This window comes from Paenibacillus pectinilyticus (genome assembly GCF_001700435.1).
GTDB lineage: Bacteria > Bacillota > Bacilli > Paenibacillales > NBRC-103111 > Paenibacillus_E > Paenibacillus_E pectinilyticus.
On record NZ_LYPC01000014.1, the window covers coordinates 57,672 to 115,342 of the forward strand.

Below are 57,671 nucleotides of genomic sequence, written 5' to 3' on the forward strand. Positions count from 1 at the left end.
CGGTGCTGTTATCGAGCCATATCTATCTACACAATGGTTTGTGAAAATGCAGCCACTGGCTGATCAAGCGATTGAAGCGCAGAAATCAGGCAAAGGTGTTAATTTTGTACCGGATCGCTTCGAGAAAACGTACCTGAACTGGATTGAAAATGTACGTGATTGGTGTATTTCCCGTCAGCTTTGGTGGGGACATCGTATTCCAGCTTGGCACTGCGCAGATTGCGGTCAAATCACGGTTGCTCGTGAAGATGCTACGGCATGTTCCCATTGTCAAAGCGCCAATCTGAAACAAGATAACGATGTGTTGGATACATGGTTCAGCTCCGCTCTATGGCCTTTCTCCACACTAGGGTGGCCGAATGATTCCGAAGACATGAAGCGTTTCTACCCGACAAGTGTTCTCGTAACAGGCTACGATATCATTTATTTCTGGGTAGCTCGCATGATTTTCCAAGCGCTTGAATTCACGGATCAAATTCCGTTCAAAGATGTATTAATGCATGGCCTTGTTCGTGACTCCGAAGGGCGTAAAATGTCCAAATCACTTGGAAACGGTGTTGATCCGTTGGAAGTGATTGAGAAATACGGCGCGGACGCGATGCGCTATATGATTTCCACAAGCTCAACGCCAGGTCAGGATCTGCGCTTCCGTTGGGAGCGGGTTGAGCAAGCAAGGAATTTTGCCAATAAGATTTGGAATGCTTCGCGTTTCGCGCTCATGAATTTGGAAGGTGTAACAGCGGAAGACATTGATTTGACAGGTGTGAGCGGAACGGCAGATCGTTGGATCTTGCACCGTTTGAACGAGACAGTGCGTGATGTCACGCGCTTGATCGACAGCTATGAGTTTGGTGAAACAGGACGTCTTCTCTACAACTTTATCTGGGATGATCTCTGTGACTGGTACATTGAGTTCAGTAAATTGAGCCTATATGGCGCGGATCCTGCAGCTAAAAAGCAAACACAATCCGTTCTTGCGTATGTATTGGATCAAACGCAACGTCTGATTCATCCGTTCATGCCGTTTATCTCGGAAGAAATTTGGCAGCACTTGCCGCACGTTGGCGATACGATTACTTTGGCGGCTTGGCCGACCGAGAATGCTAACTTCGAAGCAGGAGATGCTGTTCGCGAGATGGAGTTGCTGATGGAAGCGATTCGTTCCGTTCGTAATATCCGTGCGGAAGTGAACGTGCCAATGAGTAAGAAAGTAGAGTTGCTGATTAAACCGACGAATGGTGAGACCCAAGATATTCTCCGCAAAAACGAAGAGTATTTGAAGCGTTTCTGTAACACATCCATGCTGGAGATCGATACGGATATGGCTGCACCAGACAAAGCGATGACAGCGATTATTACGGGAACTGAGCTCTTCTTGCCACTTGCAGGCTTGATCGATATCACACAAGAACTTGCTCGTTTGGACAAAGAGCTGCAATCCTTGCATGGTGAGGTTGAGCGAATTGAGAAAAAGCTGGGCAATGAAGGCTTCGTAGCGAAGGCACCTGCCAAAGTGATCGAAGAAGAGAAGGCGAAGTTAGCAGATTATGCAGATAAGCGGGACAAAGTGATTGCTCGATTAGCGGAGTTAAAAGCTTAAATAACGTAATATATACGATCGCCTGTGTTCATTAATCAGGTGATTCATATAGTAAATGAGGATGAGAACAATGGATGAGATAAAGAACCATGCGGATGCATTCCAAACCGCAAAGGAAGCCATTGACTGGATCGTGGGACGGATGGAGAAGCTCGGCATGAAGCCGGGCCTCCAACGCATGCAGTTGTTAATGGAGAAGTTAGGGAACCCTGAACGTAGACTGAAGTTCATTCATGTGGCTGGAACCAATGGCAAAGGCTCTACATGTGCGTATTTATCTTCCGTTCTTCAGGCATGTGGCTACGACGTGGGCACATTTACGTCGCCCTATTTAGTTAGTTATTCCAATCGTATTCAAGTGAACGGCATTGATATTGGAGATGACGTTTTACTCCGATTAGTGAATGATTTGAAGCCAATTGTTGATGAGATTGCTGCAACGGAAATTGGTCCGCCAACGATGTTTGAAATTTCGACAGCACTGGCAATCCTTTATTTTGGGAAAGTGGCTTATCCCGATTATGTAGTATGGGAAACAGGTCTAGGGGGAAGGCTGGATAGCACGAATATCGTGAATCCAATCGTTACCGTTATTACGAATGTTGGCCATGATCACATGGATATTTTGGGTGACACACTAGAGCTTGTTGCTGCTGAAAAGGCGGGGATTATTAAAGCTGGTGTCCCTGTTATTACAGCGGTTGAACCCGAGAACATCTGGCGCGTAATTGAGCAAACGGCCAAAGCCAAAAAGGCGACGCTGTACTCTCTTGGCGATCAATTTACGTTGACTGAAGTGACAAGTGAGCTTGATCGTCAAGCCTTCCAGTTTAATGGACCGTTTCGACCAATTCCGGACCTGTCTATCACATTGAACGGCGAGCATCAATTAAAAAACGCGGCAGTCGCTGTCATGACACTTGAAGTTCTGCGTCAATATTATGCGACCATCGTGGATGATGTGGATTTACAGAAAGGTCTACAGGGAACTAAATGGCCGGGTAGATTAGAGATGGTTTCACAGGAGCCGCGGGTTCTTCTCGATGGGGCACATAACCCAGAAGGAGCAGCTACACTCGCTGCAGCGCTTCAGAATGTCTACAGCTATAAGAAGCTCCACATGATGATTGGAATGCTAGCGACCAAGAATCATACAGGCTACTTAAGGCATATACTACCATTGGTGGATACACTTATCATTACCGAAGCTAATTTTCATAAAAAAGGGGATGCTGCTGTGCTCGCAGAAATCGCAAGCGGACTACTTCGTGAGATGAATCTCGAAGTTGACATTGTGATTGAACGCGACTGGAAGCAAGCTCTTACCTTATTAACAGATAGAACTGAGCAGGATGATCTGGCGGTCGTATCAGGCACGCTGTATTTAATCTCTGATGTTCGTTCTTGGATAACCTATCAAACCGATTCTGAAAAAGGATGGTGAGAACGGCGTGAGTCAAGCACAACACGTACATTTTATAGGAATCGGCGGATACGGCATGAGTGCCATTGCCAAAGTCATGCTTGAGATGGGATACCGGATCTCCGGCTCTGATCTAGCACAGCAAGAACTTACGGAGAAGTTGAAAGCCAAAGGCGCCAGGGTTTTTATTGGCCACGAAGCGACGAACGTTTCGGGTGCGGATCTGGTTGTCTATTCTACAGCATTATCCAAAGATAATGTGGAAATGCAAGCAGCAGAACAATTAAACATTCCGATTATTCATCGCTCGCAAATGTTAGGCAGATTGATGAATGAACGTAAGGGGATTGCTGTTGCAGGTGCCCACGGGAAGACGACGACCTCGTCTATGATTGCTTTGGTCATGGAGATTTGTGGGACAGATCCAACGTATATTATCGGTGGCGAAATCATGAATGTCGGCAGCAATGCCAAAGCGGGCAAAGGGGAGTATGTTGTTGCGGAGGCGGACGAGAGTGATGGCACGTTCCTGCAATATCATCCAACCATGGCGTTAGTCAATAATATTGAAGCGGACCACTTGGAAAATTACAATGGCGATTTCGAAAATTTGAAAAAAGCCTATGCGCAATTTCTAAGCCAAGTTAGACCTGGCGGCAAAGCGATTGTCTGTCATGACGATGAATTCCTTCGTGAAATGATTCCGCAAATTCAAAGTGAAGTGATCACGTACGGAATTGAGACGGCAGCGGATTATATCGCACGCGACATCTCACTTGGAGACCGTAAGGTTACCTTTACGGTTGAGTTCAAGGGAGCATCTTTAGGTCAAGTTAGCCTATCTGTACCAGGGAAGCATAATGTATATAATGCGCTCGCGACGTTGATCACATGCTTAGAAGCGGGTATTTCCTTCGAGAACATTGCAGAAGCGATTCAGGAGTTCCGTGGTGCCAAGCGTAGATTCCAAGTGCTTGGGGAAGTTGAAAATATTCTAGTTATTGATGACTATGCTCATCATCCAACTGAAATTCAAGCGACTATTTCTGCAGCGAAAGCAACGAAAAAACGGATCATCGCTGTGTTCCAACCGCAACGATACACACGAACCTACTACCTTTTCGAGCAGTTTAGCCGTTCCTTTTTAGAGGCAGATGAGGTTATTATTACAGATATTTATTCACCTGCAGGTGAACAACGCATTGAAGGCGTAGACTCTGCTAAATTAGTAGAGCTCATTCGCAGTAATAGCAATGCGAATGTGCAGCATATTGCTTCACGGGAAGAAGTGTTAACGTATCTAGTTGACCACGTTCAACCTGGTGATCTGGTGCTCACGATGGGAGCTGGGGATATCTGGAAGGCAGCTGACGGATTAGCCAAATCGCTTCGCAAGAAATACGAATCACATACGTAAAGAAAAGATCGCTGGAGCCATTGGCTGGAGGCGGTCTTTTTTTACCACTTTTTCGGAAATCGAGAACTTATACTTTCGTATGTGGTCATAAATAGCTTCTCTCTCTCATACTCTAGTAATAGAAGTTTGGGACAAGATGATACGGCGGTATGCCTTTTCCAACATACATACGACGAGGAGTGAGGGAAGAGAATGAAAAAAGCTAGAATTACTTATCGATTCGACGCCAAAGAAGGGCCAGATTCAACACGCCGAGCTGCGAGAGTGCATGATCAAGAAGAGAATGTGATTCCACTCTATCAAGAAGAATTCAATGTGATAGATTCCCAGGTGGATCGAGATAGCCGAGATAGGAATGAAGTGACGCCATATGAGCAGGCAGAGCGAGAGCAAGTAGAGCATTTATTTGAATCGCATGCCTTGAATACATTTACAACGGATTTCGGGAATTGGAATTCGCCAATTGAGTCCGAGGGAGAACGGGTTGAACGCATCATTCGGGAAACACAGGTAGCGCGAGAGCGGGAGCGAGTCGAGCAGGTCGACACACGGCAGACACCAGAGCAACACATTCAGCCAACGCAGCCGCGAAATCCTGTAGAAGCTTCGGAAGTGCCGAATGAATGGACAAGCTGGACTTCGAAAGAGCCGTACTTGGATTCAGGAACAAGAACACGATATGCAAAGTCGACAAACACACCGTGGTTCCGAATTGCAACGTCAGTGGCTGGAGCGGTAGTAACCGGTATCGCCTTTGGTTTCTTCGTTCTTTCGATGTTCTCTTCGGATCGCGATGCGAATGTCAGTGTGGCTACGTCGTCGACTCCGAATAAAACAACGGTCGCGTCAGCGAATCCACAAGTGGCCACAGCCACTTCTAAAGTGCAGGCTGGCGTAACGGACGGTACGCTGCCTGTAACGGCGTCTTCAGCTTTGACGGTGACACCTGTTCAAATCCCTGCGAAATCGTACACATTTTTGCAAAATGGTGTGTTTAGCTCGGTGCAAGGTGCACAAGTTGTCCAAGATTCCCTGAGCAAAAAGGGCCTTGCTTCAGCGTTGGATAACTCAGATAAACTAACCGTCTTCGTTGGCTTTGCGAAGTCAAAGGAAGACGCAACAGCGCTTCGGCAAGAGGTTCAAGCTGCTGATAAGACCGTCGAAGTGTTTATGAAAAACATGGATTTCCCCGCCATTAAGGGAATACGCTGGTCGGGAGCTAAAGCGGAGAACGTCCCCACGTATATCACAGAGGGCGATAAACTCGTCAATACGATTAGCGGCCTAACCCTTGTTCATCTTGCAGAAACGAAGCCAAGCGTATTAACGGATGCCTCCATGCAGACGATTCGCACTTCCCATCAAGCGCTGATAACGCTCGGTACGTCGATTACTGATGGAGCAGGTGACGATGTGAAACAATCGATGTCCAAAATGACAACAGCGATCAATCGTGCCGTTCAATCGATGGAAGAGTACAAAAAAACGCCTTCCCAAGCCTTGATGTGGCAAGCACAATCCTCCTTAATGCAATACATTATTGCACAGAAGGAACTGCTCAAAAGTATCAGTGCCGCTTAAATCGCTTCTGTTAAACAGCCAAAAGCCGTGTACCCACGCATTCTGTGTGGGGTACACGGCTTTTGTGCTTGTTTTTTATTTCGAAACGTAACGATCAAGCAAAGCGGCAATTTCGGCTCTAGACATCGTTTGTTCAGGCTTAAAGGAGGAGTCCGTTATGCCATTAATGATGCCTTTATCCTTTAAGGTATAGATTGCGGAAGCACTCCACAGCGACTTCGGCACATCGTCGAAGGAATCATTTGCCGTTATTTGTGCTGTAGGGGAAGTCATTTGTAGCAAACGATTGAACAAATAAGCAACTTCACCGCGAGTAATCGCCTGATTGGGACGTATTGTTCCATCTCCATATCCTGTTAGCAGCTGCAATTTGCTAGCTTTCGCAAAAACCGCACTCGCCCAGTGAGAGGCAGGCAAATCGACATAGCTTGTTGGTGCACTAGGTGCACAGCCATAAACGTTGGAGGTCACGGTCCCTGTAGTATCACAAGCAGCTGGAAGCTTGCTGAAATTGAACACGCGATCCATTAGCGTAAGGAATTCCGCTCGTGTTAGTGCGCGGTCAGGTTCGTAATTGTTACCCACGCCTTCGATAATGCCTTTGTTCTTCATCCGAAGCACAGCCGATCTTGACCAGTGGACCAACACATCTGTGAAGAGCGGTGGTTGGTATGCGGCGATTCCGTTAGCGATACCTAGCGCCATTTTGGATCGTACCGCATCATTTGCAAGTAGGGCCGCATCTCCTTTATTCGTGAGAAAGGCAGTCTCGACTAAAATACTAGGAATGATTCCCATTCTCGCCACATAAACCGCGCTTGGTGTAAGACCTAAATCTTTGGTTCCACCAGCAGCAACTAAGGCATCCTGCACATGCTGGGCTAAATCTTTGCTGTAAGGTGTTAATTGGGTCATCGTCGAGCTAGCTGGATAATCCTCTTGTGGGTATGCGCTGTCATAGTAAAGCACCATGGTGCCATTAATACTGCTGCTCGGATGCGCATTCGCATGAATGGATACGAATAAATCCGCTTGTTGGTCATTGGTGAAGGCGACTCGCTGAGCAAGCGGCCAGAACGTGTCGTTTGTTCGTGTCATCACAACATCGTAACCGCGATCAATTAATGCTTGTCGTACTTTTAACGTGATGTCCAGGTTGACATCGGTTTCACGGAGGCCTCCTATGCCGATGGCTCCTGGATCACTTCCGCCGTGACCGGCATCCAATACCACCTTATAAGCGAAGGCATGATAGGGAAATGCGATGGTGAGTAATAAGGTGAATAGGATTAATCTTTTTAGTAGAGTCATAGTTGAAATTACCTCCGGGTACTATCTTACCACATAGACTAGTATAAATTTTCGGTTCCCAAAAACTGCTTGTATAGGAGCGATAACACTTATATTTTAAAGGCGATCGCCTATCTTTGTATGGTTTCGATAGAAGTTTTCACTATCAAACGGTGTAATCGATTATATTATTTTGCATGGAAAAAAGAGGATTCTACCCGTATAATAGGCTTGTACATACATAGAGAGGATGACAGGAATGAAGAAAAGCACGTTTACATTGATTATTTTTTTAATCGTCGGCTTAATTACCGGGATTATTATTGGCCAGCTGCTGGCGCCCGTTCCTGCTCTCGCCTTTTTAACGAAATCCGTTCAAATTTCTTGGGAGCCTAAGGCGGATTTGCAAGTTCTGAAATATGAATTTCACCTTTTGGTGAAACTAAATCTATGCAGCATTATTGGATTAGTTGGAGCCTATCTCCTTTATCGGAAAGTCTAGCGATGGATGTGAGAGATTCCACAAACGTATAAATCATATTGAGGAGTTGTTTACATTGTCTACCCCTAATCAACCAAGACTGATACTTGCTTCTTCATCGCCACGGAGGCAGGAGCTTATCCAATCGTTCGGACTACCCTATATTATTCGTGTGAGTGACGCGGATGAGACCGTCGACGCTAAAGTTTCTCCTTCGGAACTCGTAGAGATCCTTTCGATTCGCAAAGCTTCAACGGTTAGAGACATGTTAGAGGCGCAAGATCAAGACGGTATAATCATCGGTTCGGATACCGTCGTTGTGTATAACGACGAAGTGCTAGGCAAGCCGGCAGATGAGCAGGATGCCTTCCGTATGCTTCAAGCGCTGCAGGGCAATACGCATCAAGTCTATAGCGGCGTTGCTTGTGTGGATGCAGAAACAGGGAAGCAAGTCGTATCTCACAGCGTGACGCATGTCCGTATGAAACCTATGTCCGATGAGCAAATTCTGCGTTACATCGCGACAGGAGAACCTAAGGATAAAGCGGGTTCATACGCGATTCAGGGCATCGGGGCGACGATCGTGAGCGGCATTGACGGAGACTATTTCACTGTTGTAGGACTACCTCTTTCTTTGTTAAGTGATTTGCTGCTTACGTTCGATATTCAAGTCCTTTAAAGACCTTCTAAGCCTATCCGTTCTAGTCCAAAATAAGGCGTTAAGATTGACTGGCTAATCTGTAACGGTTACAATGACAGTAAGCGACATGACTTCGCATTCTTCAGGGAGGTACCAACCATGAACAGCGAATTTACCATTGCCGTCCACAGTCTTGTTCTGTTAGCTCATCTGCCTGACCATATGGCGACTAGCGAAGAAATTGCAGCGAATGTATCTACTCACTCTGCAAGAATTCGTAAGGTCATGGGCTTTTTGCGAAAAGCAGGCTATGTCTCCACGAAGGAAGGCATTGGTGGCGGATTTATATTGAGTTGTAAACCGGAGGAAGTAACCCTCGGTGAGATTTATCGTTTAACCTGCCAAGGCACTTTGAAGCCAAGCTGGTGCTCGGGAGATGAGAGCAAACCCTGCGTGATTTCATCGAAGATGGATAAATTGATGGGGAAGGTTTTCTGTGATGCCGAGAAGCAAATGGAGAACTACTTTGAAGGTCATACGATCGGCAGTATGCTTGAACAAATAAAAGTTATGGATTGTCCGCAATCGAATAGCAAATCCTTATCCTAGAAGCCCTCGGATCTCACCAATCCGCGGGCTTTTGTTGTCTTTAGGGGTCTGCATCCCGATGAATGGGATAGGAATAAGTAACACAACCTACATAACGGAAGAGGGGAATACATGGAAAGCTCAAGCTTGATGATAAGAGAAGTTCCGATGGAAGAAAGACCGCGGGAGCGCATGCTCCAACTGGGCGCGGGGGCATTAAGCCATGCTGAGCTTCTCGCCATTTTGTTACGGACAGGTACCGTATCTGAATCAGCGATCAGTCTCGCAAGCCGAATTCTGAGTGAAAGCGGCGGGCTGCGCAGTCTCGTAGATATGAGTAAGGACCAGCTGACACAAATCAAGGGTATCGGTGATGCGAAAGCTTTACAAATTCAAGCCGGGATTGAACTAGGCCGCCGACTAGCCAAAAGTACATACGAAGAGCGAGTCACTATTCGCTCTCCGAAGGATATCGCGGATTTGATGAGTGAGGAGCTTCGCTATTTGCAAAAGGAGCATTTCGTTTGCTTGTTTTTGAACACGAAGAATCATGTCATCGCCCAAGAAACGTTATCGATGGGCAGCTTGAATGCGTCAATCGTTCACCCAAGGGAAGTGTTTCGGGCAGCTATTAAGCGAAGCAGCGCTTCGATCATCTGTGTACATAATCATCCAAGTGGAGATCCAACCCCAAGTCCGGAAGATATTAGTCTGACTGGGCGGTTAGTAGAAGCTGGAGCAATAATTGGTATTGAAGTGTTAGATCATGTTATCATTGGAGATCAGAGATTTATAAGTTTGAAGGAACAAGGCTTTATGTAATATAATAGAACACGCAACAGGAAAGGAGCCGTTTGTATGTTTGGTGGTTTTACGAAAGATCTAGGCATCGATTTGGGTACTGCGAATACGCTGGTATATGTAAAAGGCAGAGGAATTATCGTAAGGGAGCCTTCGGTGGTTGCCCTTCGTACTGATACGAAAACAATTGAGGCAGTTGGTGAAGCTGCTAAGAAAATGATCGGGCGCACACCGGGCAACATTCGTGCCATTCGTCCAATGAAAGACGGTGTCATTGCCGATTTCGACACGACGGCGACCATGATCCGTTACTTTATTCGACAGGCTCAGAAGCAGCGCTGGTTGTTTCAACGTCATCCGAATGTGATGGTGTGTGTGCCTTCAGGAATTACAGCGGTTGAGAAGCGTGCTGTAGAGGACGCCACGAAGCAAGCAGGGGCTAGAGAGGCCTACACGATAGAGGAGCCATTCGCGGCTGCTATTGGTGCGGACTTGCCTGTTTGGGAACCGACAGGGAGTATGGTTGTGGATATCGGTGGGGGAACGACGGAAGTCGCTGTTATTTCACTCGGAGGCATTGTAACGAGTCGGTCCATTCGTATTGCTGGGGATGAGATGGACGAGGCCATTATCCAATATATTAAACGTACATACAATTTGATGATTGGTGAACGAACAGCCGAAACACTCAAAATGGAGATTGGTTCCGCCTTAACCATGGAGAAAGCAGAATCGATTGAAATTCGGGGACGTGATCTCGTGAGTGGGCTGCCCAAAACGCTTAGTGTGACTTCGGTTGAGATTACAGAATCGTTAGCGGATACGGTTAGTGCCATTGTTGATGCGGTGAAGGTAACGCTTGAGAAATGCCCACCGGAGCTTTCTGCGGATATTATGGATCGCGGTATCGTGTTGACGGGGGGAGGCGGATTGCTCCGTAATCTAGATCGCCTTTTGGCAAGAGAAACAGGAATGCCGGTTATGGTAGCTGAGAATCCACTTGATTGCGTAGCCATTGGCACAGGTCGTGCCTTAGAAAATATTCATTTATTTAAGAATAAATCAGGTTCTGGTTCAAGGTATAAGGGTTAATTATCGTTAGAAGGTGCCAATTTGTTTAAATTCATGGGAAATAAGCGACTCATTTTTCTTATGTCCGGTTTAGTCTGTTTCTTTATCTTAATGGGGCTAACACTCGGCAATCGAGGGCCAATGACTTGGCCTGAGAAATTTGTTAAAGATTCGGTTTCATGGACGCAAGGACTCTTCTACAAGCCCGCTGCGCAGGTAGCGGGTTTCTTTGAAGATATCAGACAACTCCGTGTCATCTATGAAGAAAATAAAACGTTGAAGCTGACGCTTACGCAGTATGCGCGAGATACACAGCGATTGAACGATCTGGAATCACAGAACAAAAGGCTTATGGAAGCGTTAGGCTTCACTGAGCGCCAGCGACAATCTAACAATTACACGTATCGGATTGCAGAGGTTGTTACCATTGATCCGGATCCGTACAACAGCACCGTGACCATTAATTTGGGCGACAAAGACGGGATTAAGGAGAATATGGCGGTCATGACCGTGGATGGCTTGGTAGGAAGAGTAAGCAAGGTATTTGGCTTCCATTCCAACGTGCAGCTGCTAACGGAAACGAATGATACCGATAACAACTCCAAGGCGATTGCCGTCACTGTAAAAGGAAATGATCAACAGCCATTCGGGATGATTGAGTCTTACGATCCCAAAACAGGCGAGTTGGTCATGAACAAGGTTGAGCATGCCGATGACATGAAAATCGGCGATACGATTATTACGTCGGGCTTGGGTCAAGTGTTTCCTAGTGGGATTGAAGTAGGGACGATCTCATCTATTGGCCCTGGTGAATTTGGGATTACCTACAAAGTCATGGTGAAGCCTAAAGCTTCCTTTAATCGGATCCGTGAAGTATTCGTTGTAGAAGTTCCGGAAGTGAAATGAGGTGAGCCGAGAAGTGAATAGACATATCTTATGGCTCATCCTGTTTGCTCTGTTTATCCTTCAGGGCACTTTGGTTGTGTGGCTGCTGCCGGCCTCATGGCAATCGATTGTCTTTGTAACACCCCATTTAACCTTAGTGTTTATCATGTTTATTGGACTTTTTCATCATCGTCATGCCGCTTTAATCTATGGTCTTTTGTTTGGTTTATTACACGATTTCACTTATTATGGCGCTATGTTAGGCGTCTACTCGTTCAGCATGGGACTTGTCGGCTACCTGGCAGGACTTGCCCAACGAAAGCAACCTAATTTAATTTTTTATAATTTGTTGATTGCAAGCCTTGGCTTACTCTTGTTTGAGTTTCTCGATTACGGAATTAATCGATTATTCAAGCTGATTGCGATTGATTTGAATTTTGCTCTCACCCATTACATGCTCCCAAGTGTTCTATTCAATTTACTGGTGGCCTTGGTTTGCTACGTTCCCATTCGCAAGTTACTTGAAGGAAAACGACTCGCTCCTTCTGGGAATGAAGATTAATTTTCCAGGCAATAAGCAGGAGAAATCAGAGCAGGGGCCGAAATGTATAGGTTGGGAGGTCGTCATGCCATTATGTCTGTAGCGAAGCACCATGTGATGATAAAAGGGGTCAAGGATGGCCTTGTTTTTTTACTAAATGACGCATGCGATTGGCAAGAGCTGCTGCAGGAATTGCAGCATAAGCTCGAGAAAACGCATCAACAAATATTAACGGGTCCTATTATTCATGTGAATGTCAAATTGGGTAGCCGCGAGGCGACGGATGAACAGAAAGAAGAGATTCGTTCTGTCATTAAGCAGAAGGGGAACCTTTTGATTCAGTCGATCGAAAGTGAACCGGTGAATGTGGAAGCGCCACCTGAGCCCAAAGTTACGATGACAACGCTCAAAGGGATGATCCGTTCAGGACAAACCCTTCATAATGAAGGGGATCTGCTTTATTTAGGTGATGTTAACCCAGGTGGAATTATTTCCGCTACGGGCAACATTTACATCATGGGTTCACTTCGCGGTATGGCTCACGCAGGGTCAGAGGGCGATGAGAAGGCCATCATAGCCGCTTCCCATATGCGTCCAACGCAATTACGAATTGCGGGCGTGATCAGTCGTTCACCTGATGAATGGGAAATCGACGAGGCTTTTATGGAATTTGCCTATGTCAAAGAAGGTAAAATGGAAATCGACAAGCTGCATCAGCTTCATCGGATTTGGCCTGATGCTCCGATCAAATAACAATTGTGATAAGTATAATAAATGTGTCTGGGGTGAGGAATATGGGAGAGGCTATCGTTGTCACCTCGGGTAAAGGTGGCGTTGGTAAGACAACAACTTCCGCTAATCTAGGGACTGCACTCGCACTTCTAGGTAAGAAAGTATGTATGGTAGATACCGATATTGGTTTACGTAATTTGGACGTGGTTATGGGTTTGGAGAATCGAATTATCTACGATCTTGTGGACGTTGCGGAAGGGCGCTGCCGTTTGCCGCAGGCGTTAATTAAAGATAAGCGCTTTGATGAATTATATTTGCTGCCGGCCGCACAAACGAAGGACAAACATGCGGTTTCACCTGAACAGGTGCGTACGATCATTTTGGAACTCAAAAATGATTTTGAATATGTCATTATCGATTGCCCTGCGGGCATCGAGCAAGGGTTCAAGAACGCTGTAGCAGGTGCGGACAAAGCCATTGTTGTCACCACGCCGGAAAATGCAGCTGTTCGTGATGCGGATCGCATTATCGGTCTACTGGAGAATGAGAAGATTTCCTCACCCAAGCTTGTGATCAATCGGATCCGTCCTCAGATGGTGAAGAAAGGCGAGATGCTGGACATCGACGAAATTTGCTCAGTACTTGCTATTGATTTGTTAGGCATCGTGCCAGACGATGAGCATGTCATCAAAGCAGCTAATATGGGCGAGCCTACCGTTATGAATCCATCTTCGCGTGCAGCGATTGCCTATCGGAATATTGCTCGGCGTATTGTTGGCGATACCGTGCCGCTTATGCAGCTTGAGGACAAAACCGGTTGGGTCAAACGTATGAAAAAGTTTATTGGAATAGGATGATTGTTCTGTGTTTGCCAAGCTGAAAAACATTGATATTCCAATTGTTGTGATTCTCCTTGCCTTTGCGGTCATAAGTACGATGATGGTGTACAGTGCTTCTGTGGATCATCCAACGATTCATATCAGCGTTATGAAAATTCTTATCTTATACGGTGTAAGTTTAGTTGCTTTCTTGGCTTGCAGCCTGTTTGATTACAGAGTTCTTCTGCGTATTGCACCTTATCTATATGGGATTGGCATTGTTTCTTTGATTGCTGTCTATTTTTTGGGTGGGAAAATTCATGGTGCGCGGGGCTGGTTCGAGCTTCCTGGGGGTCTGACCTTTCAACCTGCAGAGCTGGTCAAACTCATCTTGATTATCTGTGTGACGGCAATCCTTGCCAGGCGCGGTGGGGACCTGCTGCAAGTAAGAAATGACATTATTCCCGTGATTCTCACCGTATTAGTGCCTTTCCTACTCGTACTCATTCAGCCGGATTTAGGGAATGCGATCATATTTATCATTATATTATTGGGCATGATTTGGATTGGTAATATCAAATACTCCCAAGTGCTCATAAGTGTTGTTGTCGTGGTTGGCGTAGGCTTCCTGACGCTTACATTGTACAAAACATTTCATCAGAGTTTGTTCGATCTACTCAAGCCGTATGGCTTCACCCATTGGATGGATCGTATTGATACATTCTTATATCCACAGGATGTTTCCTCCGATGACAGTTATCAAGTGCGAAATGCAGTCCGTGCGATTGGTTCAGGCGGTTTGGATGGCGAAGGCTTCCTCAAAGGAACATCCGTTCACAGTAACTTCATCCCCTTTGCGTATTCAGATTCTATTTTCGTAGTCGTTGGGGAAGAATTCGGGTTCCGAGGTGCTGCGGTCCTGCTGCTTATTTACTTCTTGCTTATTTATCGGATGATTCTCATTTCCATTCAAAGTACGAATCTCAGTGGTGCCTATATCGTCGTTGGCGTTGTGTCCATGTTCGTATTTCAAATTTTTGAAAATGTTGGCATGATGATTGGCATTATGCCTTTGACGGGCATCACGCTTCCCTTCGTCAGCTATGGGGGAACATCGCTCATGATCAATATGCTCTCCATCGGTCTTGTCATGAGTGTCAAGCTGCATCAGGAGCGAGCGCCTGAATTGTTTTAACCAATAGCATGAAATGAAGTCCGTTACCCTGATTGGGGTTTCGGGCTTTTTTGTGTATGAACACTAGTGGGAATTGTTCTCGTTACATAATCTTGTCCCTACGCTCATAGGCTGTACTAATGAAAGTCTATGAGGAGGGGATTCTATGGTTATCAAAGACAAAGTCAAACAGCGCCGGTTAGAGCGACTTCGCCATTTGCGAGAATCGTCGGATGCAGTACTTGGGCAAGGGAACTCATTAAGATCCTCCCTGCCGACGGAGTTCATCTTGCCGCCACGTCATCCCGAGGAGCCGCAACTGCCTCTCTATGCGAATTCCGATTGGCGACGTCAGATGGAGGACCCAGAGTTCGCTTGGCGCCAAAAGATCATGATGGATCGGGCCAATGCTGATGCTGAACACGGCTTATTAAGGCCGCCATCTCCTCGCAAAATCGCGTTCAAGCTGCTCATCAGCGGCGTTATTTTTGCAGCTATTTATGGCATGTTTCAGTTAGACAAGCCTTGGGCGATAAAAGGGAAATTATACATTCGTGCGGCGTTGACGCAATCGTATGATTTCACGGCTTTTTCCGCATGGTATACGGATAAGTTCGGAAGCTCGCCTTCGTTTATTCCGAGCTTTAACCGGACGGGCAGTGAAGCGGTTATTGTGAGTACGTCTAAACGGACGTTATTCGCACCAGCGAAAGGCTTTGTAATGATACGATACGATGGGACGCAGCATAAGGGTGTTAATTTGAATACAGCTGAGTATGCGCCTGTCTATGCTATGGACACCGGACAAGTTATATTCTCGGGCACAGCAGCGGAAACCGGTTTAACAATCATGATACGTCACCCAGGAGGGCTTGAATCCTTATATGGGGGGCTGAGTGAGGTCAGCGTAAACGTTGGAGACTGGATGAAGGTTGGAGAACCTATCGGAAAAGCGTCCGCCAAGGACCCTGCCAAAGGGACGATGTACTTCTCCGTTCAGAAAGAAGGCTTGCCGATCAACCCAACGGATGTGATCTCCTTTGATTAAAATAGCGGGTACGAAGTACCGGTTTCATCCCCTTTTTACACTCATCATGATTGGCTGCGCTTTGACGGGTTACTTCTTGGAGGCCATCACGTTATTCGGCATCGTGCTTATTCATGAACTCGGTCATTTAACTGCAGCGAAAGGGTTCGGCTGGCGGGTTCAAGAAGTACAGCTGCTGCCCTTTGGCGGCGTACTGATTGTAGATGAGATGGGGACAACCTCAACAAAAGAGGAATTGGTCGTAGCGCTAGCAGGGCCCCTCCAGCATGTGTGGATGATCTTGCTCGCCGTGGTGATAAAATCATTCGATATGGGCAGTAGTAGTTGGTGGGACTACTTTATCCAGGCGAATCTCATGATAGGTTTATTTAATCTAATTCCGGTAATGCCGCTAGATGGTGGGAAAGTGATGCAGGGCTTATTAAGCTATATCATGTCGTATCATAATGCGATTGTCTATTCGACTTGGATCAGTATGATCTTGAGTGTCTCTATCATCGTGATGGCGATTACCCAGCTTCTTCATGGACAGCTGCCGATTAATATTCTGGTTGTTGGCATTTTTCTGCTCATCTCCAATTGGTACGCCTATCGGCAAATCCCTTATCATTTCCTTCGCTTCCTGATGGGGCGAGGATTTCGTGTTGGCCAGCTGCTGAGCCGCGGCACAAGAGCACAGCCCATTGTGATCACCAAACAGTTAACGATGGCAGAAACGTTAAAGCTTTTTATGCGGGAAAAATATCACTTAATCTACGTGGTGAATGAGGTGGGACGCATTCAAGCCGTCTTGCCAGAACAGCAAATTGTCGGCGGTTATTTGGATGGAAAAAAACCGGGGAGTGCAGTTTCCGATCTTTTCATGTAAAATAACTGTTGAGGTGAACGTGTATGAAGCAACTGATAATTCACTGCGCACCCGAGCTTACACAAGCGGCTTTGCTTGAGGATGGCCGTCTTGTGGAGTATGATACGCAGTATCCCCTTGAATCTCAACGAGCTGGCAGTATCTACATAGGCCGCATCGTTAACGTACTTCCTGGCATGCAAGCGGCATTCGTCGATATCGGACTTACGAAGAATGCCTTTCTTTATATAGACGATCTCCTTCCTGTACATTTGGACAAGCAACCGAAGATCAAGCCCTCCATTACGGAGATTGCCGAAGTCGGGCAGATGCTGATGGTACAGGTTAGCAAGGATCCGCAAGGAACCAAAGGAGCGAGAGTGACTACACACGTTTCCATTCCCGGTCGCTGGATCGTTTACATGCCTGACGCCGATTATATTGCGATATCACGTAAAATCGATCTAGAAGCTGAACGACAGCGTCTTAAGCAGCTTGCTGAGGGTAACCTTTTGCCTGGTGAAGGTGTCATTATACGCACGGGAGCAATTGGTCAAAGTGAAGAAGCGATTCGCGATGATTTGCAAAATTTACGAGAAATCTGGAGCTCCATTCAAGCTAAGCAAGAAGAGACGAACGTGCCTGCACAGCTTTATCAGGATCTCGATCTGCTTCCTAAGCTTGCTCGTGATGTCATTTCGGATGAGGTTCAAGAAGTATGGATGAGCAATAATAAGGTGTATGAAGAAATGAGAGTTTTATTGCGCAGGCAGCAGCCAAGCTGGCGTGGGCGCATTGCTTTCTATGATCGCAAGACACCGATGTTTGATCATTTCGGGGTGACAGAAGAGCTGAATCAAAGTTTTCGACGTAAAATCTGGCTGCCTAGCGGAGGATATTTGATCATTGATCAAACCGAGGCATTGACAGTCATTGATGTGAACACAGGCAGGTACACGGGATCTATTGATTTAGAGCAGACCGTTACAGATATTAATCGGGAAGCAGCGATTGAAATTCCCAGACTTTTGCGGCTTCGCAATCTCAGAGGCATTATTATTGTTGATTTTATCGATATGCACGCGGAAGATAACAGAGCCAAAGTTATGGCGAATATGGCAGAAGCAGTTCGGAAAGATCGATCCAAAACGACAATTGTCGGATGGACCAAGCTCGGATTATTGGAAATGACGCGGAAACGCAAATAAAACATTGCATATGAAAATAATAGTGTGATATAATACTCGGAGTGTGTTGTTTAGGCATGCTGTAACCGCACGAAACAGGTCGAAGTACGCGTATGGATTTGGTTCTGTACCGTCACCTGCACAAGGCGAGTCTGAGACATGAGGAGGTAAGTGAAAATGTACGCAATTATTGAAACAGGTGGTAAACAGTACAAAGTTCAAGAGGGCGATGTTCTTTACATCGAAAAATTGAACGCTGCTGAAGGTGAGGTTGTTTCTTTTGATCGTGTGTTCTTGGTTTCCAAAGAGGATGGCCTAGTAGTAGGTTCCCCATTGGTTGCAGGTGCTTCAGTTTCCGCGAAAGTGGAGAAACACGGCAAAGGCGCTAAAGTAATCGTGTTTAAATACAAACCGAAGAAAAACTATCACAAAAAGCAAGGTCATCGTCAACCGTACACAAGAGTAGTAGTTGAGAAAATCCAAGCGTAAGAGACAAGCCTATGATCTACGTGACCATAGAACGTCTTGCACTGGATACACCTCACATTCTTTCTTTTGTAGTGGAAGGCCATGCTGAGTTTGACGTGAAAGGCAAAGACTTAGTCTGCGCCGCGGTATCAGCGATCTCCGTTGGTACATGTAATTCGATAGAATCCTTGACCGGTGTGATTCCGATTCACGAGATGGAGCCTGGACTGCTGGATGTAACCATCCCAGATAGTGCACGCGACAATTCTGAAACTTGGAATCAAGTACAGTTAATTATAGAATCGATGCTCGTCATGCTCCAAACGATTGAACAAACTTACGGTGATTATATAACGATTGAAACAATCTATCACAAAGGAGGATAACACCATGTTTTTGAAATTGGATCTCCAGTTATTCGCTTCCAAAAAAGGGGTAGGTTCCACAAAGAACGGTCGTGACTCACACTCTAAGCGCCTTGGCGCTAAACGTGCTGACGGTCAAACTGTTACTGCTGGAAGCATTCTCTACCGCCAACGCGGTACGAAAATTCACCCAGGAACGAACGTAGGCATCGGTTCGGATGATACACTTTTCGCTTTGGTACAAGGCGTAGTGAAATTCGAGCGTTTGGGCCGCGATCGCAAAAAAGTGAGCGTATACCCAGTTGATGTAGCTCCAGTAGCTGCAGCACTAGAAGCGTAATTAGAATCCCTGGTGAGCGTCAAGTTCATCCAGGGATTTTTTCTAAAAAAGTATGGAAAAAACCTCTAACCGTGATCACTCATTTCGGATGGTCGAGGGCAGGGGTTTTCTCGTTTGTTTGGTGAAGTTTACCAGTCAGCATGATATACTGGATGAACGGTTATTAAGCGGAGAACGGGGCGGGCGGAGAATGAAGCGATTGGGCAGTACGCAAGTCTATTTATTAGCCATGGTATTCATCGAATTGACTGGCATGTTAATTGCTGAGGCTTGGATGATCAGGGCATTCTTATTACTTCTTGTTCTAACAGGCGGGTATACGGTTTGGCGGATAGAAGTTGTTAGACTAGAACAAAAGTGGGATTCTAAGCGCGAGCAACAAGAACAAGACGCTCATCATAAACTGATTGCTGTCGTGAATCGCTTACGTCATGATTGGATGAATGATACCCAAATTTTATTTGGCTATATTCAAATGAAGAAGTTTGATAATTTACGACCTTATATGGAAAAAATAAAAATGACTATGCAGCAGGAAAGCAATCTCTCCAAGCTGGGGATCCCATCCTTTATTGCTTACTTGCTTCATTTCCGTGTTCAGTCCAAGACTTTGGAACTGAATGTGGAAGTCGAACAAGAAATGAACCTTGGACAACTCCCACTCCAGGATGGATTGATCGAGCGATTAGTTCGTCAAATGGTTGCCTGTATCGAAGCGCATACAGCATTCGATGAAGGGGAATGTGGGACAATCAGCTTGGAGTTTGATGTTCAAGAAGATGGCTTACTGCTTGATTTTGTATATCAAGGCCCCTATAACCGGGAGCAACTTGAGCAATCCGTAAACGAACAATTTGAATCAAAAGATTCACGATATTCGCTTGAAGATGTTGAATGGCAAGAGGGAGAAGCAGGTATCGCCTTGCGCTTACCATTTCATACATAAATCGAGTATTTCTCAAAATATTCATATATCAGGGTAAACGCTCGGCAATTGTAAGAAGGTGGGTCGTTTATTCTTAGTTGAGGTGTAGATAAATGTTTGTTGATAAGGCTAAGATTTTTGTAAAAGGCGGCGACGGTGGTGACGGTTTAGTTGCTTTCCGCCGTGAGAAGTATGTACCAGAAGGCGGTCCTGCTGGTGGTGACGGAGGGAATGGCGGCGACGTCGTTTTCCGAGTGGATGAAGGTCTGCGTACATTGATGGATTTCCGTTATCAAAAGCATTTTAAAGCGGAGCGCGGCGAGAAAGGCCGCAACAAATCGATGCACGGAGCCAATTCGGAACATATGATCGTTCGTATCCCGCCAGGGACGACAATCATTGATGATGATACGCAAGAAGTGATTGCGGACTTGACGCGCCATGGGCAAGAAGTTGTCGTTGCCAAGGGTGGTCGAGGCGGAAGAGGGAATTGTCGCTTCGCTACAGCTAGGGTCACAGCGCCTGAGATCGCTGAGAACGGTGAAGAAGGCGTAGAACGTTGGGTTATTCTCGAAATGAAAGTGATGGCTGATGTAGGGCTTGTCGGTTTCCCAAGCGTGGGAAAATCAACCTTACTATCCGTCGTTTCGGCTGCGAAACCGAAAATTGCCGCGTACCATTTTACAACACTAACGCCGAACTTGGGTGTGGTTGATGTAGGCGATGGCCGCAGCTTCGTGATGGCGGATCTTCCTGGTCTGATTGAGGGCGCTCACGAAGGCGTTGGGCTTGGCCATGAGTTCCTACGTCACGTGGAACGGACCCGAGTGATCGTGCATGTCGTAGACATGTCAGCAGCAGACGGACGTGATCCTTATGAGGATTTCGTCAAAATTAATGAAGAAATCAAGTTATACAATGCCAAGCTGGAGCAACGTCCACAGATTGTTGTAGCGAACAAGATGGATATGCCGGAATCCGAAGATAATTTGGCTTTGTTCAAAGAGCAGTTAGCTGCCGATGGCAAAGAGCTTGATGTATACCCGATTTCGGCCTTAACGCGCGGCGGTGTTCAGGAATTGCTGTATAAGATTTCTGACATCGTAGAAAGCATCCCGAATGCACCTGAGGTTGGAGTTGTATCCGAGACAGAAGAACGCAAAGTGTATCGTTTCGAAAAACGCGAAGAAAATGATTTCACGATTCGTCGTGACAATGATGTATTCGTTATCGAGAGTCCATCGATTGAGAAGTTGATCAAACGGACGAATTTCACAACGCAGGACGGCATAGCACGTTTTGCTCGTATTTTGCGTAACATGGGCATTGATGATGAACTGCGTAAACGTGGTGCGGTTCATGGTCAAACGATCCAAATCGGTGACTTTGATTTCGAATTCGATGAGAACAACTTATAAAACTAAGCACTTATCCTGAGGGATAGGTGCTTTTTTGTTGTACTTAGTTCTAAGGTGCTATTTAATGTCATGATACTTGACATCATTCAATAAAAGATTTACCATTTTAATATTAATCGGAATTTCAATGTCAATAAAACTAACATATAGTTTAGCGAGTGTGGATAGAAAGGAGGGATTATGTTGAAACAGTGGATTCAAGCAATGGGTGCTGAGCAGCACAAGATGCGGGATTTAACCTATGATGAGGCGGTAGAAGCAGCTAATCAAATGGCTAACGGGGATTCGACAGATGCGCAATGTGCAGCATTTCTAATGGCATTATGTATGAAAGGGGAAGCGGATGAGGAATTAATGGCTTTCATCGATGTGTATCGCCACAATTCCTTGAATTACCGTTCTCAACCTAATTCACTCAATTCAACGGGGCCAACGGAGGGGAGAAAGCGATTCCCAATTACGTTGCCTGTCAGTCTCTTGCTCGCATCTGTGGGGTTTACACAGGTTCTGCACGGGGGAGAGGCCTTGTCGTCACGCCAAGGGACGGGAGTAAAGGAGATTGTAGAAGGCTTTGGTGTATCCATGCAGTTATCCATCAAATCCTGGCAGTCTCAACTTGCGCAGTTACATATTGGTTTTCTGCCTACTGAGCAGCTGTGCCCGCCAATGGGACGGTTGAAGCAGGTGCGAGAACAATTGGGCATACGAACGGTTTTTGATACGCTGGAACGGGTCTTAAACCCTGTGCTTTCGTCGAGCGTCATTATTGGCGTTGAACATCGCAAAGTTATGGAGTCTCTGATCCCCATCTCGATGCGTTCTGGCTTTCAGCAAGCTTATATGATCAATGGCATTGATGGTTCGGAGGATTTGCCTCTCTACGCGAGCAGTACGATACGAATAGTGACTCCCTGGGGAGATGAGTCTCTTGTCGTTGAACCGCAGAAGTTTGGATTTACAAGTGCGCCTTTACCCGTGCTTAATAAAGAGGAGCAGATCGAGATGGTGAAGCGAATCATTGCGGGTGAAGAGGGCAGCGCTGTTAAATCGGAACGTGATCATGTTATTTTCAATACAGGTTTGCGATTGAAATGGTTTGACAAAGTAGACAGCTATGAGGAGGGCTTTCAGCTTGCTGAATCGCTGCTCAGACGGAATGAAGCACACAAAGTCATGCAGCGTTGGGTGGATCAGAGTCAGCAATTAAAGCTGCAAGATGGATTAGATAACGATAATTCTTCGACACAAATCGGATGAAGACCTACCAAGATGCTGGTTCGTATACGGCGAATGGGGGTCTTTATTTTCGGGAAAAAGCTGTTAATTTTGAGGGGGTACCCTAATTGGTAGATGTTACAGCTAAACCTTAATCAATGGATATGTTACCATTTACTAGCGAGAGCATGAATGGTAAGTAAATCACGCTAGGAGGCTAACATCATGAAGAAACATATTCTAACTTTTGCCCTTATCCCTTCTCTTATATTTGGTGCCGTTACAATCCCTTTACCTAAAGCAGCGTCTGCTGCAACGACAGGACAAGTTATTAGCAGCGTAAGCTTTCGACAAAGCCCTGATGAGAATTCGACTCGAATCCGCTATTTAAAAGTAGGAGAGCCTGTTTCCATCATCGAGAAAGTAAATGCCTATTGGTATAGAGTTCAAGTTACGAATGGACAAATCGGTTACGTTTCTACAAATGCTAAGTACATACAAGCAAGCGGTCAAACTACAGCACCGGCAACAGGAACTGGACGCATTGTAGCCAGTGTAAGTTTCCGAACTGCAGCTGATCAGAATGCGACTCGGATCCGCTATCTAAAAGCGGGTGAAACGGTTACAATCCTTCAGAAGGTCAATGACTATTGGTATAAGGTCAGGGCGTCAGACGGTCGTGAAGGTTACGTGAGTACAAGTCCTACATACATTTCAACTTCCGGTGGAACCGTAACGCCTCCGGTAAGTGGCGGAACGACAAGTGAAAAAATTCAAAAGGTCATTGCCGCAGGAAAGAAATACTTAGGAACGCCTTATGAATATGGATCCAGTCGGGATAATACAGCGACGTTTGATTGTTCTGATTTTGTCCGCCAAGCTTTCTTAGACGGTATTGGTCTTAAGCTGCCAAGTGATTCAAGAGGTCAAGGCGCGTTTGTGAAGTCGCTGGGACATAATGTGACGGATTGGCACAACCTGAAGGTTGGCGATCTTATGTTCTTCATGGATTACAGAGGCACAGCGCAGTCGAATTATGCTGGGATCAACAAGGCAACGCAAACGATCACACATGTCGCTATTTATTTAGGCGATGGTCAAATTTTATCCACGTACTCGAAGGAAAGCGGTGGTGTTCGAATCGACTCGATCGCGAATAAGCACTGGGAATATCGCTTCCTATTCGGAGGAAGTGCGCTATAGATAGCTATAGGCAGGGCAAATAGTATGGCAAAATAAAGAGCAGACAACGCTTCCGCGTTGTCTGCTTTTGTCCAATTTAGGGACTAGCCTTCCGTTAAATCTGAAGGGGATCAAGTAAAGGGTTCCAGTGAATGGTGGGAGCTTCTGTGTTTAGATCAAGCCCCGCTGAGCCTATCCAAGGATGCGGTGTAGCGCCAACGGTGAAATAATGTTCGAGCAAAGAGCGAAAGATAAAAGGCATCGGCCGATCTAGGATGGATGCTCTAGGAATCCAATGCAGATCACCTTCCGATGTAACAATGCGAGGATTGACATCGGTTGAGCCTACATAGAAAAACTGTTGACGTATTTCTTGGCCATTCAGGCGAAGCAAGACATATTGAAGACGTAAGTCTTGAATTTCATCGTGCTCGATACCGGTTTCTTCCCATATTTCACGCAAACAGGCAACACGGGGTTGGCTGATTTCGTGGGGTTCGAGATGACCTCCTATAGCAGCCCATAGACCGGGAGAAAGCGTGCGGGTTAAGGCACGTTTCATCATAAGGAGCTCGTCGCGTTGGTTCCAAATAAGTGCGGTAGACATCATACGTAAAGTGATCATGGAGAGTTCCCCTCTCTTCGAGAATTCCGTCTCAGCTTATCATACAAAGGGAAGGGGCTGCAAAGGCGAATGCTTGGATGTATTTTGCCTATTGCTTCATAAGGCATGTTTCGATATAATGTCCACTATAGAGAAACAATAGTCTTTTTGGAGAGGACGGTAGTTGGGTGCCGGAGAGCAAAGAGTTTCTTCCAACCATTAAGCACATCGGACCTGAGCGGTACTACTTAGTCCGCGAGGACATTCTGCCAGAAGGTATTCTCAAGACAGCGCAAGCCAAAGAGCTGCTTGCACGGGGGGAAGTCAAGACGATTCACGATGCCGTGGAGCAAGTCGGGCTGAGCCGGAGCGCCTTCTATAAGTATAAGGATGGTATTCATCCGCTAAGTAAGCTGGATCGTGAACGAATTATTACGATATCGATGGATTTGGAGCATCGCTCAGGGATTCTATCCCGGGTGCTCGCGTTGATCGCGAATCTGGATGGGAATGTACTCACCATCCACCAAACCATTCCACTACAAGGGATGGCCAACGTCGTCATTTCCTTAGAAATTTCATCCATGGGCGAAGAGATTCGAGAAATCGTAGATCGCCTTGGAGCACAAGACGGAGTCAAGCGTGCCATGGTCATCGGTCAAGGCAGTTAAGCTAGCATATAAATTCAGGAGGTAATGAAATGAAACCCATCAAGGTAGGTTTACTCGGTTTAGGAACAGTAGGAACAGGTGTTGTTCGTATCATTGAAGGGCATCAAGAGGATTTACAGCGTCAAACCGGATCTGCGATCGAAATTTCCAAAATTCTAGTACAAGATAAATCAAAGCTGCGTAACATTTCAGTGGATGCAGATAAGCTTACGGAGAGCGTTTGGGACGTAATAGGCGATAGCGAGATCGATATCGTTGTTGAAGTCATGGGCGGCGTAGAAGCTACGAAAGCACACATTCTTACGGCTCTTGGGAATGGCAAGCATATTGTAACTGCAAATAAAGATCTAATGGCGATGCATGGTGCTGAAATTCTTGCCAAAGCGGCTGAGAATAACTGCGATGTTTTCTATGAAGCCAGCGTTGCGGGTGGAATTCCGATTATTCGTGCCCTAGTTGAAGGCTTCTCGTCCGATCGGATTACGAAGATCATGGGGATTGTGAACGGCACAACGAACTATATTTTGACTAAAATGAGTCAAGAAGGCGCGGCCTATGCGGATGTATTGAAGGAAGCACAGGAGCTTGGCTACGCAGAAGCAGACCCAACTTCCGATGTGGAAGGCTTAGATGCTGCTCGTAAAATGACGATCCTGTCGACGCTAGGATTCCATGCGAATGTCGCTTTGAGCGATGTTGAAGCAAGAGGGATTTCCAAAGTCACGAAGGAAGATATTCAATATGGTAAAAAATTAGGCTATGAAGTGAAGCTGCTCGGCATTGCTGAAAATCACGATGGTCATATCTCTGTGAGTGTACAACCGACAATGGTCAAAAGCTCGCATCCACTAGCTTCTGTAAACGGCGTATTTAACGCAGTGTATGTAACAGGTGAAGCGGTTGGTGAAACGATGTTCTACGGCGCAGGAGCTGGGGAGCTTCCTACAGCAACATCTGTTGTAGCGGATTTGGTGGCTGTTGTGCGCAACTTGAAGTTAGGCATTAACGGTCAGACAGTTCAAGCTCCGTACAAAGAGATGAAGCTCAAAACAGACGAACAAATCGCTTCTAAAAACTTTATCTTACTTCATGTAGAGGATAAAGCAGGTGTGCTTGCTCAAATTACACAAATTTTTGCGGAGCATGAAGTGAGCTTGGAATCCGTATTCCAACATCCGAATAAAACGAACCCGAAAGCCGAAATCATCATCATTACCCATGATGCGAATCAGGCTAGTATGAAAAATGTGTTAAAACAATTTGATTCCATGGACGTTATTCATGCGATTAAGAGCGTATATCGCGTAGAAGGATAGGAACCGGACAAGGAGCTGCTTCGTTGCAGTTGCGGATATCATAAGCGAAGAGAGGCGCAATTTCGACATGAGCTACAAGATAGAACAAAAGGTAAGAGTGAAAGTACCGGCAAGTACGGCAAATCTAGGTCCCGGCTTTGACTCTCTGGGGATGGCCTTGAACTTATATGCTTGGATTGATATGGCGATTTCGGATCACACGACCATCCAGTTGATCGGTGATCAGATGCATGGGATTCCAACCGATAAGTCCAATTTGATCTATAAAGTGGCTCAAATGGTCTTTGATAAAGCGGGCGTTTCGCATCCGGAGCTTGAAATTGCGATGTATAGCGAAATCCCGCTTACACGCGGGCTCGGCAGCAGCGCTTCCGCGATTGTTGGTGCGCTTGCTGGGGCGAACGCACTTATTGGAAATCGCTTTACAACGTATGAGTTGTTTCAAATCGCTTCCCGTCTGGAGAAGCACCCTGACAATGTAGGTGCTAGTCTTTACGGCGGCATTGTCGTCGCGTTCTGGGACGACGCGAGGGCGGAATCAATCCGCATTGAACCTGATAACAATCTGGAGGTGCTGGTTGCGATACCAGCCTTCCAGCTAACTACGGAGAAGGCGAGAGGCGTTATGCCGCAGCATGTTTCGATGAAGGATGCTGTGTACAATCTGAGTCACTCCTCCTTGCTCGTCGCGGCGCTAAGTACGGGCAACCTTGAGATGATTCGTCATGCGATGAAGGATCGACTGCATCAGCCATACCGCGCAGCACTCATTCCTGGTATGAAGACTTTGCTGGAGGAATGTGAGCAACATGGCGCGCTCGGTGTAGCGCTAAGTGGAGCGGGGCCGACGATGCTTGCCTTGGTGGATGCACGCAGCGAGCAGAAAACGGAGCTGGAATCATTCCTTGAGGAAACATTGGCGAAGGAAAACATTCAAGCGCAAATGTTATGGTTAAAGCCAAGTCAAGAAGGTGTGACAACAACAGAGCTCCTAAGTGGAGATGAAGGGCTGCTTTCCTTAGTGGAAAGAGAGGTTCTAGTATGAAGCGAGTTGCCATTCTTGGGCCCAGCACATTTTCAGAGGAAGCTACACGTCATTTTCTAGGAGAAAGCTTTGAGTATGTGTCCTATAAACTGATTTCTGAGGTTTTTAACGCGACAGCAACGGGAGAAACGGATCTAAGTGTCATCCCGATCGAAAATACGTTAGAAGGCTCTGTACATCTCCATGTCGATTGGTTAGTGCATGAAGTCGATCTTCCGATTCGGGCAGAATGGGTATTTCCCATTGATATGAATCTCATCGGATATCCGAGCCCTGAAGGCGTTCTTGACGACGCGAATCCCTATGGTCACATTCGTAAAGTATTGTCTCATCAAGTAGTCCCTGCACAGTGCAGCCGCTTTATGAAGCAATATTTGCAAGGCGCTGAGTTTGAACAAATTAGTTCAACTGCTGAAGGGGTACGTATCGTATCGACGCTGCAAGATCCCACAGTAGCTGCCATAGGCACAGCCATAGCTTCTACGAATTATGGTGTTCCGATGCTGCAAAGGGAAATTCAGGATCATAAGGATAATATGACGCGTTTCTTACTTGTGGGGAAAGAAGCATCGGAGCTAAAGTCGTCAGAAGCGATGAAGACGACGATCCTTGTTACGTTGCCCGAGGACTATCCGGGTGCCCTGCATCAAGTGCTCTCTGCTTTTGCTTGGCGTAGAATCAATCTCTCGAAAATTGAATCTAAGCCTACGAAGAAGAAGCTTGGTAATTATTATTTTTACATTGATATTGCTGGTAACATGGACTCTGTGCTGCTGCCTTCGGCCATTCAGGAGATTGAAGCGATCGGTTGTCAGGTTCGTATTTTGGGTTGTTACCCGAGCTATTCCTATATAGGTTAACAGAGCGAATCCCTTACGTTAATAACGTGAGGGATTTTTTTTGCATGAAAGGGGCAAAAGCCTAGGATCGCGCATAAACTGTAATATCATTATTGTGAATAAGCGAATGCTTACGCGGCCAAGTTCATTGTTCTTACGAAGGTTAACGCGAAGGAGCTGCTTACGAAGTGAGTTTTCTAAAGAAAACTTTAAGGAGGTATGGTTTTGAAAATCCATATTGTCAAAAAAGGCGATTCCCTGTACGAGCTCGCGAAAAAATACCAAACCAGCCTAGATCAAATTATTGCACTGAATCCACAGATTGCGGATCCGAACCAGATTGATATTGGGATGAAGGTGAAAATTCCATCTGGACCGAAACACGTAGAACCACCATCGGAGTATGTTTACAAGCATGTCGTTCAGCAAGGCGATAGCTTGTGGAAGCTTGGCAAAGCATGGGATGTGCCGCTGCAAGCGATGATTCAGGCGAATGCACATCTGAAAAATCCAAATGTACTTATGACGGGTGACATCGTCTTTGTACCCAAAGCGCAGCATGGGGATGGACACACACATAGTCATCAACATCATCACACGTCGACGAAACTCTCGACGGAACCGTTTGCACCTGTACCGATGGCACCTATGACCGAGCCGCAGCCAATGGCGCCTGAAAATGTGTATCAGCAGCCGATCATGCCAAGTCCTGCTATGCCGGAAGTTGAAGCTCCGCCTCTATCAACAGGTGAAGCTGTTCCTATGATACCGCAGCAAATGTACCCGCAAGCACCGATGGCGACACCGTCAATGCCATCCATGCCGGCACCCATGACAGATCACGTTGGACTTCATGAGCCTTATGGGCAAGCGGTGCATCCCTTTCATCAATTTCATATATCCGCAACAGAAGTCTCTGTTTATCCAGAGCAACATCATGAAGCCATGCCATATTCAACGTATCCTTCCCATCAAGAAGAACCTTTTGAGCACTTTCCAGCAATGACCGCACCGGTATCCTCGGTTGATGAGGGGTGCGGTTGCGGAGGTCCTCCTATGAATGAGCAGCCTTGGATGACCTATCCAGCCAACTTTCCGAATGTGCCGATGGGAAATCCATGGGACACCATGCCGCAAGTTGGGCCGTCAATGCCTGGTTTTTATCCGCCTGCGATGCCGTACGATGCCCAAATGGCGCAGCATTATGCATTTCAACATGATCCATATGGTATTCCTTATGCGGGAGCAGGGGATGATTTCCAAACTCCTTATGAGTCAACGATTCTACCTCAAGTGCATACGCATGAGCTTAAGAAAGTTTCTGATACCGAGGCAGAGCTCGAAATTGACATCCGCGATAATCAAAAAACGGCAAAATCGAAATCAAATGCGAGCCGTTCTACACGTAAAGTAAAGCTTTCAGGTGCTTCTGCATTGAGTTCGTTCCTAAGAGATCAGCAAAGAGCTTCTGAAAAACGGGAAACGAGCAGACCGAATACCCCTTGGATCAATTTTTAAGTGAATAAAAAGAAGCCCCAAACCACAAACGTGGAAGAGGGCTTCTTTGTTATTGTAAAGGGATGATTAAGCAATCATGCCCAATGTGAAAAAGGTCATTAAACCGATGACAAAATGCATGCCCCACTTTTTGCGAAGGAGCTCGCGTCCACGGTGTAAGCGGGTTTTGACGGTAGTGATGGGTAAATTCATTCGCTCGCTAATTTCTTGAAGAGAGAGCTCCTCGAGATAGTAGAGCGTAATAATCCCTTTGTATTTATCCGCTAACTTATTGATTGAAGCGTGCATATGCTCTTGAACTTCGGTTTGGAGCACCGCATGCTCAGGTGATTGATCTTGACTAGCCAGCTTACTGTAATAGCTGTAATCGTCATCTTGATCGTTCAGTTCCGCATCAAGGGATTGGACGGGTCTTTTTTTGCGCAAAAGGTCGATGGCCACATTCTTCCCGATTCGATAAATCCAAGTGGAGAAATTCTGGCTTTCATCAAAGTGGTTTAGGTTCAAATAAACGCGGATAAAGGTTTCCTGAACAATATCCTCCGAATCGGGTCGGTTATGCAGCATCCGAAAAGCAAGCTTTTGTATCTTACTGCGATAGAGTTCGACTAACTCCACGAAAGCGTTGCGGTCGCCCCGTCTGGATAGTTGAATTAATTGAAGTTCTGCCACATTCATGATGTTTCCCTCCTTAGAGTTGTCGTATAGAAAACGGTGCGAAGAAGCTATCGCAATTGCCTATTACATATATATCGTCAATCATGCATGCCTATGAGCAATTTTCTTCTATCTTTGACTATATCATTTCTGTGGCTACAGTCAAATTCAATTGTGTACGAGTGCTTATTTTTAACCATTTGTTACCGGAATCATGGAGGTTTGGTGACGATTAAGAATGCGGACTTGGATTAGTATGGGAAACACTGGTTTTATTGGAAATAGAAGGAATGTTATCATTCTTATGCGTTTCGTTCCACAGAGCAACACTTCCCCAAAATAAGATGACACCGATCATAAGGAGTGTTGTTCGTTTAATAGGTTTTCTACCGTTCATGGTTTGCTTTCACCATCCGTTTAGATTGGTTTAATTCTCTTGTCTACTATGGTAAATGATGTATAGTGCTTCATGCAAATGGAAACAATACGGAAAAAACAAGAAGAAGGGGATTTCGTGAATGTACTTTGGTTCTTGAAGCAATTGAAAAAAAGGCTACGCTGGAAGCGCAGTTGGTTGACCCTTGGTATGTTCGTTTTGGTTGGTACAGTTACTTGGTTAGTATATGCAACAAACGGCTTACTAGGTGATCAAGACCCGCAAACTCCCAAAGGCGCCGTCCGTGCGACACTCGCTGGTTTAAAGCCGGACTCTGATAACCGTCTTCAGGAAGCGACTAAACTGTTGCAAGGCATCACAGATCGCAGAGAAAGCTATTTGCTCAAGTCCTATGTGTGTGGTGAAGAACGCAGTTCCTTGGGATTACATTCGTCACAAGAGTTAATTTCCCTGCAAAAGCAACATCCTAACTGGCAACTTACGATCCAGGCATCTTCTGGTGACGTTACTTTTAAAGAAAATATTGAAGACTTATCACCTGAATGTAAGGAAAAGGCGGTATTCGGTATTGATGGCAGCAGCAATTTATCGTTATTCAATGGTACACCTGCTAATAATCAGATCATTCGAACCTTTTTCCAATTAAATATTGAGCAATTAGAAAGCAGTTTACCTCGAGAAACGGTCGACCAGCTGCATGAAGGAATCCGAGTCTCCGACATAGCGGAGTATAATAGCGTATTATCTACATTCAGCGATTATGCCATAGAAGTGACTGAGGGTGCAATGTCAAGTCGATGAACAAATAGCATAGATTGGAAATGGAAAGAGATAGCTTCGGGAATTCCCGAGTCTATCTCTTTTTTTTTATTTCTGCTATAATTGAAATGACTACATATGTTCGCCTTTTAAGAGATAGGAGAGAAATTCTTTGCGTATTCTAGGGATAGATCCGGGGATCGCGATCGTTGGCTTTGGCTTTATTGATAAAATCGGCAGTAAGCTAGTTCCAGTACAGTACGGTTCGATTCAGACGGAAGCACATACGGATCCAGGCATCCGATTGAAAGATGTCTATGACGCTACAGTTCAATTGATAGAGAAGTATAAACCAGACGTGATGTCTATTGAGAAATTATTTTTTAATCGTAACGTAACAACGGCGTTTACAGTTGGTCAAGCGCGGGGTGTCATGATCCTAGCGGGCGTGCAGGCTGGCTTGCCAGTTGCTGAATATACGCCGCTTCAGGTTAAACAAGCGGTTGTTGGCTATGGCAAGGCAGAGAAGAAGCAGGTGCAGGAAATGGTCAAAATTTTGTTAAAGCTGACGCAAGTGCCGAAGCCGGATGATGTCGCTGATGCGTTAGCCATCGCAATTTGCCATGCCCATTCCTCTTCCCTTCAATCTAGAATAAATGAGGTCAGGAAACGATGATAGATTTCTTACGCGGTAAGGTGGCCCTACGAGAAAGTGATTATGCAGTCCTTGATGTGAATGGCGTTGGTTATCGTGTATTCTGCCCGAATCCTTACGCGCTTTCACATATGGAAAATGAAGACGTCACGCTATTCATTCATTATCATGTGCGCGAGGACGCGCATCTTCTTTTTGGTTTCATGACACGGGATGAGCAGGCATTGTTCCGTTTATTACTAGAAGTGAGCGGCATCGGACCTAAAGTAGCACTAGGTATTCTGGCAGCAGGCGGTCGACCGGAAGCGGTTATTTTGGCCATAAGTCAAGAGAATCTAGCGTTTCTTACGAAGCTTCCAGGTATCGGGAAGAAGACAGCGCAGCGTATTGTCCTAGATTTGAAAGATAAGCTTGGTTCTGTAAGCTTCTCCAGTCCAGAAGCAGCGGTCGCTTTAAGCGTTGTTGGTTCGGCGCAATTAACCGAAGGCGGCTTGCCATGGAGCGAGGCGAAGGAAGCCTTGATGACATTAGGCTACACAGAGGCAGAGGTTGATCGCGCATGGCTGCAAGTGAAGCCCAAAGCACAGCCGTCGGATTCGGTTGATGTGCTAGTGAAACTTGCCCTGCAAGCGCTATTCACGATGTAGAAACAATGAACGTGCAAATTTAGGAGGACACCATGGACAATGACCGAATCATATCGGCTAATTTTATGATGGAGGACAACGTGGTCGAGTATAGCCTGCGTCCTCGCTATTTGGCTGAATATATCGGCCAGAAGCAGGCGAAGGAGAACCTCAAAATCTATATCGAAGCTGCGAAGCAGCGAAAAGAAGCATTAGATCATGTGCTCCTATATGGGCCGCCTGGACTTGGGAAAACAACACTCTCCAACATCATCGCCAACGAGCTTGGTGTGAATATTCGAACCACCTCAGGCCCTGCTATCGAGCGGCCTGGTGATCTCGCGGCCATCCTGACAAATCTGCAGGAAGGTGACGTGCTCTTCATCGACGAGATTCACCGCCTCCACCGTACGGTGGAAGAGGTGCTGTATCCGGCGATGGAGGATTTTGCCCTTGATATTATTATCGGCAAGGGGCCAAGTGCACGCTCCGTGCGCCTCGACCTGCCGGCCTTCACGTTGATCGGCGCAACGACGCGTGTTGGGCTGCTTTCAGCGCCACTGCGTGACCGTTTCGGTGTCGTGAGTCGATTGGAATTTTATACAATCGACGAGCTCAGCTACATCGTTAGCCGTACGGCTGATATCCTGCAAGTCAGCATCGTCGGAGAGGCTGCGCGTGAGATCGGCATGCGATCACGGGGAACTCCGCGTATTGCGAACCGCTTGCTGAAGCGGGTGCGTGACTTTGCCCAAGTGAGAGGCGATGGCGTGATCACGATGGAGCTAGCCAGAGAGTCGCTAAGGCTTCTGCAAGTGGATGACCTCGGACTGGATGAAATCGATCATAAGATGCTGCGTGCGATTATTCAAAGCTTCCAAGGAGGCCCTGTTGGCCTCGAGACGATCGCGGCTACGATTGGTGAAGAAAGCCAAACGATAGAAGACGTGTATGAGCCGTATTTATTGCAAATCGGCTTCATGCAGCGTACGCCAAGAGGGCGTACCGTGACACCACAGGCCTATCATCACCTTGGTTTACCTGTTCCAGAACAGCGTTGAGCCCTCAGGAAGATTGCGATCAGAACGTATGAGTAACATGAGAAGCTTTTGCCTCTGCTGAAAGGCGGGCAAGGGCTTTTTAGTCTTTTTTTGTCATTTTATCTGCAAGTCTACAAAACTTCTTCCTCCTACTAGCGTCTACACTACTAGATGAGTTGAGAAAGAAAGGAAACGATACCTTCATGCATGGGAGACATAAGCTTACAACCCCAAGACGAATCGCCATTATCGCGGCGGCCGCATTAACCTTTGGTTCTTTTTCCTACATAGGTGGTTCAAGCGCAAGCGTTAACGCAGCGGGGATCAAACATTTAGATCAAATTCGTGTTGCACTCGTGATCAATGCTGCGAAATATAAGAAAGTAGAACCGCTAGTTTCGTTAACATCCCCAGGAGGTTTTGACATCGGCGTTCGCAGTTCGGTGAGTGCCGAGGTGAAGCCTTGGGCTTCGATTGCAGATACGACGATCCGAATGTCGCTAGATCAGTTCAGTACGATGATGCTGGAAACGACGGATTTTGCAGCAGCGAAAGCTTTAAATGCGAAACTCGCGGTTATGCCAGAAGACAGCTACGTGTTAAGTCGTACGAAAATGGGAAAACCAGTGTACCAAGTGTACTACGGCAGCCTGCCTACAAAGACCGAAGCCGACAATGCGGCAGCGCAAGCCTTGAAGGACCCAACAGTAGCCGCACTGACGAAATCAGGCACACCTACAGGCACGGGACCGCTCCATTTGAGTGCAGGCGCATTCGCATCTGAGGCGGCAGCTGGGCAGCAGCTCGCGGTTTACACACAAGCTGGCATCAGCGCTGATATCGTTTTACAGGCAGACAACACAGGTTTGGTTAGTTACGGTGTTTGGGTTGGGAATGAAGCCACAGACGTCAAACTGGAGGCTGTGAAGCAGGCTGCACTGAAAGCAGTGCCTAACACGCCGCTGCAGGCTGCGAATACGAAGTCTCCTTACCTTATACGCAGATCGGATGTAACCGCCGCTAACAGCCCTACAGCGTCTATAACGCATTACACAACAGCCACAGGCGACCAGAAAACAATGGTTCAGCCGAAGAAAATGGGCATAGCTGTGAAGGAGAACGCAGAACGCAAATACCGCGGCAACATGGAAGTCAGCACCTACCATGATCGATTAGCTTTGGTGAACGAAGTGCCGATGGAACAGTATTTATATGGTGTCCTTGGTTCGGAATTGAGCTCATTGTGGCCTGCGGAAGCACTCAAAGCTCAAGCGGTTGCAGCGCGTACCTTTGCGATCGTTCAGGGAAATAAATATGAGATTGCCCAAGTGACGGATACGACGCTCGATCAGGCTTACTTTGGCTTGGATAAAGAGTTTACAGCGGGGAATCTAGCTGTCGATGCGACGAAAGACGAAGTCATTTCCGATAAACGCGGTAATTTGATTACACCTGTATTTGCTTCAAATGCTGGAGGACAGACCGCCGATTCAACGGAAGTATGGGGAAATGCAGTTGACTATTTACGAAGTGTTGCAAGCCCAGACCAAGGTGCTGAACAAGGGAAAGCCATCTGGTATCAGATCCAATTAAGTGATGGCCGAATCGGTTTTGTACATAGTATGTATGTGAAAGATACGACTCAGAAGGACGCATCAGGAAAGTCTTATTTCGAAGCAACGGAGTCCGATGTGAATGTCCGGCTGGCACCTTATGTAGATAATACTGCGAATCCTTCGATTGCTAAGCTAGCCATGAAGGAGAAAGTCTTGGTAGTTGGTCAAGAGAGAGAATCGAATGCGTATTCATGGATTAGAGGCCCTTATACCTTAAATGATATGAAGAGCAAGCTAGCAGCTGCAAATATCAGCATTAATGGCGAATTGACATCGCTGGAGGTTTCCAAACGAGGGCCATCTGGCCGAGTGATCGAGTTGAAAGCAAACGGGGTTGCCGTGAATGTACCGTACCCGGATGCGCTTAGATCTGCCCTTGGCGGGCTGCCGAGTACGCTGTTTGAAATAGAGGGAGCTGGCAGTTATACTGGTACTAGCCCATCTGTTCCTAACCTAGCGTTGTTGACCAGCAGCGGTGTGGTTTCTAGCAGTTCCACCACAGATAGCTTCTACGTGTTGTCAGGCAAACAAACGCAGCCGACCGCGGTGAAGAAATCCGATGTGATGACCATCAGTGCCTCTGGTATTAGCAAGCCTCAGACTTCATCTACAGGGAGTTCAGGAAGTTCAGGTGCTGCTCCCAAGGGTACAATCATTATCCGGGGGAAAGGCAACGGCCATGGATTGGGGATGTCCCAGTGGGGGGCAAAAGGATTTGCGGAGCAAGGTTATGATTATAAAAAAATACTTCAGACGTACTACACTGGAGTCAATATAACGAAGGAATGAAGACATAACATGGAAGTACAAGCATTTGATTTTGACTTACCGGAATCATTGATCGCTCAGACGCCGCTGCTAGATCGCACGGCGTCTAGATTACTTACGTTGAATAAAGAAACAGGACAGACGGCACATCGCACATTCGAGGATCTGATTACCTATTTAGAAGCCGGGGATTTACTCGTGATGAATGATACACGAGTCATTCCAGCACGGCTTTTTGGTATGAAGAAAGACACAGGCGCTAAAGTGGAATTATTACTGTTGAAACCACTTGGCGAGGATCGATGGGAAGCGCTGGTCAAGCCAGGCAAGCGCATGCAGCTTGGCGCAGTCGCTGTATTTGGCACATCGATGGATGAGGGAGATGAACCTCTTTTAACCGCGGAAGTGGTGGAAGTAGGAGAAATGGGCGCGCGCGTGCTGCAATTCCGATACACGGGAATTTTCAATGAGATTCTCGATCGCTTAGGGGAGATGCCGCTTCCTCCTTATATCAAGGAGCAGTTATCGGAGCGGGAACGATATCAAACCGTCTATGCAAAGCATGAAGGATCATCTGCCGCGCCTACGGCTGGTTTGCATTTTACGGAAGCGTATTTGGATAAGCTTCAAGCCAAGGGCATTCGACTTGCGTTCGTTACACTTCACGTCGGATTGGGAACGTTTCGGCCTGTGTCCGTTGATAAGATTGAAGATCACCAAATGCATGCCGAGTTCTACATCTTGTCCGAGGAAACAGCGGCCATGATTAATGAAACGAAAGCAGCGGGCAAGCGCGTTATCGCGGTCGGAACCACATCGGCGCGTACCTTGGAAACAGCCGCAGGATTAGCTCGTGAGCAGCAAAGCCCAGAAGAGGGGATGCCTCTTATCATCCAGCCTTCGCAAGGATGGACGTCTATTTTTATATATCCAGGGTACACGTTTGGCGTCGTAGATGTTCTGTTAACCAACTTTCATCTACCGAAATCGACCTTACTCATGCTGATTAGTGCTTTAGCTGGAAAAGCGAATGTGATGAAGGCTTACGAAGAGGCAGTGAAAGAGGAGTATCGGTTTTTCAGTTTTGGCGATGCGATGTTGATTTATTAGATTGCAGAAGGAACGTATGAGAATAGCAAGCTTAGAATAGGAAGTGGATGACATGACAGCAGCAGTAACGTATGAACCGATTAAAACTTGTAAACAATCTGGCGCTCGTTTGGGACGCGTACACACTCCGCATGGCGTGATCGAAACGCCTGCGTTTATGCCAGTCGGCACACAAGCAACCGTGAAAACGATGAGTCCGGAAGAATTAAAAACAATGGATGCTCAAATTATTTTGAGCAACACCTATCATTTGTTTATTCGTCCAGGGCATGAGATCGTGAAAGAGGCAGGCGGGCTGCACAAGTTCATGAACTGGGATCGACCGATCCTGACAGACAGCGGCGGGTTTCAAGTATTCAGCTTGAGTAATATGCGTAAAATTACGGAAGAAGGCGTTCAATTCAAATCACATTTGAATGGGGATAAGCTATTTCTTTCGCCAGAAAAAGCAATGGAAATTCAGAATGCGTTAGGTTCTGACATCATGATGGCCTTCGACGAATGTCCGCCATTTCCAGCCGAATATGAGTATGTGAAAAAATCGTTAGAGCGTACGACACGCTGGGCAGAGCGCTGCCTGCAAAGTCATGCTAGACCGCAAGATCAAGGTCTGTTTGCGATCATCCAAGGCGGCATGCATGAAGATCTGCGCAGGCTGAGTGCGGAGCAGTTGACTTCCATGGATTTCCCGGGGTATGCTATTGGTGGACTGAGTGTGGGCGAACCTAAGCACTTAATGTATGAAGTGCTCGACTATACGACACCATTGATGCCTGCGAACAAGCCCCGCTATTTGATGGGTGTGGGCTCGCCAGATGCGTTGATTGAAGGCGCTATCCGCGGTATCGATATGTTCGATTGTGTGCTTCCGACTCGGATTGCCCGAAACGGGACATGTATGACGAGTTCAGGACGTCTTGTGATTCGTAATGCGAAATACATGAAAGATTTCGGACCGTTAGATGATAAGTGTTCCTGTTACACATGCAAGAACTATAGCCGAGCTTATATTCGTCATCTGATTAAAGCGGATGAGACTTTCGGCATTCGATTGACAACCATTCATAACCTTCACTTTCTACTACAGCTTATGCGCGAGGTACGAGAAGCCATTAAGGAAGATCGATTGCTTGATTTCCGCGATACCTTCTTTGCCGCTTATGGGCTGAATGATAATGAAAGAGGATTTTAAGAGAGGAGGATACCTATGTTTCTATTGGCTGACGATACTGCAAGTACGGGTGCAGTAGGATATTTGTATACATACGGGCCCTTAGTGCTCATGTTCGTAGTTCTCTACTTCTTACTTATTCGTCCACAGCAAAAAAGACAGAAAACACGTAGTTCCATGCTAGGTGGCTTGAAAAAAGGGGATAAGGTTGTTACTATCGGTGGATTACACGGAACGATTGTTGAAATTACGGATGACATTTGTGTGATTCGTGTCAACGATGTAACTAAATTAACATTCGATCGTTCTGCGGTAAACGCAGTTGCACAACCAGCTAAAGAGTAAAACAAAAAAGCGAGGCCCTTTAACAGGCACTCGCTTTTTGTTTGCTTATTTTGAAATGAGATTAATATTCGTTGTTCTTAACTCTCCGTTTGAGGAGCGCGCGCTCGCCGAGGACAAGGCGTCCTTCTGCAATGCGTAGTCCCATTCTTGCCGCTACAACACCGAGTAAGAGACCGGCACACATATCAGATAACCAGTGAATCCCGAGATAGAAGATGGTGAAAATGATGAAAGCGGCGGTGCAAGGGACGAAAATCTTCCAGAACTTGCTGCTGCTCTTCACCGCAATCACAGCCATCGATACTGAAATCGAGGTGTGTAAGCTAGGGAAGCAGTTGTCAAGACCCGATAGAGGTCGATAATCTTGCTCAAATGTTGGGAATACGTCTAAGATAAGAAGATGTACTCTTGGGTGGAAGGACCATACTTCATTCACTGGGAAGAAGAGATAGAAGGGAATGGCAACCATATAATTGAACATTAAAGCATAACAGACAGCATAGAACAATTTATAATTCTTCTGATAGGTGTAAAGCGCGATAGATGTGATCATGACGGAAGGAAAAATAATAACATAGAAGTAACTGCACACCGCGGTAAGAATATCATTATGGAAAAAGTTTTGAATCGTGGCGACAAAGTCACCTTCAATTCCATAAATAGAAGCAGTGAAATCGTTTCTATGTTTCATTCCTTGTTCAATCTGCATTTCCATCTTGTTGAAGAATAAGATGAGCAGCACACCAACGAAATGAATGAGGTACTTTCTTGACGTAAAAACTTCATGAACAAAGCTATAAGCAATGGTGTGCGGGCTTTTTCGTGTAGCAATGATTACAAAAGCAAAAATAGTAAGTACAATATAGACTGTCGCATAAGTCATAGAATGAAAAGGGCTCATGATGTGTTCCCCCTATATATTGGAAGTTTTGTGCGGCAATAACTATGACATTATACCACAATCAACAGGGGGGAAGTGCAATCTTCACGGAAAAGACTTATTTTTGCGTATTTACACCAAGAATGCCTCCGAGCGCCCCAGCCGCGAATAAAATGCCAAGTAGTTGGAGGGATTGAAGATTCAACCCTGCATCAAATGCCAGAAATCCGACTAAAAAAATGAGTGCGAAATAGAAAAAGCCAACTAGTCCACCGTGATACCAGCCGCGGTTACCGGCTCTTTTACCTGAAACCCATCCTCCAATAAACAAGGAGACCGCGTGGATGATGGTTGTTATCGTGTGTAAGGAGCTTTCTTGCGCACTTGTTAGCAATAGAAACAAGGAAGTCACGACGGTTCCGATGGTCATCATAGTGAATGAATAGACGAGTCCTGAAAATAAAGGTGATGGTATTCGAACCTGACTGACCGTTTTCATTGGGTTCACAGGCATCATTCCTTTCCTATATTCGAACGCTTCATTATCATCATTGTATGGTCAAGCACATAGAATTAGTACAAACTACGGATCGAAGGAGAGTGATTATTTATGACCGAATTCTCGCAAGGGCCAGTCCTATGGCAAGCGATCGCTGCCCTTTTTATTTTCGCGGTGGCTTACGTTTGTATATTAATAGAGAAATGGGATCGTATGTATACAGCACTTGGCGGGGCTTTGCTGATGGTGATCTTAGGAATCGTCCCCCTGAAAAAGGCACTAACCAGCTATGCCAATTGGCCGATTTTATTATTTCTTGTGAGTCTTTTTATCGTTTCAAGTCTATTTCAAAAAACAGGCATCATTTCATATTTCGTAAGCGCTATGGTTCGTAAATTTCGGATGAGGGCGTTAACACTCATTATTTGTTTGTCTCTTGTAGGAGCTATCATTTCAGCTTTGCTGGATAGTATGTTGGCTGTCATTGTGATCGTTCCTTTCGTTATTATGGCTTCCCGCAAAATGAGATTAATGCCGGCTCCATTCCTGATTTCACTATTATTATCGGTACATATTGGTGGGGCAGCTACGATCATGGGGAACATAATGAGTCGAATGTTAGGAGCTTCTGGGCATCTTTCGTCTGGCGACATGTTTATGAAGCTAGCGCCGCTGATTTGTCTGCTGCTAGCAGTTGTATATTTGATTATTTGGATGATCTATCGCAAACGATTAATCGCTGCCGAAACCTACATGCGCGGGCTTCTCAGCATTAACCCAAGTTCCTATTTAGCGAAGGATCAAGTCTACCTGATAGGCAGCAGTATGATTACTGGTTTGACGATCGTCGGTCTGGTCATTCATGGTCTTCTGGGGTGGAGCCCTGCATACATTGCCGCAGGCGGTGCCGTAGCTTTACTAGGAATGAACTATAAGGACATAGTCACACTGGTCAAGACCAAAGACTATGAATCCATCTGGCACAACCTCAAAGAGACTCAAGGGCTCTTTTTCCTGGGCTTATTCATTATGGTTGGGGGGATCACGTACGCGGGCATAGCCGGCTTCATCGCAAATCGCGGATTAGAACTTAGCCAAGGGAGTATTCCGTTCCTCTCGATCTTGCTGCTTTGGTTAACGAGCTTTGGGGCAGCGATGATGGACAATGTTCCTTTCCTAGCTGCTATGCTGCCGGTAGTGGATCATATGGAGCAGCTGCTTGAGGTATCTAGTAAGCCAATCTGGTGGTCATTGGTTGTGGGAACTGCGATCGGAAGTGGTGTTACGCTTCTCAGTTCTACCGCAAGCCTATATGCAGCTTCGTTCACCTATCAAGACAAAGTGCAACTGAAACAGAGTGAGTACGTGTTAGTGGCTGCGCCCATCTGTCTCGTGTTACTTGTGATTTCAACGTTCTATTTCAAATTATTCCTGTTTTAATTGCCAACAATTGAACAGCTCTCATCTGCATGATGATGTGCAAGGGCGGTCAGAATACCAGTGAACTCCGAGAACAAGCAAGAGCTTAGATCAGGGAGGTAGCGATGGATATTCTGACTATTTTTTTGCGTACGGTGCTTATCTATTTTGTCGTTTTTCTCATGCTTCGGATTATGGGGAAACGTGAAATTGGTAAGCTGTCGCTGTTCGATCTTGTGATTTCCATCATGATTGCGGAAATTGCTGTTTTCGTGCTTGAGGATGCGGCCAAACCTCTAACATATGGTCTTGTACCTATGGGGACGTTGGTGCTTATTCAAGTTCTAATTGCCTATATTACGTTAAAAAGTCGCACTGTCCGTGTGCTTTTCGATGGAAAGCCGAGTGTTTTAATCAATAAGGGTATGATCGATCGAGAGGAAATGAAGAAGCATCGTTATAATTTAGATGACCTGATGCTGCAGCTAAGACAAAATAAAGTGATGAATGTAGCGGACGTGGAATTTGCCATTCTAGAGCCTTCGGGGAAATTAAGTGTCGTTGAAAAAGAAGTGAAAGAGACAGCAAGCTTGGATCCTACGATAAAAGCGACCATTCGTTATGAAGGGCTGCCGCTGCCTCTAATTATGGATGGGAAAGTACAGGATGAGAATTTAGAAAAAATCGGTCAAACCAGATTCTGGTTGAAAAATCAGCTGCAAGAAAAGGGTGCACGTGATTTTAAAGAAGTCTTTTATTGTTCTATTGATCACCGCGGCCGGATGTTTCTGGATCGTAAACGATAAGCGCCAACGGAGGATGACGACGGGTCAGCGAATGATTTTTTTACCCATATTCAGGAGACGTCCGATATCCTTCAGACTGATCAATCGGAACATCGTGATGAAGATGAGGTAGGAGATAAATCCTGCTAATAAAGAAGATACGAATCGTACCCAAGTTAGGGAGATCCACGGGGTATACATGATGAAGTAACTGGCAAGTCCGGAAAGTAACATCGCTGCCCCAATTTTACCAAAAGAGCTGCCATCCATTCTGAATTTAAGCAAGCGTACCACGCTGTTCCAATGGAGCAGAGTTACCAACACAATATTGACATTGATTGCAAAAACGGCTCCTTGGATGCCCATTTCAGGCTTACTGGCCAGCCAATAAATTAAAGCTAGTTTAACTGTGGAACCAATTAACGTGTTAATTAAAGCAGATCCAGGCTTGTTCAAGGCTTGTAGGGCAGATTGCAATGGAGCTTGAAAATAAATAAATATCGCAATGGGCGCCATCATTTTGAGCATGACAGCTACATCAGGCTGATTGTACATATAGGTGCAGATGGGTTTAGCAAGGACAAACATGATTACCGCGAAGGGCGCACCTGTTACTAATGCCAGCTTCAAGGATTGATGCAGCCGCATGTGAATGGTTTTGGTATCTTTGCGGGCGGCAGCTTCACTGAGCGATGGAACCAGTGAGACGGATAATGACATGGTCAATGCGCTAGGTAGAAGGATAATCGGAATGATCATTCCTTGCAGGGCGCCGTACTGCGCGGTGGCAAGAGAAGTTGAAATGCCAGCAATAGCTAAGCTTTGAGCAATTAAGATGGATTCCAGCAAATAGGAACCAGCTCCGATAAGTTTACTTCCTGTGATAGGAATAGAAATACGCAGAATCTTGCGTAGATTCGTCATACGTCCAGTCGTCATTTTGGTTGTGCTGATTGGTGTGAGGGGCAGCTTGGGAGAAGTTTTCTTATCCCATCGGAAATGAATCGCTAAGACAGCCAGTCCGCCTATTTCACCCGCCAAAACTCCGATCATGGCACCAGCCGCTGCATACTCAATCCCATAAGGTATCATCATGTAGGAACACACGAGCACCATAACAATACGAATCAAGGTTTCCATAATTTGCGAGGTTGCAGTTGGGATCATATTCTGTCTGCCTTGGAAATAGCCGCGATACACGGCTGATATTCCAATAATAGGAATCATAGGGCTCATACATAAGAACGTGTAATAGACACGGGAGTCAGTTAAAAGGTGTGAAGTGATCCATGAAGCACCAAGCACACAGATAAGTGTGAAAATTAAGCTCAGTGAAATCGTGATGGCTAAAGAAATTCGGAGGACGCTGCGAATTCGGGTTTCATTGTTCTCCGCCTCAGCTTCCGCGATCAGCTTCGCAATGGCAACAGGAATTCCTCCCGTAATGATGGTTAGAATAACGGATAGAAAGGGCCAACCCATTTGATAAATACCGATACCTTCGGCCCCAATGACTCGCGGGAGCGTCATTCTGGGTATGAAGCCAAGGATTCGATTCACAATGCCCGCGGCCAACAGGATCATCGTACCTCTTATAAACGACTGCTTGGTCACTGCCATACCCTCTTCCGATAATGTCATACCTATGACTATGCGGGAGTTGGTCAAGCTCATGCTAAGATTTTATGGACAAGGGCGTGTTTGGCAGGAATTGGAGGGGGCGCTCTCGAATTAGTCCATATACAGGTAAAACCATACCTTAGCCCATGCTTACGAAGTTAGTTTTGCTAAAGCAAAACTTTTAGGAGGATCCCCCATGAATGACGAACATGACAATGGAAGTGACGAAGAGAATAAGGGTCTTTCGGATCTTGAACTGAATGAAACCATCGAAAATTTATGTTTGAGCAAGGTCGAGGAATTTAATCTGCTAGGATATGAGCATGTTACCGGTAAGGATATATGGGATTGCGTAAGCGATAAGTACCGTAAAACGGGATTGCCTCCTCTTCACCAAATCGTTAATGACATTTTGTCGCTCAAGTCTACGGCGTTTATGAACTGGATGACGATAAGTATGTACAAAGGAGTCCAATTCTAGGAATGGGCTTATTTTCAATATAGCATGTATGTGCTTCACTTAATAAGTCGGCGATGTTGCGTGATCAACACTTTGACAAGTTCTCAGCGAACGGTGTAGCCGTTTATTTGCATGAAACGACTTAAATTGACTCGTTTTTCAGACCTGAGTATAATAGGCATATTGAGTATTGAAGGGAGACTAGCAACAGATGTTGGATTGGAAAAGAATTACGTTCTTTTTTCTAACGGTTGTCATTGTTCTTGGAGCAGTTGGCGTTACAAGCCCAAGTCTTGTAGACCGTATTAAACTGGGATTAGATTTAAAAGGCGGTTTTGAAATTTTGTACACGGCTACGCCTTTAACGGCCGGACAACCGCTCACAAAGGAAACGCTTTCGGAAGCGGCACAAAGTCTTGCCAAACGTGCGGATTCACTGGGTGTTGCTGAGCCAGAAGTGTATCCAGAAGGAACAGATCGCATTCGTGTGCGTCTAGCAGGCGTAAAGAATGAAGATGAAGTACGTACTCTGATGTCCAAGCCTTCCGTTCTTACTTTTAGAGGCCCAGATGGAACGGTGTACATGAATGGAACAGACTTCGTTGAGAACGCAGCGAAACTTAGCTATGATCCGAATACGAAGCAACCGATTGTTGAAATCAAAATGAAAAGCAGAGAGAAATTCAAGGATGTAACGACGAAACTCGTTGGCAGCTCATTGTCCATTTACTTAGACGATGATTTGCAATCGACGGCGGCGGTTAATTTCCCAATTGATAGCGACTCTGCGATTATTACACAAACCAATGTAGCTGAAGCGACGAAAGTTGCCAAAATGATTAACTTAGGCGCAATGCCGCTTAAATTAACAGAAAAATACATACAACGTGTTGATGCTACGCTCGGGAAAGCTTCTTTGCACGAGACAGCTAGAGCAGGTCTGATTGCCTCTATCCTTATCTTCTTATTCATGGTGCTTTACTACCGTGTACCAGGTCTAGTAGCGGCTTTCACACTCATCACTTACATTTGGGTATTATTGGCTATCTTCGACTTTATGAATGCGACCTTGACGTTGCCTGGTATTGCTGCCCTTGTCTTGGGTGCAGGTATGGCCGTTGATGCAAACATTATCACATACGAACGAATTCGTGAGGAAATCCGTGCTGGTAAAAGTATTCTTTCATCCTTGAAAGCAGGGACGAAGCATTCCTTCCGTACGATTATGGATGCGAACGTAACGAATTTAATTGCGGGTATCGTTCTTTACTATGTAGGTAACGGTGCCATTCGCGGATTTGCAGTTATCACGATGATGAGTATTATTATCAGTATCTTAACGAACGTGTTGTTCTCCAGATGGCTGCTACATCTTATTATCCGAGGTAATTTGCTGAAAAAGCCAAGTTATTTCGGTGTGAAGGAGGCAGACATCCGTGGACTCTAAGAAAAGGTTTGATTTTGTTAAACACCGGAACAAATTTTTCAGCCTCTCAGCCGTCATTCTGATCATCGGGCTAGTGATTATTTTAACTTCTGGCGTGAATTTCGGCGTTGATTTTAAAGCAGGAACGAACATCGATTTGGTTGTTGGTAAGCAATTGACCAGTGAGAAAGTTGTAGAAATTTTACACGGACTCGAAACAAGTGGTGATTTGAAGTCCAAATATTCCGACCCTACGGTCGGAGGGAATAATAGCGATCGCGTATCGATCCGTTTCGATGACGTTTTGGACGATGCAACAGTGAACAAGATTCAGACCACTTTCGCTACAACTTATAGCTCTGAAGTATCCAAAGAAATCAACACAGTCGATCCGCAATTAGCGAAAGAATTATTGCGTAAAGCGGTATACGCTGTAGCTATCTCCAGTATTTTAATTTGTCTTTATGTGAGTATTCGATTTGAGTGGCGTTTTGCGCTAGCTGCAATTATTGCCATTTTGCATGATGCTTTTATGGTTATCGCGATGTTTGCCATTTTCCGTTTTGAAGTGAACTTACCGTTCCTTGCGGCCGTCTTGACCACGATTGGTTATTCCATCAATGATAAGATCGTTATCTTTGACCGGATTCGTGAAAACTTACGGTTCTCCAAGCTTAAAACAGACGCAGACCTTGTTGCTTTAGTCAATGATAGTATCTGGCAAACGATGGCTCGTAACATCAATACCGTAGTTGTCGTATTAATCGCTGCTGGATGTTTGTACTTGTTCGGAAGCGAGTCCATTAAGCTGTTCGCTTTGGCGAAGCTAATCGGTTTGACGAGCGGTGCTTACTCTTCCATCTTCATCGCGTGTGCATTGTGGTATTTATTTAAACGTAGATCCTTAGCTAGTTCTAAAAAGAAATCTGCAGCGTAATAAACATATGAACCGGCCGCGTGATTGTTGCGCGGCCTTTGTATCCGTTTGGGGGGAATGTCCACGTGAAGGACGATGTTTTTCAAAAGACTGAATACACACTCTGGGCAGGCATGCTCCTCCTTTCCGTCATCGCATGTTTGCAGGGAATGGCAGCATTTCAAGCACCAAGCATTGCGCTGTTAGCAGCTGCGGCACAATCAGTTGCAGGTGTTTGTGTGGTAGCCGTCGTTATCATGAGCGTAAGAACGCAAAGGCAGCAAGCAACCAGCAAGGCCTTCCAGCGTAATGCTAATCGAATTGCGATCGTTTCTATGCTGCTTGCAGTCCTCATTATGGTGATTGGTACCCAAATGGGGATTTTATCTGTCAAATCACTTGTAGCTCATGTGGACCAAGATGCCGGTATATATCCGCTTATCCTTCTTCTTATTTCGATTGCTGCTAAGGAATTGTTGTTCCAATATTTGAATCGATTAGGGAACCGATTCGGCGCTAAGGAATTTATTTCCAATGCGCGCAGACATCGTTCCGATATATACTCTTCTTTTGTAGCTATAGTGGGTATGCTCTTGACTTTGCTAAGTGAAGTGTGGGATTATACGAAGCTTGCTTATATAGAGCCTGTAGCAGCACTTCTCATCGCTATAATGATCTGTTATATGGGCTTCTCCATCGTCAGAAACATCCTATCCGCGTTGTCAGAGAACGTACGCCATCAGGAAGACGTAGCGGAGTTCATAGAAGTTGTTGGCCGAATCCTAGGCGTCATTTCCGTTGATGACCTGAGTGCACGCGAACAAGGGCACTACGTTGTCGTCGAAATGTCCATCTCTGTGAACCCGAGGCTTTCTGTTTGGGAAGGGCACGAGGTGTCGAAGAAAATTAAAGCGCAGCTGATGAAACAATACCAACATATCTCGAATGTTGTCATTCATGTGAATCCCTATGATCCAGGATACCCTTATAAACATCATGCAGATAACGATGCTGCAGAGCTTCCATCTGTATTACACTAAATCTTAAGAGAACTACAGGAAATCATGACGTTTTCGCAGGGAAAACGCCGAGGAGGATACACCAATTGCTAGCACCAAAGGCAAGATGGAACATTGGAAATGCGGATGAGGCGCTTGTCGAAGCATTTGTACGTGATCTGCAGCTAGATCCCTTAGTTGCCCGTATCCTCGTGCTGCGAGATATCCGCGACGTGTCGGAAGCCAAACAATTTATGCAAGGTGGCATCGGCGATTACCATGATCCCTATTTGCTAGATGGGATGCTGCCAGCTGTGGAGCGTATCCGTCAAGCTTTGGCAAACAATGAGCTGATTCGTGTGTATGGAGATTACGATGCTGATGGTGTAAGCAGCACATCCTTGATGGCTCATTTACTAAAAGGTCTAGGCGCTCATTTCGATACCTATATTCCCCATCGGATTCGAGAAGGCTATGGCTTAAATCGTGGCGCGATCCTGCTTGCGAAGGAGCAGGGGGTTGGGCTGCTTATTACAGTGGACACGGGGATCAGTGCTGTACAAGAAGTGGCATACTGCCGGGAATTAGGGTTGGATGTCATCGTGACGGATCACCATGAACCGCCAGAAATTCTCCCTGATGCCCTAGCTGTTATTAATCCTAAGAAGCCAGGATGCCCGTATCCGTACAAAATGCTTGCGGGTGTCGGTGTTGCCTTCAAGCTCGCGCAAGCGTTACTTGGCCGGTTCCCGGAGGAACTTCTTGAGTTCGCAGCGCTAGGAACGGTTGCTGATCTGATGCCACTTACAGGCGAGAATCGGTTGCTTGTCAAAATGGGACTTCAGCGCATGCAGGATTCCAGCTATGTTGGCTTTCGGTCCCTAATCCGTGTTTCCGGAATTGAACGGAAAGAGGTAACAGCGGGGCATATCGGATTCTCTCTCGCGCCCAAAATCAATGCAAGCGGTCGATTAGAAGCTGCTGACATTGCTGTTAAGCTGCTTACTACCGCAGATGAAAATGAAGCGGAGCAAATTGCCTATGAATTGGATATGCTGAATAAAGAGCGTCAGCAGATCGTCGAGGATATGGTGCAAGAAGCCTTCGCCATGGCGGAGGCTCAGCGAGCCAAAGGTATGGATAAAGTCATTGTCGTTGCCAAAGAGCACTGGAATGTAGGCGTCGTCGGGATTGTCGCTTCCAAGATTGTGGAGAAATTTTATCGACCGACTTTGGTGTTGAGTATTGATCCGCTGACAGGCATAGCGAAGGGCTCTGCGCGCTCGATTGCAGGCTTTGATCTACACAAGGCTTTGACGGCTTGCAAGGACCTTCTAGACCACTATGGAGGACATCAAGCCGCAGCGGGGATGAGCTTGAATAGCGCGCACCTGGATGCTTTTACAGAGCAATTAAACGAGCTTGCTGCCGCAACGTTAACGGATCAAGATTTCGTGCCCGTCCTACGAGTTGATAATCAGTGTCAGTTAGCTGATGTACCTATCGCCAGCATTGAAGGACTTGAACAATTAGCTCCCTTTGGGATGGGCAATCCATCGCCGAAGTTCATGTTTACGAATCTTGGACTTGATGATATTCGAACGATGGGCAAGGAGAAGCAGCATTTGAAGCTTGGGCTTTCGCAGTCGAAAGATGAGATTAGCTGCTCTGTTGAAGCAGTAGGGTTCGGTAGAGGAAACTTGGCCGCTCTCATAGCACCTTCGGCCAAAGTCGATGTCTTAGGTGAGTTGTCGATCAACGAATGGAACGGCGTAAGGAAACCTCAAATCATTATGCAGGATTTGCGAGTCCCGCATGCGCAGGTGTTTGATTGGCGCGGTACTGGGCAATTGCATCTGAAGCTCTCAGCGCTTATCAGCAATCTCGCTGTGGGAACGGCGGTACCGCCAACACCGCCTGGAATTGTGCTATTCGACGAAACGGATGTCGGCTTGTTCCAAGCGGTCGCAAGCCAGGTCGGAGACGAGATCCCATACTGGATTGTACAGGATGACGCAGGGGTCAGACCTGGTAATGAGGCGGCGGAAGCGATACAATTCAGTGAGTTGGCCGACGTTATTTTGTACACATTGCCTCGAAGTATTGCCAGTTTGGAAGCAGTCCTGCAGCAAGCGAAGGGGATGATGCGTTGTTATCCTGTTTTCGCAGAGTTAGGGCAGGATAGTGGAAGCACGCTCCCTTCGCGCGATATGTTCAAAATGTTCTACGGCTCGTTACAAAAGGAAAAATCGCTTAATTTGATGGATACCCGCATGTTGACGGCTTTTAGTAAACGCTCAGGACTTTCTCAAGCTATGATACATTTTATTATATCGGTCTTTGAGGAATTAGAATTTGTCGTCAAACATGATAAGATGGTTACATTAAACCCAGCGCCAGCCAAAAGAGATTTAACCACTTCACGGTTGTACCAGCATCGATTGCATCGACAAGAAGTTGAAGCCATTGTTATGTATTCTTCAGCGAAAGAGCTGGAGCAATGGATCGCTGATCACATAAATAAAACCTAGTATACATTGGAGGAAATCATAATGAATTTCAAAGATTACATTCGCGTTATCCCGGACTTTCCACAACCCGGTATTCGATTCAAGGATATTACAACATTGCTTCAGAATGGCCCTGTGTACAAAGAAGCAATCGAGCAATTAAAACAACTCATTCAAGACAAAGAAATTGATGTGATTGCGGGTCCAGAAGCACGCGGATTTGTTATTGGTGCACCTCTAGCTACTGCTCTTGGCGTAGGTTTTATTCCAATTCGTAAAAGTGGCAAATTACCTGGAGAAACCATTGAAGCCGACTATGCGCTGGAATATGGCAAGGATAAACTTGCTATGCATAAAGATGCCATTAAGCCTGGGCAGAAAGTACTTATCGCTGATGACTTACTCGCAACTGGCGGTACGATTCAAACATCCGTTGATTTGATCAAGCAGCTTGGCGGGGAAATCGTAGGGGCTGCTTTCTTAATCGAGCTTACGTATTTAGATGGCCGCAGTAAATTTGAAGGTTTCGATGTTGTTTCACTGGTTCAATATTAAGATAGGCATGGAGAATCGAATGCACGTTATTCGATTCTCTTTTTCATAGAGAAAATCGACGAGGCATGTCCCCTCTAATTTTCATGAGAATGGCATAGATGATGCATTTTGTCGAAAGCTTGGACGTGAGTAGTTGACGAGGGGCCTGACTTGCAGGCATAATGAATAAAAATCGACTAAAGGGAATGGGTAGATGCATGGGTATAGAGCAGCTGCTGGAAAAGGCCGCCACCTATCTGAAAGAGAATGATTTGCAGAGGATTAGGGAGGCCTATGAATTTGCGGATGAAGCCCATCATGGCCAAGTACGCAAATCGGGTGAGCCCTATATTCTGCATCCACTCGCTGTTGCAGATATATTGGTGAATATGCAGATGGATGTCACTTCGGTGATCGCTGCGCTTCTGCATGATGTTGTTGAAGATACAACAGTTTCGCTGGAAACTGTTCTAGATAAATTTGGGAAAACTTGTGCAATGCTAGTTGATGGTTTGACGAAGCTGGAGCGCATTAAGTTCAAATCCAAAGAAGAGCAACAGAATGAAAATTATCGTAAAATGTTTGTGGCCATGGCGCAGGATATTCGCGTAATCCTGATTAAGTTGGCAGATCGTTTGCATAATATGCGGACATTGAAGTACCAGTCGGAAGAAAGCCAGCGCCGTATTGCGGAAGAAACGCTGGAGATTTTCTGTCCGATCGCTCATCGACTCGGGATTTCCACGATCAAATGGGAGATGGAGGACATTGCCCTCCGTTATTTGAATCCGCAGCAGTACTACCGGATTGTGAATCTCATGCAGAAGAAACGGACCGAACGCGAGCAATATATTGAAGACGTCATACACAGCATCAAAGAGAAGCTAGATGAAATGGGCATTCAAGGAGATATTTCCGGAAGACCGAAGCATCTGTATAGTATCTACAAAAAGATGAGCTCCCGCGGCAAACAGTTTAACGAGATCTACGATCTCATGGCGCTGCGTGTCATTGTGGACGGCATTAAGGATTGCTATGCTTCTTTGGGTATCATTCATACGTTATGGAAACCAATGCCAGGGCGTTTCAAGGACTATATTGCGATGCCGAAGCCGAATATGTATCAATCCTTGCATACCACCGTTATTGGGCCAAAAGGGGAACCGCTGGAGGTTCAGATTCGGACATGGGAAATGCATCGGACATCCGAGTTCGGGATTGCTGCACATTGGTCGTACAAAGAAGGCGGCTCCGTCGTACCATCCGGTACCTTTGAGGATAAAATGAGCTGGTTCCGCGAAATTCTGGAACTTCAGCATGAAACGAATGATGCCTCTGAATTCATGGAATCCATGAAGATGGATTTCTTCTCAGATCTCGTCTTTGTCTTTACGCCAAAAGGGGAAGTTATCGAGCTTCCTGCTGGTTCTGTTCCGTTGGATTTTGCCTATCGCATTCATACAGAAGTCGGAAACCGTACCATCGGTGCCAAAGTGAATTCACGGATCGTGCCGCTCGATCACAAGCTCAAAACGGGCGATATCATCGAAATTCTTACATCCAAGCATTCCTATGGTCCAAGTCAAGATTGGATCAAGATCGCGCAATCGTCTCATGCTCGCAGCAAGATTAAGCAATGGTTTAAGAAAGAGAAGCGTGAAGAGAATGTTGAAAAAGGGAAGGACATGATTGAGCGTGAGCTTAAACGCTTAGCGATCGATCCGCCGACCCTTATGAGCGATGATAAAATGCTAGAAGCGGCGAAAAAGTTCAATTTCAGTGATATTGAAGACATGCTCTCTGCTGTAGGCTTTGGAGGCATTACGGCCGCTCAAATCTGTACGAAGCTTACAGAGAAGCTGCGGAAGGAAGCCGAAGAAGCGCAAGTTATCAAGCTGAGCAGCGAAGTGAAAGAGGTCAAGGCTCCCGCATCGACAGAACGCAAAAGCCGACCTACGAACGGTGTCCGAGTCAAGGGCGTCGACAACTTGCTTGTTCGTTTCGCTAGATGCTGTAATCCGGTGCCTGGTGATTTCATTATTGGTTATATCACCCGTGGACGCGGCGTATCGGTCCATCGTTCGGACTGTACGAACATTCCAACGACGATGGGTGAAGAGGAACGCGTAATCGAAGTGGACTGGGCAGAAGCTGTGGAATCCAATTTCAATCTGGAAATTGAGATTACCGGCCATGATCGCAGAGGCTTCTTGAACGAAGTGCTTCAGGCTGTATCCGAGAGCAAAACCATGATCTCAGCAGTTTCAGGCCGTTCGGACAAAAATAAAATGGCAACGATTCATATGACCATCTTGATAAAAAATATCGATCATCTACAGTCGGTTGTAGAGAAAATAAAGCGTGTCAAAGATGTGTACTCTGTTCATCGGGTTATGCAAAGTTAGCAAGAAGCTAAGGGGATTTGAAATACGATGCGAGTAGTCGTTCAACGTTGTAAACGTGGAGAAGTAACCGTGGATAATCGGACTGTTGGTCGAATCGAGGAGGGGCTGATGCTGCTGGTAGGTATTACCCACGAGGATACCGAGCAGGATGCGAAGTACTTGGCGGATAAAGTGGCAGGGCTGCGTATTTTTGAAGATGAAACAGGCAAAATGAATCTGTCTGTCATCGATACTGGCGGGGCCATACTATCCGTATCCCAATTTACTTTGTACGGGGATTGCCGTAAAGGAAAGCGGCCGAATTTTATGTCAGCTGCAAGACCTGAGCAGGCAGAGCCGTTATACAATCACTTTAATGCGTTACTGCGGGAGCAGGGGCTGCAGGTGGAAACAGGTGCTTTTGGTGAAATGATGGACGTTTCGCTCACGAATTGGGGCCCTGTTACGTTAATGATAGATAGTAAATAGGTTACAGGATATTACGCAGACAGGATAGGCAACCCGACCGCTGGATATACTAAACAGGTATACTACTTGCGGTTAGGAGCCATACAGATGCGTCAATCGATCAAAGAAAAAGCGATAACAGCTCCCGTGCAGCAATTGTTTCATAACTCTCTTGCGGAACGGCTGAGCCAAATGTCTGCCTTTGCTGATGTTGAGATTAGTGCGGAATTCACTTCCGATCAGGAAAAAATGAAAAGTATACCTAAGAAATCGTATCGGTAATCATAAAACCACGTATGTGCTGACCAAACAGCCTGCGTGGTTTTATTTGTGAAAACCGTATAATTTCTCTCTACCTGCAAATTGTGGTAAACTAGCCTTTGGCATTATTGTAAGACATGAGATAAGGTGGGTGCATTCATCGTAATGGCAAATTCAAATCGCAACAAATCCACATCCAAAGGCTGGCTTTGGTTGATGGGGATTATGATCGTACTTACGTTGCTAGCTGCAACGGCCGCCATGTTATTTCAATACCATCACCATAACAAGATCAAGGGACATAGCGGACAGCAACAAGCATTAGAACCAGTTCAATCTGTGAAAAAAGCTAAAGATACCTATGACGTGATTGTCGTAGGGACCGATCCAGAAGGCGTAGCAGCAGCCGTTTCCGCGGCTCGCAATGGATTAAGCACGCTGCTGGTTGATGGCCGGAATCGTGAGATTATGGGCGGATTAATGACGCTGGGCTGGATCAATTCACTGGATATGAACTATTCCACAAGTAAGAACCTGCTAGGCAAAGATGACGTGTGGAATAAAGGGTATTTCTCGGAGTGGTACGCCAAGACCGAAGGTGATTCGTTCGATGTAAATACAGCAGCGAATGCTTTCTACGATAGTGTGAAGAATGAGAAGAATATTGATGTCTTGATGAAAACGACGAAGATCGATCCGTTGCTTTCACCGGATAAACAAGCGGTACAAGGCGCAACAATCACGCTTGAAAATGGCACAACACAAGTCGTCAAAGCTGCGTCGGTCATCGACGCTACACAAGATGGTGATTTTGCAGCGGCCTCTGGTGTAGCTTTTACAATGGGACATGAGGATATTGGGGATCCGAAATCCAAAATGGCGGTTACGCTTGCCTTCCGTTTGAAAAATGTTACTCCTGAAGTGTGGAAACTGATGGCTAATCGCTTGAATGGCGATGATGACGTCAATTCTGGCGTAACGGATGTCAGTGTATACGGCTACAAAGAAATGAGTAATTATCCGCCGCTCAACAAAGAAAGAGCCAAAATGAGAGGGCTCAACATGGGACGGCAAAACGATAACACTGTACTCATCAATTCGTTGCAAATTTTTGGTGTGGATACCTTTGATCCCAAATCGGTACAAGAAGCTTTTGACATCGGTAAAAAAGAATTACCGAATGTTGTGGACTATATGAAAAAAACGTTCCCTGAATTCTCAACTTTAGAGCTAGATGCCACCGCACCTGAGCTGTATGTGAGAGAGACGCGTCATATGCAAGGGGAATATCGCTTGAATATTGTCGATGTTTGTACGAATACAGACCAATGGGACCGCATTGGTTTTGGTTCCTACCCGGTTGACATTCAACGAATTTCACCGACAGATTCAGGTAACGTCGTGTGTAAACCGAAGCAATATGCGATTCCGTTCCGCAGCCTAGTGCCGCAGAAGATTGACGGATTGCTGGTTGTCGGCAGAGCGGCAAGCTACGACACGTTGCCACATGGCAGCGCTCGTGTAATGCCGACGGGGATGGCAGAAGGGGAAGCAGCAGGAGCAGCAGTTAGTTTAGCAAAAGCGGAGAATAAGACGTTCCGTCAGTTATCAGCTTCCAAGGAAAGTATCGCTAAACTCCAAGCCCAGTTGAACAAGCAGGGGATGGAAATTCAACCTATGTCGATTAAGCCGCAGCCATTTATGGAGCACAAAGCTTATGAAGGGTTGAAAACAGCATTGATGCTTGGTCTTGCATCCGGAGCTTATGATAACAACTTCCATCTGGATGACGCGGCTAATCCGAAACGAATGGTCAATTTAGTTGGCGGTTCACGTAAGATGAAGCCAGATGCATTTACAGGTGATGTTAATCAGGCCATTGCCAAATTGGATAACCCAGATAAAATTTCACTAACACTTGATCAAGCGAGTTATACGCTAACTCAAGCTCTAGGCATTCAAGCAACAGTCGCGGAAGCACAAGGGAAGCTTATTGAGAAAAAGCTTCTTACGACAGCAACCGTTGCTGGGATTGCAGATAAACAGAAGTTAACCAATGGTGACACGTATATGTTAATTAGAGACGTGAAAATTGGAGTAACGGGTAAGCCATAACAACATAAAGAGCCTTATTGCCGCATTGGATGTGGCTGTAAGGCTCTTAGTTTGTTGTTGGCAATGAATGGATGAATGGTTGCGGTTACATTTCTTAGTCTTCGTCCGCAGCTTCTTCTTCAGCCTCGGCTGCGTCCTCAGCCTCGTCCTCAGCGTCTTCCGCGGCATCTTCAGCTTCTTCAGCCTCAGCTTCGGCTTCCTCTTCTGCGGCTTCTTCGCTTTCTTCCGCAGCATCTTCACTTTCAGCTTCCGCATCTTCTTCCGCTTCGGCTTCTTCTTCGTCCGCAGCTTCTTCTTCAGCTTCGTCCTCGTCAGCATCCGATCCTTCAATGGCCTCTTCTTCGGCTGCTTCTTCAGCTTCAGCTACTTCTTCTTCCGCTTCGGCTTCGGATTCTTCGGAGAAAAGCACCACGAGATCTTGTCGTTCCTCTTGAAACTCGTTTTGTAGTGTCATTGTTACAGCCTCCAGATGTTATATTCAAGGCCATCTGCCTTGTTGTACATGTATATGTGAAAACAGAATGAATATACGGGGAGAACGAAATGAAAATGATTGAAAATAAACGATTTTTTCGTGTAATGAAATTGTAACATTAGCTTCATCTTCCGTTAATCTAAGAAGGATATACTTGAACTCGACCCCCTTTAAAATATAAACTTTTAGATGCCTGCAGCCTTGTGCTGCAGGCTATTTTCTTTGTGCACAACGAAAAAACCGCCGCAGCCTAAGCTGGACGGTTTGGTATTTCACATTACATCAAAGCATCGATGGAATAATCGCCAGCGCCAATCAAAGCTACACCAAGCGCAATAACGAGTAATGCAGCGTTGTACTCGAAGCCATTGGAGGTTGCCCAGTAACCATTTTTCCCATGAACCTTGAGAATGGCCATAATCATCGTGATGATAATAAGAGCTGCGCCTACGACTGTCCATAACCCAGCAGCGAAGAGTAAGCCGCCACCTAATTCAGCTAAACCTGCCAGAACCGCCATCGTAACACCTGGTTTAATACCAATCGAATCGAAGAACCCGCCTGTTCCTTTAGGGCCATACCCACCGAACCAACCAAACAATTTCTGTGTACCATGTGCTGCCATTGATAACCCAATCACCAAACGAATAATAAGTAGTCCTAATGCCATACTAACATCTCCACTTTAAATATATTTTGTTTAACAACTTACTTTATGTTAGTATATTATTACGAAGCACTTACTTT

57 protein-coding genes (1 of these 57 only partly in view) are annotated in these 57,671 nt (G+C 46.0%); 49 read left to right on the top strand and 8 right to left on the bottom strand.

The annotated features are described in order from the left end of the window. From A8709_RS07895 to A8709_RS07910, 4 genes are all read left to right on the top strand, one after another. Positions 1-1,600: the 3' portion of a valine--tRNA ligase gene (locus A8709_RS07895; RefSeq protein WP_065851759.1), read on the top strand. 1,061 nt of this gene lie to the left of the window's left edge; the window shows 1,600 of its 2,661 coding nt (coding positions 1,062-2,661); its start codon lies beyond the left edge, outside the window; it ends in the stop codon at positions 1,598-1,600. A 70-nt stretch (positions 1,601-1,670) separates the two neighbouring features. Next, on the top strand, positions 1,671-3,044 hold the full coding sequence (locus tag A8709_RS07900; protein ID WP_084224747.1) for a bifunctional folylpolyglutamate synthase/dihydrofolate synthase: 1,374 nt from the start codon (positions 1,671-1,673) through the stop codon (positions 3,042-3,044). A gap of 7 nt (positions 3,045-3,051) precedes the next feature. Beyond that, a complete protein-coding gene (gene murC / locus A8709_RS07905) occupies positions 3,052-4,440 on the top strand; it encodes a UDP-N-acetylmuramate--L-alanine ligase (RefSeq protein ID WP_065851761.1) in 1,389 nt (462 codons plus the stop codon). 192 nt (positions 4,441-4,632) lie between these two features. Next, positions 4,633-6,021: a hypothetical protein gene (locus A8709_RS07910; protein WP_065851762.1), complete on the top strand. Its 1,389-nt coding sequence runs from the start codon at positions 4,633-4,635 to the stop codon at positions 6,019-6,021. Between the two features lie 75 nt (positions 6,022-6,096). Here A8709_RS07910 and A8709_RS07915 read toward each other — a convergent pair whose 3' ends face one another. Continuing rightward, positions 6,097-7,332: an N-acetylmuramoyl-L-alanine amidase gene (locus A8709_RS07915; protein ID WP_065851765.1), complete on the bottom strand. Its 1,236-nt coding sequence runs from the start codon at positions 7,330-7,332 to the stop codon at positions 6,097-6,099. Positions 7,333-7,570: 238 nt separating this feature from the next. Between A8709_RS07915 and A8709_RS07920 the strand changes: the two genes are divergently transcribed. The 20 genes from A8709_RS07920 (at position 7,571) to A8709_RS08015 (ending at position 24,058) form a co-directional block, all read left to right on the top strand. Next, positions 7,571-7,813 (top strand): DUF4321 domain-containing protein, encoded by a 243-nt coding sequence (locus A8709_RS07920; protein ID WP_065851767.1) that lies wholly within the window; start codon positions 7,571-7,573, stop codon positions 7,811-7,813. Between the two features lie 55 nt (positions 7,814-7,868). Further along, positions 7,869-8,471 carry a Maf family protein gene (locus tag A8709_RS07925; RefSeq protein WP_065851768.1) on the top strand — a complete coding sequence of 201 codons (603 nt, stop codon included), beginning with the start codon at positions 7,869-7,871 and terminating at the stop codon, positions 8,469-8,471. A gap of 120 nt (positions 8,472-8,591) precedes the next feature. After that, positions 8,592-9,041 (top strand): RrF2 family transcriptional regulator, encoded by a 450-nt coding sequence (locus A8709_RS07930; RefSeq protein WP_065851770.1) that lies wholly within the window; start codon positions 8,592-8,594, stop codon positions 9,039-9,041. A 111-nt stretch (positions 9,042-9,152) separates the two neighbouring features. After that, the gene (gene radC, locus A8709_RS07935) at positions 9,153-9,842 is read left to right on the top strand and encodes a RadC family protein (protein ID WP_065851772.1); all 690 of its coding nucleotides are present in this window, start codon (positions 9,153-9,155) and stop codon (positions 9,840-9,842) included. A 36-nt stretch (positions 9,843-9,878) separates the two neighbouring features. Beyond that, positions 9,879-10,913 (top strand): rod shape-determining protein, encoded by a 1,035-nt coding sequence (locus tag A8709_RS07940; RefSeq protein WP_065851774.1) that lies wholly within the window; start codon positions 9,879-9,881, stop codon positions 10,911-10,913. Between the two features lie 21 nt (positions 10,914-10,934). Continuing rightward, on the top strand, positions 10,935-11,798 hold the full coding sequence (gene mreC / locus A8709_RS07945; RefSeq protein WP_244163132.1) for a rod shape-determining protein MreC: 864 nt from the start codon (positions 10,935-10,937) through the stop codon (positions 11,796-11,798). 13 nt (positions 11,799-11,811) lie between these two features. Further along, entirely contained in the window at positions 11,812-12,339 is a 528-nt protein-coding gene (mreD, locus tag A8709_RS07950; protein ID WP_065852600.1) for a rod shape-determining protein MreD, read from the top strand. A gap of 72 nt (positions 12,340-12,411) precedes the next feature. Further along, a complete protein-coding gene (minC, locus tag A8709_RS07955; RefSeq protein ID WP_065851776.1) occupies positions 12,412-13,071 on the top strand; it encodes a septum site-determining protein MinC in 660 nt (219 codons plus the stop codon). 41 nt (positions 13,072-13,112) lie between these two features. After that, the gene (minD, locus tag A8709_RS07960; protein WP_065851777.1) at positions 13,113-13,907 is read left to right on the top strand and encodes a septum site-determining protein MinD; all 795 of its coding nucleotides are present in this window, start codon (positions 13,113-13,115) and stop codon (positions 13,905-13,907) included. 7 nt (positions 13,908-13,914) lie between these two features. Next, the gene (locus A8709_RS07965; RefSeq protein ID WP_065851779.1) at positions 13,915-15,063 is read left to right on the top strand and encodes an FtsW/RodA/SpoVE family cell cycle protein; all 1,149 of its coding nucleotides are present in this window, start codon (positions 13,915-13,917) and stop codon (positions 15,061-15,063) included. 145 nt (positions 15,064-15,208) lie between these two features. Then, on the top strand, positions 15,209-16,090 hold the full coding sequence (locus A8709_RS07970) for a M23 family metallopeptidase (protein WP_065851781.1): 882 nt from the start codon (positions 15,209-15,211) through the stop codon (positions 16,088-16,090). Then, a complete protein-coding gene (locus A8709_RS07975; RefSeq protein WP_065851783.1) occupies positions 16,083-16,958 on the top strand; it encodes a M50 family metallopeptidase in 876 nt (291 codons plus the stop codon). Before A8709_RS07970 ends, A8709_RS07975 begins: the two co-directional genes overlap by 8 nt. A gap of 23 nt (positions 16,959-16,981) precedes the next feature. Beyond that, complete coding sequence (locus A8709_RS07980; RefSeq protein ID WP_065851785.1) at positions 16,982-18,145, top strand: Rne/Rng family ribonuclease; 1,164 nt, start codon at positions 16,982-16,984, stop codon at positions 18,143-18,145. 156 nt (positions 18,146-18,301) lie between these two features. Next, positions 18,302-18,613, top strand: coding sequence for a 50S ribosomal protein L21 (rplU, locus tag A8709_RS07985; RefSeq protein WP_065851786.1), 312 nt, complete (start codon positions 18,302-18,304; stop codon positions 18,611-18,613). 11 nt (positions 18,614-18,624) lie between these two features. After that, a complete protein-coding gene (locus A8709_RS07990) occupies positions 18,625-18,978 on the top strand; it encodes a ribosomal-processing cysteine protease Prp (protein WP_065851788.1) in 354 nt (117 codons plus the stop codon). Positions 18,979-18,982: 4 nt separating this feature from the next. Next, entirely contained in the window at positions 18,983-19,297 is a 315-nt protein-coding gene (gene rpmA, locus A8709_RS07995; protein WP_036742986.1) for a 50S ribosomal protein L27, read from the top strand. Between the two features lie 121 nt (positions 19,298-19,418). Continuing rightward, positions 19,419-20,243, top strand: coding sequence for a Spo0B domain-containing protein (locus tag A8709_RS08000; protein ID WP_167357029.1), 825 nt, complete (start codon positions 19,419-19,421; stop codon positions 20,241-20,243). 92 nt (positions 20,244-20,335) lie between these two features. Further along, positions 20,336-21,640, top strand: a complete 1,305-nt coding sequence (gene obgE / locus A8709_RS08005) for a GTPase ObgE (protein ID WP_065851792.1) — start codon at positions 20,336-20,338, stop codon at positions 21,638-21,640. Positions 21,641-21,820: 180 nt separating this feature from the next. Further along, positions 21,821-22,897 carry an anthranilate phosphoribosyltransferase gene (locus tag A8709_RS08010; RefSeq protein ID WP_065851794.1) on the top strand — a complete coding sequence of 359 codons (1,077 nt, stop codon included), beginning with the start codon at positions 21,821-21,823 and terminating at the stop codon, positions 22,895-22,897. 183 nt (positions 22,898-23,080) lie between these two features. Then, the gene (locus A8709_RS08015) at positions 23,081-24,058 is read left to right on the top strand and encodes a C40 family peptidase (RefSeq protein ID WP_065851795.1); all 978 of its coding nucleotides are present in this window, start codon (positions 23,081-23,083) and stop codon (positions 24,056-24,058) included. Positions 24,059-24,152: 94 nt separating this feature from the next. Here the strand turns inward: A8709_RS08015 and A8709_RS08020 are convergent, their stop codons facing one another. Then, positions 24,153-24,662 (bottom strand): NUDIX hydrolase, encoded by a 510-nt coding sequence (locus A8709_RS08020; protein ID WP_065851797.1) that lies wholly within the window; start codon positions 24,660-24,662, stop codon positions 24,153-24,155. A gap of 167 nt (positions 24,663-24,829) precedes the next feature. Between A8709_RS08020 and A8709_RS08025 the strand changes: the two genes are divergently transcribed. The 5 genes from A8709_RS08025 to A8709_RS08045 all read left to right on the top strand — a co-directional run bounded on the left by A8709_RS08025 (position 24,830) and on the right by A8709_RS08045 (position 30,030). After that, a complete protein-coding gene (locus tag A8709_RS08025; RefSeq protein WP_065851799.1) occupies positions 24,830-25,312 on the top strand; it encodes an ACT domain-containing protein in 483 nt (160 codons plus the stop codon). A gap of 29 nt (positions 25,313-25,341) precedes the next feature. Next, on the top strand, positions 25,342-26,628 hold the full coding sequence (locus A8709_RS08030; protein WP_065851801.1) for a homoserine dehydrogenase: 1,287 nt from the start codon (positions 25,342-25,344) through the stop codon (positions 26,626-26,628). Between the two features lie 67 nt (positions 26,629-26,695). Further along, positions 26,696-27,673, top strand: a complete 978-nt coding sequence (thrB, locus tag A8709_RS08035) for a homoserine kinase (RefSeq protein WP_065851803.1) — start codon at positions 26,696-26,698, stop codon at positions 27,671-27,673. Continuing rightward, positions 27,670-28,533, top strand: coding sequence for a prephenate dehydratase (gene pheA, locus A8709_RS08040; RefSeq protein ID WP_065851804.1), 864 nt, complete (start codon positions 27,670-27,672; stop codon positions 28,531-28,533). The genes thrB and pheA overlap by 4 nt, the downstream gene beginning before the upstream one ends. Before the next feature lie 204 nt (positions 28,534-28,737). Further along, positions 28,738-30,030, top strand: a complete 1,293-nt coding sequence (locus A8709_RS08045; protein ID WP_065851806.1) for a LysM peptidoglycan-binding domain-containing protein — start codon at positions 28,738-28,740, stop codon at positions 30,028-30,030. Between the two features lie 66 nt (positions 30,031-30,096). On the opposite strand, the gene sigW is transcribed toward A8709_RS08045, so the two are convergent. Further along, complete coding sequence (sigW, locus tag A8709_RS08050) at positions 30,097-30,708, bottom strand: RNA polymerase sigma factor SigW (RefSeq protein ID WP_065851807.1); 612 nt, start codon at positions 30,706-30,708, stop codon at positions 30,097-30,099. Positions 30,709-31,162: 454 nt separating this feature from the next. Between sigW and A8709_RS08055 the strand changes: the two genes are divergently transcribed. The 8 genes from A8709_RS08055 (at position 31,163) to yajC (ending at position 39,174) form a co-directional block, all read left to right on the top strand. After that, positions 31,163-31,885, top strand: coding sequence for a BofC C-terminal domain-containing protein (locus tag A8709_RS08055; protein WP_084224855.1), 723 nt, complete (start codon positions 31,163-31,165; stop codon positions 31,883-31,885). A gap of 130 nt (positions 31,886-32,015) precedes the next feature. Next, positions 32,016-32,519 carry a crossover junction endodeoxyribonuclease RuvC gene (gene ruvC / locus A8709_RS08060; RefSeq protein WP_065851810.1) on the top strand — a complete coding sequence of 168 codons (504 nt, stop codon included), beginning with the start codon at positions 32,016-32,018 and terminating at the stop codon, positions 32,517-32,519. Further along, positions 32,516-33,145, top strand: coding sequence for a Holliday junction branch migration protein RuvA (ruvA, locus tag A8709_RS08065; protein WP_065851812.1), 630 nt, complete (start codon positions 32,516-32,518; stop codon positions 33,143-33,145). The genes ruvC and ruvA overlap by 4 nt, the downstream gene beginning before the upstream one ends. A 32-nt stretch (positions 33,146-33,177) precedes the next feature. Then, positions 33,178-34,185 (top strand): Holliday junction branch migration DNA helicase RuvB, encoded by a 1,008-nt coding sequence (ruvB, locus tag A8709_RS08070; RefSeq protein ID WP_065851814.1) that lies wholly within the window; start codon positions 33,178-33,180, stop codon positions 34,183-34,185. Between the two features lie 182 nt (positions 34,186-34,367). Then, positions 34,368-36,569: a SpoIID/LytB domain-containing protein gene (locus A8709_RS08075; RefSeq protein WP_065851816.1), complete on the top strand. Its 2,202-nt coding sequence runs from the start codon at positions 34,368-34,370 to the stop codon at positions 36,567-36,569. Between the two features lie 9 nt (positions 36,570-36,578). Then, positions 36,579-37,658, top strand: coding sequence for a tRNA preQ1(34) S-adenosylmethionine ribosyltransferase-isomerase QueA (gene queA, locus A8709_RS08080; protein WP_065851818.1), 1,080 nt, complete (start codon positions 36,579-36,581; stop codon positions 37,656-37,658). 52 nt (positions 37,659-37,710) lie between these two features. Continuing rightward, positions 37,711-38,850: a tRNA guanosine(34) transglycosylase Tgt gene (tgt, locus tag A8709_RS08085; protein ID WP_065851820.1), complete on the top strand. Its 1,140-nt coding sequence runs from the start codon at positions 37,711-37,713 to the stop codon at positions 38,848-38,850. A gap of 15 nt (positions 38,851-38,865) precedes the next feature. Continuing rightward, the gene (gene yajC / locus A8709_RS08090) at positions 38,866-39,174 is read left to right on the top strand and encodes a preprotein translocase subunit YajC (protein WP_065851821.1); all 309 of its coding nucleotides are present in this window, start codon (positions 38,866-38,868) and stop codon (positions 39,172-39,174) included. A 61-nt stretch (positions 39,175-39,235) separates the two neighbouring features. Here the strand turns inward: yajC and A8709_RS08095 are convergent, their stop codons facing one another. Then, entirely contained in the window at positions 39,236-40,075 is an 840-nt protein-coding gene (locus tag A8709_RS08095; protein ID WP_065851823.1) for a phosphatase PAP2 family protein, read from the bottom strand. Positions 40,076-40,172: 97 nt separating this feature from the next. Next, positions 40,173-40,553 (bottom strand): TIGR04086 family membrane protein, encoded by a 381-nt coding sequence (locus A8709_RS08100; protein WP_425262317.1) that lies wholly within the window; start codon positions 40,551-40,553, stop codon positions 40,173-40,175. Between the two features lie 111 nt (positions 40,554-40,664). Here A8709_RS08100 and A8709_RS08105 point away from each other — a divergent pair, with 111 nt between their 5' ends. Both A8709_RS08105 and A8709_RS08110 read left to right on the top strand, forming a co-directional pair. Beyond that, positions 40,665-41,993, top strand: coding sequence for an ArsB/NhaD family transporter (locus A8709_RS08105; RefSeq protein ID WP_065851827.1), 1,329 nt, complete (start codon positions 40,665-40,667; stop codon positions 41,991-41,993). Between the two features lie 104 nt (positions 41,994-42,097). Next, complete coding sequence (locus A8709_RS08110) at positions 42,098-42,778, top strand: DUF421 domain-containing protein (protein WP_065851829.1); 681 nt, start codon at positions 42,098-42,100, stop codon at positions 42,776-42,778. Between the two features lie 24 nt (positions 42,779-42,802). On the opposite strand, the gene spoVB is transcribed toward A8709_RS08110, so the two are convergent. Continuing rightward, positions 42,803-44,371 (bottom strand): stage V sporulation protein B, encoded by a 1,569-nt coding sequence (gene spoVB, locus A8709_RS08115; protein WP_065851831.1) that lies wholly within the window; start codon positions 44,369-44,371, stop codon positions 42,803-42,805. Positions 44,372-44,573: 202 nt separating this feature from the next. On the opposite strand from spoVB, the gene A8709_RS08120 reads away from it, so the two are divergent. From A8709_RS08120 to A8709_RS08155, 10 genes are all read left to right on the top strand, one after another. Further along, entirely contained in the window at positions 44,574-44,858 is a 285-nt protein-coding gene (locus tag A8709_RS08120; protein ID WP_065851833.1) for a post-transcriptional regulator, read from the top strand. Positions 44,859-45,048: 190 nt separating this feature from the next. Next, positions 45,049-46,284, top strand: coding sequence for a protein translocase subunit SecD (gene secD / locus A8709_RS34010; protein ID WP_425262314.1), 1,236 nt, complete (start codon positions 45,049-45,051; stop codon positions 46,282-46,284). Next, on the top strand, positions 46,274-47,200 hold the full coding sequence (gene secF, locus A8709_RS34015; RefSeq protein WP_141692463.1) for a protein translocase subunit SecF: 927 nt from the start codon (positions 46,274-46,276) through the stop codon (positions 47,198-47,200). Before secD ends, secF begins: the two co-directional genes overlap by 11 nt. A gap of 65 nt (positions 47,201-47,265) precedes the next feature. Beyond that, positions 47,266-48,219: a cation diffusion facilitator family transporter gene (locus tag A8709_RS08130; protein ID WP_065851835.1), complete on the top strand. Its 954-nt coding sequence runs from the start codon at positions 47,266-47,268 to the stop codon at positions 48,217-48,219. A gap of 65 nt (positions 48,220-48,284) precedes the next feature. Next, positions 48,285-50,708, top strand: coding sequence for a single-stranded-DNA-specific exonuclease RecJ (gene recJ, locus A8709_RS08135; protein WP_065851837.1), 2,424 nt, complete (start codon positions 48,285-48,287; stop codon positions 50,706-50,708). 21 nt (positions 50,709-50,729) lie between these two features. Beyond that, positions 50,730-51,242 (top strand): adenine phosphoribosyltransferase, encoded by a 513-nt coding sequence (locus A8709_RS08140; RefSeq protein WP_057311658.1) that lies wholly within the window; start codon positions 50,730-50,732, stop codon positions 51,240-51,242. 197 nt (positions 51,243-51,439) lie between these two features. Beyond that, entirely contained in the window at positions 51,440-53,626 is a 2,187-nt protein-coding gene (locus A8709_RS08145; protein ID WP_065851839.1) for a RelA/SpoT family protein, read from the top strand. 27 nt (positions 53,627-53,653) lie between these two features. Further along, the gene (dtd, locus tag A8709_RS08150) at positions 53,654-54,094 is read left to right on the top strand and encodes a D-aminoacyl-tRNA deacylase (RefSeq protein WP_065851841.1); all 441 of its coding nucleotides are present in this window, start codon (positions 53,654-53,656) and stop codon (positions 54,092-54,094) included. Between the two features lie 87 nt (positions 54,095-54,181). After that, positions 54,182-54,355 carry a hypothetical protein gene (locus A8709_RS34455; RefSeq protein ID WP_167357030.1) on the top strand — a complete coding sequence of 58 codons (174 nt, stop codon included), beginning with the start codon at positions 54,182-54,184 and terminating at the stop codon, positions 54,353-54,355. Positions 54,356-54,499: 144 nt separating this feature from the next. Continuing rightward, complete coding sequence (locus tag A8709_RS08155) at positions 54,500-56,449, top strand: FAD-dependent oxidoreductase (protein WP_065851842.1); 1,950 nt, start codon at positions 54,500-54,502, stop codon at positions 56,447-56,449. A gap of 94 nt (positions 56,450-56,543) precedes the next feature. On the opposite strand, the gene A8709_RS34020 is transcribed toward A8709_RS08155, so the two are convergent. Together A8709_RS34020 and A8709_RS08165 are read right to left on the bottom strand one after the other, a co-directional pair. After that, entirely contained in the window at positions 56,544-56,903 is a 360-nt protein-coding gene (locus A8709_RS34020) for a hypothetical protein (RefSeq protein ID WP_065851844.1), read from the bottom strand. 298 nt (positions 56,904-57,201) lie between these two features. Next, positions 57,202-57,594: a DoxX family protein gene (locus A8709_RS08165; RefSeq protein WP_065851845.1), complete on the bottom strand. Its 393-nt coding sequence runs from the start codon at positions 57,592-57,594 to the stop codon at positions 57,202-57,204. Positions 57,595-57,671 lie beyond the last annotated feature (77 nt).

Coding starts and splice junctions, on each gene's coding strand:
- pheA (WP_065851804.1), top strand. CDS start 27,670: ATGAAGCGAGTTGCCATTCTTGGGCCCAGCACATTTTCAGAGGAAGCT.
- minC (WP_065851776.1), top strand. CDS start 12,412: ATGTCTGTAGCGAAGCACCATGTGATGATAAAAGGGGTCAAGGATGGC.
- A8709_RS07970 (WP_065851781.1), top strand. CDS start 15,209: ATGGTTATCAAAGACAAAGTCAAACAGCGCCGGTTAGAGCGACTTCGC.
- obgE (WP_065851792.1), top strand. CDS start 20,336: ATGTTTGTTGATAAGGCTAAGATTTTTGTAAAAGGCGGCGACGGTGGT.
- dtd (WP_065851841.1), top strand. CDS start 53,654: ATGCGAGTAGTCGTTCAACGTTGTAAACGTGGAGAAGTAACCGTGGAT.
- yajC (WP_065851821.1), top strand. CDS start 38,866: ATGTTTCTATTGGCTGACGATACTGCAAGTACGGGTGCAGTAGGATAT.
- A8709_RS08105 (WP_065851827.1), top strand. CDS start 40,665: ATGACCGAATTCTCGCAAGGGCCAGTCCTATGGCAAGCGATCGCTGCC.
- A8709_RS07910 (WP_065851762.1), top strand. CDS start 4,633: ATGAAAAAAGCTAGAATTACTTATCGATTCGACGCCAAAGAAGGGCCA.
- A8709_RS08155 (WP_065851842.1), top strand. CDS start 54,500: ATGGCAAATTCAAATCGCAACAAATCCACATCCAAAGGCTGGCTTTGG.
- rplU (WP_065851786.1), top strand. CDS start 18,302: ATGTACGCAATTATTGAAACAGGTGGTAAACAGTACAAAGTTCAAGAG.
- ruvA (WP_065851812.1), top strand. CDS start 32,516: ATGATAGATTTCTTACGCGGTAAGGTGGCCCTACGAGAAAGTGATTAT.
- radC (WP_065851772.1), top strand. CDS start 9,153: ATGGAAAGCTCAAGCTTGATGATAAGAGAAGTTCCGATGGAAGAAAGA.
- A8709_RS07915 (WP_065851765.1), bottom strand. CDS start 7,332: ATGACTCTACTAAAAAGATTAATCCTATTCACCTTATTACTCACCATC.
- A8709_RS08165 (WP_065851845.1), bottom strand. CDS start 57,594: ATGGCATTAGGACTACTTATTATTCGTTTGGTGATTGGGTTATCAATG.
- A8709_RS08110 (WP_065851829.1), top strand. CDS start 42,098: ATGGATATTCTGACTATTTTTTTGCGTACGGTGCTTATCTATTTTGTC.
- A8709_RS08120 (WP_065851833.1), top strand. CDS start 44,574: ATGAATGACGAACATGACAATGGAAGTGACGAAGAGAATAAGGGTCTT.
- minD (WP_065851777.1), top strand. CDS start 13,113: ATGGGAGAGGCTATCGTTGTCACCTCGGGTAAAGGTGGCGTTGGTAAG.
- A8709_RS07940 (WP_065851774.1), top strand. CDS start 9,879: ATGTTTGGTGGTTTTACGAAAGATCTAGGCATCGATTTGGGTACTGCG.
- A8709_RS08140 (WP_057311658.1), top strand. CDS start 50,730: ATGAATTTCAAAGATTACATTCGCGTTATCCCGGACTTTCCACAACCC.
- A8709_RS08145 (WP_065851839.1), top strand. CDS start 51,440: ATGGGTATAGAGCAGCTGCTGGAAAAGGCCGCCACCTATCTGAAAGAG.
- A8709_RS34020 (WP_065851844.1), bottom strand. CDS start 56,903: ATGACACTACAAAACGAGTTTCAAGAGGAACGACAAGATCTCGTGGTG.
- rpmA (WP_036742986.1), top strand. CDS start 18,983: ATGTTTTTGAAATTGGATCTCCAGTTATTCGCTTCCAAAAAAGGGGTA.
- A8709_RS07930 (WP_065851770.1), top strand. CDS start 8,592: ATGAACAGCGAATTTACCATTGCCGTCCACAGTCTTGTTCTGTTAGCT.
- queA (WP_065851818.1), top strand. CDS start 36,579: ATGGAAGTACAAGCATTTGATTTTGACTTACCGGAATCATTGATCGCT.
- A8709_RS07990 (WP_065851788.1), top strand. CDS start 18,625: ATGATCTACGTGACCATAGAACGTCTTGCACTGGATACACCTCACATT.
- A8709_RS07920 (WP_065851767.1), top strand. CDS start 7,571: ATGAAGAAAAGCACGTTTACATTGATTATTTTTTTAATCGTCGGCTTA.
- A8709_RS08030 (WP_065851801.1), top strand. CDS start 25,342: ATGAAACCCATCAAGGTAGGTTTACTCGGTTTAGGAACAGTAGGAACA.
- A8709_RS08055 (WP_084224855.1), top strand. CDS start 31,163: ATGGAAACAATACGGAAAAAACAAGAAGAAGGGGATTTCGTGAATGTA.
- sigW (WP_065851807.1), bottom strand. CDS start 30,708: ATGAATGTGGCAGAACTTCAATTAATTCAACTATCCAGACGGGGCGAC.
- A8709_RS07900 (WP_084224747.1), top strand. CDS start 1,671: ATGGATGAGATAAAGAACCATGCGGATGCATTCCAAACCGCAAAGGAA.
- thrB (WP_065851803.1), top strand. CDS start 26,696: ATGAGCTACAAGATAGAACAAAAGGTAAGAGTGAAAGTACCGGCAAGT.
- A8709_RS08075 (WP_065851816.1), top strand. CDS start 34,368: ATGCATGGGAGACATAAGCTTACAACCCCAAGACGAATCGCCATTATC.
- A8709_RS07980 (WP_065851785.1), top strand. CDS start 16,982: ATGAAGCAACTGATAATTCACTGCGCACCCGAGCTTACACAAGCGGCT.
- A8709_RS34455 (WP_167357030.1), top strand. CDS start 54,182: ATGCGTCAATCGATCAAAGAAAAAGCGATAACAGCTCCCGTGCAGCAA.
- A8709_RS08100 (WP_425262317.1), bottom strand. CDS start 40,553: ATGAAAACGGTCAGTCAGGTTCGAATACCATCACCTTTATTTTCAGGA.
- secD (WP_425262314.1), top strand. CDS start 45,049: ATGTTGGATTGGAAAAGAATTACGTTCTTTTTTCTAACGGTTGTCATT.
- A8709_RS08015 (WP_065851795.1), top strand. CDS start 23,081: ATGAAGAAACATATTCTAACTTTTGCCCTTATCCCTTCTCTTATATTT.
- A8709_RS08020 (WP_065851797.1), bottom strand. CDS start 24,662: ATGATCACTTTACGTATGATGTCTACCGCACTTATTTGGAACCAACGC.
- A8709_RS08010 (WP_065851794.1), top strand. CDS start 21,821: ATGTTGAAACAGTGGATTCAAGCAATGGGTGCTGAGCAGCACAAGATG.
- tgt (WP_065851820.1), top strand. CDS start 37,711: ATGACAGCAGCAGTAACGTATGAACCGATTAAAACTTGTAAACAATCT.
- ruvB (WP_065851814.1), top strand. CDS start 33,178: ATGGACAATGACCGAATCATATCGGCTAATTTTATGATGGAGGACAAC.
- A8709_RS08095 (WP_065851823.1), bottom strand. CDS start 40,075: ATGAGCCCTTTTCATTCTATGACTTATGCGACAGTCTATATTGTACTT.